The sequence below is a fragment of the Pseudarthrobacter cremeus genome (assembly GCF_051857465.1).
Classification (GTDB): Bacteria; Actinomycetota; Actinomycetes; order Actinomycetales; family Micrococcaceae; genus Arthrobacter.
Genome location: NZ_JBPZHC010000008.1, coordinates 1 through 55343 on the forward strand (window position 1 = coordinate 1; position 55343 = coordinate 55343).

Below are 55343 nucleotides of genomic sequence, written 5' to 3' on the forward strand. Positions count from 1 at the left end.
GAGCAAACGAACGCCCCGCGGTGAGCGGCCCCGGGGTGCTGCAGGCCAGCACTACAAGGATGCTCCGAAGATCTCAGAACGTCCCGCCGAGGCCGCTGACCGGGCCGTGCCAGGGCATTGGGAATCTCAATGTTTCTGTCAAGCCGCCTGAGCGGTGATGCGTGGCGTTGGTTCCTGGTAGATGGTGTGGTCACGGAGCATCGCCCAGAGGACGTTGATGCGACGTCTGGCGAGGGCGATGAGGGCCTGTTTATGCGACTTTCCTTCTCCGCGCTTCCGGTCGTAATAGGTTCTTGAGGCCGCGCTGTTCTTCAGGCTGGAGAGGGCGGCGAGGTAACAGGTTCGCAGGAGCCTGCGGTTGAAGCGACGTGGTCGGTGCAGGTTCCCGCTGATTCGTCCGGAATCGCGCGGGACGGGAGCCAGGCCCGCGACGCTGGCGAGCCGGTCGACTGAGTCGAACGCGTCCAGGTTGCCGCCGATGTTCGCGAGGAAAGTAGCTGCGAGTACGGGCCGAAGCCCGGCATGGTGAGCAGAACATCGGCGCTGTCGTGCTGCCCGAACAGGTCCGTGATCTAAGCATCGATGCCGGCGATCTCCGCATCGAGAGTGCTGATTTGCCCGGCCAGCCGGACGACCAGGGCAGAGCCTGTGGTCTGAGTTGGCAGAACGGTGTGCTGGGAGTTTGCGGCTATCAGTGCCTTCTCTGCCATCTTGGCACTATTGCGGCAGCCGCGTTTCCTCAGCCAACCGGTGAGCCGGGCCAGTCCGATCCGCCGGATGCCCTCGGGGGTCTGGTAGCCGCCCACGAGGATCAGGGGCGCCTGTTTGGAGTAGTCGAACGCACGCTCGAGAGCCGGGAAATATTCCAGCAAGGTGGCGCGGAGCCTGTTGATCGCCCGGACACGGTCGCAGATCAGATCCGTACGGCGGGCGGTGAGGAGCCGCAGGTCAACACTGATCTGGTCCGCGCCGCGGACTGGTTGAAGGTCCGTGCGCATCCGTGCCTGGTCAGCGATGATCCGGGCATCTTTCGCGTCGGTCTTGCCATCTCCGCGGTAGGTCGCCGCAGCGTGATGCACGATCCGTCCGGGAATATAGAGCAGTTGCTGGGCGTGAGCGGCCAACAACTCTATCAACAGGGCCGCTCCGCCGGAATTCAGATCCGTGGCCCAGCAGACGTCGTCCCCGGCCGCGATCTCCGCGATCGTGGCTATAAGTTCGAGCAGTGCGTTTTCGTCGTTCTCGACCCGTTTCGAGAGCAGCACTGTCCCGGTCTGATCGATCACGACGCAATGATGTGCTCTTTTGCCTGAGTCGATTCCTACCCAGAATGCCGGCATGTTCAGTCCCCTTCGATCAGCTCCAATTTAGGTTGGCCCTGTCGATAACTACGCCGGCACGTCCTTACCCAACGATCAATGTCGTAATTCTCAATCAGCGGTCGAGTCATCGGCGGGCAGCGGGCGGCCATTCCCAGTGAGCCGTCCAAGCGGCAGGGCGACCTATGCCATACCCGCCACCCGAGGGTGATCGAAACACTACGACAGCTCCGAAATCACCCACAACAAAATCGTAAGGAGGGCGATCTCATCATCGGCAAGGACGGCCGCAGCGCCATAGGCACCCTGGTCGAACGCAGCACCCGCTACACGGTCCTGCTGCACCTGCCCGGGCGGCACACTGCCCAGGAAGTGGCCGATGCCATGATCACCCAGATGCGCCGGCTCCCGGATCAGCTGGTCAAGACCGTCACCTGGGACCGCGGCACCGAAATGGTGCAGTACCCCCGCATCCGGATGGCTCTGGACGCGGAGGTCTACTTCTGCGACCCGCACTCGCCCTGGCAGCGCGGAACCAACGAGAACACCAACCGGCTGCTGCGTCACTGGTTCGAAAAAGGCACGGACCTCTCAAGCTTCACCGCAGAGGACCTCGAAACCATCGCCAACAAACTCAACAACCGGCCACGCCCCACACTGAACCTCGAGACCCCCAAACAACGTATGCGCCAACTCATCGCCGCCGCAGCCTAGCCCCAAAGTTGCAACGACCCATTGACTTTGAGCGGGGTTATCGGGCCGGGAGTGACCCCGCGTTGCGTGCTGCCGGGTTTTTGCTAGAAGGCCGTATAGCCGCCGTCGATCGGAATGGTCGCGCCCGTGATGAACTTTGCCTTGTCGCTCGCAAGGAAGGTGATGAGATCGGCAACTTCCTGCGCCTCGCCAACGCGACCTGCCCGGGCGCAGAGTCGCATACTGCTCGAGCGTGGGCTCGTCGATGAGCGGGGTACGGATGACGCCCGGGGCCACCGCGTTCACACGGAATACTTGAAAAGTCAACCAACGTGGGCTGACTCACAGGCTCACCCAGGCTGTATCCCCGGCTCCTAAGCCGCATTTGATTCATAATGAGGCATGAGACTGAGCGGTATTCTCCCGGAGGATGCGCCCGACCCTCGTGTGGAGCTGGCTGAGCGCCTGAAACTCATGCCCGTCCCTGTCATGGGTCTCGTGTCCCAGCCTTCGCTGGAAGACACCGACAGCGTAGGCCTTACGTACAGTCAGGGGGCCCGCGGCTACAGCGAGATGACTGCCAGTGTCACGTACACATTGTGGCGCAACCCGCTTGACCGTTCCGACCCGATCAACCTCGCAGATCTCGACGAGCAGACACGGAGGTCGATCGAAACTGTCCCGCCTTGGCCGCGGCCCGCGTGGCTGGTCGAGTATGTGGAGCGGCTGCGATACCCGCAACTGATGGAGTCCGTGCGCACTACCTGGCACCGAGAGCGTTCCGAGCGTAGTTCTGTCCGGAACGTATTGCTGGAACACGTCAACCACATTCTCATGAACCAGTTTCGGCGGGAACTTGGACTGGGCAATCCGTGGGACCAGCCACCGTCCACTTCGACCGGCCTGATGACCAATGACCAAGCCACTGTCCTCGTAGATGGGCTGGAGGTGCCCGCTGTGGAGGTCGGCACAAGCCCATTCGTCTACGGCATCGGCGCAGGACTACCGGACGGCGGAACCGTTACCGCGGTCCTTCCACGCGCCGAACTCAGTTTCATCCAGATCCAGTTCATGACCCGGAGATAAGCACCAGGACGATCAGCTTTTCTTGAGTTCCTCGGCGAGCATCACGAGAATGCCGCTGGGGCCGCGGACGTAGGTCAGCTTGTAGACGTCCTGATAGGTCGCCACGCCCCGAAGCGGATGGCAGCCGTGCTTCGCGGCTGTCTCCAGGGCTTTGTCGATGTTGTCGACTGAGAACGCGACGCGGTGCATGCCAATCTCGTTGGGACGGGTTGGCTCCGACTCAATCGCTTCGGGGTGGATGTACTCGAAAAGCTCAAGGCGGCCGTGACCGTCCGGCGTTTGCAGCATCGCTATCTTGGCGTGGTTGCCGTCCAGGCCGACGGCGGTGTCGGTCCACTCGCCGCTGACCGTGTCACGGCCGACGACGGTGAGGCCGAGGTCGGTGAAGAAGGAGATCGTTGCTTCGAGGTCGCGAACGGCGATGCCGACGTTCTCAAATTTGATGGCCATGCGTTGCACGTTACCGAGCCAGGCCGCATAGCTCCAGTAGTTGCAGGTCCGGGCCCAAGCGCCCACTCGCGTGGATAATACTAGCCATGACCAGCAGGGAGATCGACAACACCTCACTTCCGGAAGCAATGACCGGCAGGGCGAGCCCCGCGAAGGCGGCGGTCGGTGACAAGCCGGTCTTCGCATACATCGCCAGCCTGCCGCAGCCGCAGCGCGGCATAGCCGAAGCGGTCGATGCACTGGCGGCGAAGACACTGCCGGACCTCCGGCGCTCCGTGAAATGGGGCATGGCGTACTACGGCGTCGGGGACGGGTGGTGCTTCAGCTGCGGCGGATTTGCCGGCCACGTCAAGCTCATGTTTGTGAACGGAGCGGCGCTGGAGCCCGTCCCGCCGGTGATACCGGTGGGAATGGGCAAGTCGACGCGGGGTGTGGAGCTGGAATCCCTTGACGACATCGATGAACTCCAGCTCGCAGCCTGGATGAAACAAGTCACCTCCGTGCCGGGAGTCGGCGGCAGGAAGCGGCCATGAACGAACCTGACTGGGTCCAGCACGCCATCTGGTGGCAGGTCTATCCTCTCGGCTTCGTCGGCGCGGAGAAAAGCGCGACGCCGGATCCCGCCGCTGAACACCGGTTAATGGACCTTGTCCCGTGGCTGGACTACGCCGTCGAACTCGGCGCGTCGGGGCTGGCGCTTGGCCCCATCTTCGCGTCAGAGACGCACGGGTATGACACCACCGATTACTTCCGGATCGATCCCCGGCTCGGATCCGAGGAAGACTTCGACACGCTGGTGGCCGAGGCACACGGCCGTGGTCTGCGCATACTGCTCGACGGTGTCTTCAACCACACCGGCCGCTCCTTTGCGCCGTTCCAGAACGTCCTGGCCCGTGGGCCGGCGGCGGACACGGCCTCCTGGTTCTCGCTGGAGTGGCCCGACGAGGCCGGTCCCGGCGCCCAACCCGAGTACCGCGACTTCGAGGGCCACCACCACCTCGTGGCCCTCAACCACGATGAGCCCGCCGTCGCCGATTTCGTCGTCGAGGTCATGGACCACTGGCTGCGCCGGGGTGCGGACGGCTGGCGACTCGACGCCGCCTATGCCGTGCCGGCGTCGTTCTGGGCTCGTGTCACCGGGCGCGTCCGGTCATCCCATCCGAACGCGTACTTCGTTGGCGAGTACATCCACGGCGACTACGCGGCCGAGGTCCGGTCCGGCGGACTCGATTCAGCCACGCAATACGAGCTCTGGAAGGCTGTCTGGAGTTCGCTCAACGACGAGAACTTCTTCGAACTCGCGGCCGCGTTCGAACGGCACAACGTGCTCCTGGGCTCATATGCGCCGCTCACCTTCATCGGCAACCACGACGTCACCCGGATCGCGAGCAAGCTCAACGACGCCGCACTGGTGCCGCACGCCGTCGTCGTCCTGATGACAGTCGGCGGAACGCCGTCCATTTATTACGGGGACGAGCAGGGCTACCGGGGCGTCAAGGAGGACCGGGCAGGCGGTGACGACGACGTCAGGCCGCTTTTCCCGTCCTCCCCCGGCCAGCTCTCAACGCTGGGAGGCCCCGTTTTCGCAGTGCACAAGGAACTCATTGGGCTGCGGCGCCGGAACCCCTGGCTGCACCGCGCCACCACAGGCATCGTCGAGCTCTCCAACGAGGTGCTTGCGTACCGCGTCGCGAACGACGCCGATTCACTCGTCGTTGCGTTGAATCTCTCGCACGAAGCGCGTCGGGTCAGCGCGGCGGGCGCCACCGCCGTCGTCGCCGGACACGCGACCGTCGATGTCGCCGCGAACGCCGCCGTGGTGCCGCCTCGAGAGTGGGCGGTCCTCCGCTGAGGCACCTGCGCTTCTCCCGTCGGTCTTGAGCCGCTGGGTTCGATCACCCTAAAGTGATTGCCTACGACGAGTGCTTCAGGAGATGACATGTCCTTAGTCCGCGTGCATAACTTCTCGGTCTCCCTTGACGGATTCGGAACCGGCGAGGGCCAGCAATTGGAGGCTCCGTTCGGTCATGCCGGCTCACGGCTCATGGAGTGGGCTTTTGAGACCCGGACCTTCCGCGCGATGGGCTTCCACGGGGAATCGGAGGGATCCTTCGGCGTCGACGAGTCATTCGCCAGCCAGTGGGGGCCCGGGATCGGCGTGGAGATCATGGGGCGCAACAAGTTCGGCCATCAACGCGGCCCGTGGGCGGACGAGGAATGGAAGGGATGGTGGGGCGATAACCCTGTCTTCCATACCCCGGTGGTTGTTCTGACACATCATCCCCGGCCGGTACTCGAGATGGAAGGCGGGACAACCTTCCATTTCGTTGACGCCGATCCTGTTACCGCGCTTGAGCAGGCCCGCGCCCTGGCCGGCGACCTCGATGTCCGGATCGGCGGCGGCGTCAGCACGATTCGACAGTTCCTTGAGGCCGACCTGATCGACCACATGCACGTTGTCCTCGTGCCAATCGTCCTGGGCCGGGGCGAGCGCCTTTGGGATGGACTCGAAGGACTCGAACAACGCTTTGAGATCGCGGCGACCCCTTCTCCGGCGGGAGTTGTGCATCTGGTCTTCACCCGTCGCACAGCGCGGTGAGGGCCCGACATGGAGTGCCGGATCAACGAAGTCCTGGTCCGCTTCGTCGAGCACGGCGAGGGTGTCCCGCTCGTTGCGTTGCATGGCGCCGGTGTTGATCATCGCGAGATCGAGGCAGCGGTCGAGGCCGTCTTCCCGGGCCCGCGATACCGGCGGATCTATCCGGATCTGCCGGGGATGGGCCACTCGACGGCCGGCGGCTTGACCTGCAACGACGATGTGGTGGCGCTGCTCGGCGATTTCATTGATCACTTGGACGCGGGACCGGTGATGTTGCTCGGGCACTCGTACGGCGCCTATCTGGCTCGTGGAGTGGCCGCACGGAGACCGGAAACCGTACTCGGTCTGGCGTTGTTGTGCCCCGTCGCCGAACGGGCGCGGAGCGTGCCTGACCACACCGTGGTCCGGCAGGAGGCCGACGCGTACGACGAACTCGACCCGGCGCTGCGGGCGGGGTTCGAGGACTACTTTGTGCCGGGTATGGCGCTTGTGGACGAGGCTGCGCTGGGGCTCATCTTCGCGGGGTGGACGGTCGACGTCGGTTCAGCCACCTTCGCGGTGCCGACCCTGGTCGTGGCGGGACGGCGCGATTCGGTTGCCGGGTATGCCGACGCGGCCGGCTTGCTCGAACACTACCCGCGCGCCACCCTTGCAGTCATCGAAGACGCCGGCCACGCGCTCATGCACGAGCGCCCCGAACTACTGGCCGCGTTGTTGGGCGACTGGCTCGATCGAGCTCGACCGGAGGGCTGATAGTCGGCTCATGTCCGGCATGGCGGTCCGCTAACTATCACAGGTGACACGCCGCTACCAGGCGGGGCGTGACATGCATAAGTCATGGAACTATGGGTCGTAAGACGCCATGGACGGGATCCGTCATTACCTATGGAGGGCCATGAGCGCGAACGTCATTCAAACTACCTTTGATGCCTTCATGGAGAGTGCGGGATTCTCGAAGAAAAGCGGATCCTGGTACCGCACCAGTCTTGACGTGATCACAGTGGTCCAACTGCAAAAGTCGCAGTATGGATTGCAGCACTACGTGAATATTGCGCTCTGGCTGCGCCCTCTCGGAGAAGCGACAGCGCCAAAGGAGCAGGTGTGTCATGTGCGGACGCGCCTCTCGAGGCTTATTGGAAATGAGGAAGCCCAACTCGAAGCGCTACTGGATCTCGACGTCCAGATGTCGGATGGCGAGCGGGCCGAGAAGCTCAGGTCTTTCCTCAATGTCCACATGCGGCCTGCGCTTGAGGCGGTTGCGAGTTTGGACAGTCTTCGCGACGGCGCAGGCCGGAAAGTGGTCGCAGCGTCGTTGGTTAGAGGCACAGCGCAAGGGCTACTGGCCGGGCCTTGGCGATGACCTGCTCGGGGTGTGTCGGCGTGCCCGGGGACCTTCGAATTTGGACGGGGGGCCAGCACTACCTGCGACCAGGACGACGTGGGAACGCCGCAAGACTGGACCGGCTACACAGTTCCCCTGTCAGCCTCTCGGTCCTGGTGAGACATACCCATGCCCCGGCTTGTCGCCAGTAGAGTCTGGATACCCAGCTATCCCTGTGCCTTCCAACTGATTCGTTGTTTGGCGCAGCGATCAGTGGTGTGGATTCACAACTACCTGAACATCGTCTTCATAGAGGACGTGCCCCGGGGTGAGCGAACGAACTTCTTCCCATTGCACTCCGTAGCGGTCCAGCAGATCCAGGTAGCCAGGAATTCTGGCCAGCAGGTGCACAGCGCTGGTCTTGAACCATGCTTGGGCGTACAGGTTTTGAGCCCGGTCGTAAACTGTGGGATCGATGAGGTTCGGGTCGGGATAAGCATCGTCGTACCAGGCGTTCGCGCTTTGCCACCACCGGTAGTCTTCATCGCTCAGCCTGCCGGCCCCCGCCAATCCATTGGCCAGGCCGAATATCCCGACGAATATCCCCCGCGTATTCAGCTGTGTTGCTTGATACCTGACAAATTCTGGTGCGGCATCCATGCAGTGAACCTTCATCAAAGGCGCAGCCGGCGGCGCTCATCCAAGCGGCGGCTCACTGCCCAGCACGCGGCCCATAGCACCACGACGAGCGTAAGCGTCTCCGTGCCGTTCGGCGCCACGCTGTATGAGGCCAGGATGTATGAAAGGACAAAAACCAGGATGCCGGAACCGACGAGGGCGGCGAGGACAGCTTTGGCGTTCATCTTGTTTCCTCTCGGATCACGCACGCATTTGCCCGAGCCTACCCCCAAGGTCAACGTCCACAGCTCACCCAGGCGCAAAGGGGTACGGTCGTTGGATGCGAGCGACGAAGCAGGCCGGGCGCCCTAAGCTTCGCCCGGCAGGATCCGTTCGGCCAACTCCAGGACGGCCTTCAGGGCCGGGCTGGTGTGGTCCCGGCGCCAGGCCATGCGCAGCTCCACCGGAAGGGTTTTGTCCAGGAGCCGCACAAACCGCACATGGGGATCGGTGACGGCCTCTGCCACGGAAGACAAGGTGAGCGTGCAGCCCACCTCAGCCGCCACCAGCGAGACAGCCGTCAACGAGTCCGGAACGATCTGGACGATGTCGAGCTCGAATCCGGCCGCGTGGGTCAGCCGGCGAAGCCTGTCGTTCAGCACTGCGCCGGCGTGCGGCGGCAGCGAGACGAACACGTCGCCTTTGAAGTCGGCCATGTGGGCCTCCCCCGCATCCGCCAGGTGGTGGCTTGCCGGTACGGCCACCACGAGGTCCTCCGCCGCCAGCAGCCGCGTTTCGATTCCGGCGGCAAGGTAGTCCCAGCGCCCCAGGGCAATATCAACGTCGCCGCTCAGGACGCGGTCCATGGCCGGCTGGGCAAAGTTCTGGCTGAAGAGTTCGATCTGGATTCCCGGATGGTCGCGGCGGACCTCCCGGGCGAGCCGGCCCACCAGGGCATGGGTTGAGGCGCCCGCGTAGGCCACCCTGACGCGTCCCACTTCCCCCTTATCCGCAGCGAGAACGGCGATGCTGGCCCGGCGCGTGGCGTCGATGATGTCGGTTGCCGGTCCGATGAACGCTTCACCGGCCCCGGTGAGCTTGACGCTGCGGGTGCTCCGGTCAAAAAGCCGGGTACCCAGTTCCCGTTCCAGCTGCTGGATGCTGCGGCTGACCGGCGGCTGCGCCATGTGCAGCTTTTCTGCGGCACGGCCGAAATGCAGCTCCTCTGCCACGGCCAGGAACGCTCGGATCTGTTGGATTTCCATTCTCGTAATTATGCACCTCACGCAACAAAAGGACCATCAATAAGTATTGGACGGATAGCAATGGCGTCCGTCATGGTGGATGGAGAGAAACTTAGCAAGGAGCCCAATGATGGACAGCCAACACTCGGCCGCTTCTGATACTTCGGCATTCGGCCGCAGTTCAGCCGGCCCCCTCAGCGGCATCGTGATCGCCGATTTCGGCCGGGTGCTTGCCGGCCCGTACTGCACCATGCTGTTGGCGGATCTCGGCGCGACGGTGATCAAGATCGAAAGCCCGTCCGGTGACGAGACCCGGGCGTGGCGCCCGCCCACCCGGGGCGATGACTCGACCTATTTCCTGTCGATCAACCGCAACAAGACCTCGATCAAGCTTGACCTCCGCGACCCGGATGACCGCCGGACCGCACAGCGCATCGCCGAACGGGCCGACGTCGTCGTCGAGAATTTCAAGCCCGGTGACCTGGTGCGTTACGGCCTGGACTACGACACCGTCTCGGCCACCAACAAGGATGTTGTCTACGCCTCCATCACCGGTTTCGGAACCACCGGCGGCGCCCAGCTTCCCGGCTACGATCTGCTGATCCAGGCGCTGTCCGGCCTGATGGACCTCACAGGAGCACCGGACACCGAACCCTTCCGTTCCGGCATTGCCGTGTTCGATGTCATCACCGGCCTTCACGCGTGCATCGGCATCCTCGCCGCATTGCGGCACCGGGACCGGATCGGCGAAGGCCAGCTGGTGGAGATGAACCTCATGTCCTCCGCGCTCTCCGGCATGGTGAACCAGACCGCGGCCGTAGTGCTGGGCGGGGTGGTCCCGAAGCGGCTGGGCAACGAGCACCCGAGCATCTACCCTTACGAGCCTTTCGACACCGGTGACGGCAAGCTGGTCATTGCGATCGGCAACGACTCCCAGTACCGCACCTTCTGCGCCGCGATCGGCCGGCCGGAGCTGGCCGTGGATCCGCGCTTCGAAAAGGCGCCGCTGCGCAGTGCCAACCGCACGGAACTGCGGCTCCTTCTCCTGGAATGCCTCGCCACCCGGACCGCGAAAGAGTGGTTCGACATCCTCACCGAAGCGAAACTTCCCTGCGCCCCGATCCAGGACCTCCGCGCCGGGATCGAATTTGCCGAGAAGATCGGCCTCGAGCCGGTCGTGACCGTCGGGCAGGGCGAGGATTCGCAGCCCGGCGTGCGCAACCCCATCCGGCTGTCCAAAACCCCGGTCAGCTACGACCTCACCCCACCGGACCTGGACAGCGGCGCCGAGCTGGTGCGCGCCTGGCTGGGTGCGGACGAACAGCTTCTGGCCGCCGCCATGGCCGCCACTTCCACACCTTCACACCGCGAGGAGCACTGATGACCACCGCAACGGACCTGTCCGTCAATTCCGACTTCTACGTTCTGGACGACTACCTCAACGACGAGGACCGGGCACTGATCGCCCGGGTCCGCTCCTTCGTTGAACAGGACGTCACCCCGATCATCAACGAATACTGGGAGAAAGCGGATTTCCCGTACCAGCTGGTGCCCAGGTTCGCCGAGCTGGGAATCATCGGCACAGCCATCAAAGGCTACGGCTGCCCGGGACTGACCCGGCTGCAGACCGGCCTCGTGGCCATGGAACTTTCCCGCGGCGACGGCAGCATCAACACCTTCAATGCCGTCCATTCCGGCCTGGCGATGGGCAGCATCAACCTGCTCGGCAGCGACCAGCAGAAGGAGCGCTGGCTGCCGGCGATGGCCCGGCTCGAAAAGCTGGGCGCCTTCGCGCTGACCGAACCGGAGCACGGCTCCGATTCCGTGGCGCTGGAGACCTCCGCGCGGCTCGACGGCGACCATTACGTCATCAACGGATCGAAACGCTGGATCGGGCTCGGCCATGTGGCGGACCTCGTCATCATCTGGGCGCGGGACACCGCTGACCAGAAGGTTAAGGCGTTCGTTCTGGAAAAGAACGACGACGGCACGTACCCCGCGGGCTACCACGCCGAAGCGATCACGGGAAAGATGGCAAAACGTGCCATCCAGCAGGCGCAGATCGAGATCGAGGGCCTGCGGATCCCGGCCGCGAACCTGCTGGCCAAGTCCAGGTCCTTCCGCGATGTCGGCGCAGTCCTTAACACCACCCGCAGCACCGTGGCGTGGGAATCGCTCGGCCACGCCACCGCAGCTTACGAGATGGCGGTCAAGTACGCCCGGGAACGCGTCCAGTTCGGTAAGCCGATTGCCAGCTACCAGTTGGTCCAGAACAAACTGGCCAACATGCTCGCGGACCTGACCGCCATGCAACTGATCTGCTTCCGCACCGCGGCGCTGCAGGACAAAGGCGAACTCAGCAACGAACAGGCGTCCCTGGCCAAGATGTTCACCGGGGACAAGGCCCGGACTCTGTGCCGGGATGCCCGCGACATGTTCGGCGGCAACGGAATACTGCTCGAAAACCACGTGGCCCGGCACATGACCGACATGGAAGTGGTCCACACCTACGAAGGCACCGATTCCATCCAGTCGCTGATCCTCGGACGTGAAATCACCGGTATCTCAGCCTTCGCCTGACCTGCCGGAGTTCTCAACCAGCCCGGCCACCCCATTGGGTGGCCGGGCATTTTGGTGTGCCCATCCACGGGGTGTATGAGCTGTTTCATATCGGAACAGTTGTGGCCTGGGTCACGCCCCTACTGTGGATGAAGGACCTCCGGGCACGAAGATCTTCTGCCTGGCCTATTCCCAACCATTCTGTTTCAAGGGAGAAACACATGACCAGAACACTGGCCCCGCGGCCGGCTATGACGCCAAAGCGCGCGGCGATAGCTGCACTCCTCGGCAGCGCCCTCGAGTACTACGATTTCTTCGTCTACGGCGCCGCTGCCGCCCTTGTCTTCAACGTCCTGTTCTTCCCGTCCGGTGATCCGACCGTCGCGCTGATCGCCTCGTTCGCCACCTTCGCCGTGGGATACGTGGCGCGGCCGGTCGGGGCTGTTGTGATGGGGCACTTCGGCGACCGGCTGGGGCGCAAGCGCGTCATGCTGGCCACCGTCATCCTGATGGGCGTTGCATCGTTCGCCATCGGATGCCTGCCCACCTTTGACCAGGTGGGCCTGCTCGCCCCCGCACTGCTGGTCATTCTGCGCGTCCTCCAGGGGTTCTCGGCCGGCGCCGAGTCGGCTGGCGCATCGACGCTGACGGTCGAGCACTCCCCCGTGGGGCGCCGCGGATTCTTCACCAGCTTCGTCATGGTCGGCTACGCCGTCGGCTGCTCGCTGGCGACCATCGTCTTCCTGCCGGTGGCACTGCTGCCCGCCGAAATGCTGTACAGCTGGGGCTGGCGGATCCCCTTCTGGCTGAGCGCCGTTGTCGTCGTCATTACCTACTACGTTCGCAGCCACCTGGACGAGACCCCGGTGTTCGCCGAGGCGAAAGAGGTAAGTGCAGTCCGCAAGCTGCCACTGGGCGATGTGTTCAAGTACCACTGGCGCGACGTGATCCGGGTGGCCGGGTCGTCCCTGCTCGCAGCGATGCAGACCCTCTTCGCCGTGTTCAGCCTGTCGTACGCAACAAAGGTCGGAGTGGACCGGAGCGTCATGCTGGCCATCATCTCCGGCGCCATCGCGTTGTCCATCATCACTATTCCCGCCGCCGGCTATCTCTCCGACGTCATTGGCCGGAAGAAGACCATGCTGATCTCAGCCGTGGGCTGCGCGCTCACGCTCTTCGGTTACCTCTGGGCAATCTCGACGGCGGACGTCCTGATGATTGCGGCCTTCGCCTTCGTCAACATGAGCCTGTTCTTCAGCTGCTACAACGGTGTGTGGACCTCGTTCTTTGCTGAGCAGTTTCCGGCGCCGGTCAGGTTCACCGGTATGGCTGTCAGCAACCAGCTGGGCAACCTCCTTGCCGGCTTCGCCCCGATGGTGGCAGCGATGCTCCTGGTTCCGGGACCCACCGGCTGGCTGCCGGTGGCGATCTTTGGTGCCGTCGCCGCAGGGGTAGCCGCGGTCGCCGTCATGGCAATGCCCGAGACCTCGAAGATCCCGACCGGACTGCTTGGAGGCCCCCGGGTTGCCGCCATGCAGGCAGAGATCGATGAAGAAAGGCTTGCTGCTGCCGCCGTGCACTAAGCACGTCCCAGTGGCGCCCGTCCGGAAGCTCATCACCGGGCGGGGACCTTCGGCACTGACGGCAACGACGGCGGGGGTTCATTCTTGTGGGCATGAAACCGATCACGGGTGAAATCCTCATCGACGCCCCGAACGAGACCGTGTTCGACTTCGTGGCCGATGAGTGCAATGAGCCCCTTTACAACCGGAACATGATCCGGGCCGACAAGCTCACGCCGGGGCCGATAGGGGTCGGGACACGATTCGCGGCTGTGATGGGAAAGCCAAGAGGCACCAGTGTGACCATCGAATGCACCGCGTTCAGCCGTCCGCGCACGTTGGGCTCACACAGCCGAACGAACGGGATGGACATCGAGGGCAACCTGACCTTCACCCCCGAGGCAGACCGGACAAAGCTGTCATGGGTCTGGAAACTGCATCCTCATGGCGCCCTTCGCCTCCTCGGCCCCGTCTTATGGGCAATGGGAAGCCGTCAGGAACGTGCCAACTGGACTGCGTTGAAGCAGTATCTGGAGACCGCCCGCAGCTGATCAGCTGTCCCTGCCCGGGCCCTCACCCCGTTTGGACCGTAAATGCCGGCAGCAGGGTGGCGACGAGGCGTTCGCCGAAACGCTTGTCCAGGGGGGCGCCGCTGAGGAAGAACCGGTAGTAGATGGGGCCGAGCAGAAGGTCGGTGACCATCTCAGGATCGAGTCCGGCTCTCAGTTCGCCCCGGGATACGCCACGGTCCACGAGGGCCTCCACGTCGGCAACCCGGTGGCTCACTACACGCTCCCGGTACACCCGGGCGAGTTCGGGATCCGCGGCGACCTCTGAAACAAGGCCTTTCATGATCCGTCCCATCACGGTGGAACTCATGAGCTGCACCGTCCGGTCCACCAGCCGCATCAGTTCGGCGCCCGTGTCATCAACGTACGGACGGGTGCTGACGTCGTCCACCATTTCCAGCAGCACCGCCAGGGCGAGATCCGTCTTGGACCGGTAGCGACGGTAGATCGTGGTCTTGGCTACCCCTGCCCTGGCAGCCACGCCCTCCACTGTCAGGCTGCCGAACCCGGCTTCCCCCAGCAGTTCCCGGGTGGCGTCCAGGATCGACTGTTCAGACCGGGCCCGCCGGCGCGCATGGCCTGCTTCCGGGGTTTGCCCCCTGATCGCGCCACCGGCCGTCCCGCCGTCGTCGTTCAACATTTCCATTCCGTACCGCCTTCCAACCCTCACAATTCACTGCTAATATTGTAACGCTACGTAGCGTTTCACAACAGCTGCGAAACGCTGTTCCCGACAACACCAAGAGGAAGTTTCAAATGACCACAGATCGCTACCAACGCGGCCTCGACCGCATGATGGAGCTCGTCTCGGACGAGCACTCCAACACCTTCGACCACGTCAAACTCGTGGAGTCCTACAAAGACCTGGATGCCGACCTGTCCGACTACATCGTGTCGTTCGCGTTCGGCGACATCTACTCCCGGACCAGCCTGACCCAGCAGGAGCAGACGCTCGTGACCATCTCCACGCTGGGCGCCCTGGGCACTGAGCCCCAGCTGAAGCTCCACATGAATGTCGGTTTCAACGTGGGCCTGACCAAGGAGAAGATAGTCGGTGCACTGATCCAGTGCATTCCCTACATCGGCTTTCCCCGTGTCCTCAACGCCCTGACCCTGCTCAAGGAGGTCATGGCGGAGCGCGGCCTCACCCCGGAATCCGAGGACTAAACTCACGTCCGGGAACTTTTAGTCGCCACGGCCGGCGGCGGGTGGGACCATACAGGCATGGCACCCATACAGCGCATCCGCCCCCAGGGGCTCGTTTCAAGCCCAGCCTTCAGCCACGTCGCCATCGTGCCGCCCGGTGCGACCACCATTTACGTCGGTGGCCAGAACGCGGTCGACGCCGACGGCGCACTCATCGGTGCGGGTGACGTCGCCGCACAGTCTGCCCGCGCGCTCGAGAACGCGAAGACGGCGCTCGCCGCAGCCGGCGCTGCCCTCACCGACGTCGTTCACTGGACTGTGCTCTTCGTCGACGGCGCTGACCTCGCAGCAGGCTACGGTGCGATCGCTCCGGTTCTCGCCTCTGAAGAACCTGCCTTGGTGACCGCCGCTTTTGTCACCGGGCTGGGCGTGCCCGGTGCACTCGTCGAGATCAGCGCTGTCGCCGCCGTCCTGCGATGAATCCGCCGTCCTGCGTTGAAACCCCGGCTTGACGCATTACGGGTCAGACGGACCGGCTGCCCGGCGGACCGGTGAGCACGGTGGGGATGTACTCAAGCAGCTGGAGCCGGCCGTCGAAGGTCCTGCTTTCCACCATTTCAAGCGAGACGTCCGGATAGCCATCGTAGATCCGCTCCCGCCCGGTACGGCCCGTGATCACCGGGAAGACCACCAGCCGGAACCTGTCCACAAGCCCGGCAGTCAGCAGCGACCGGCAGACACTGAGGCTGCCCAAGGTGCTCAGGGGGACGGTGCCTGTCCGCTTCAGTTCCCTTACGGCCTCAACCGCGTCCCCGTTCACCAGCTCCGAGTTGGGCCAAGTCAGGGGCGCCTGCAGCCTAGAGGAGAAGACGAGCTTCGGAACGGCGGCAAGTCCGGTCAGGCTGGCTCCCTCTTCATCCGAGAATTCCGAGCCCCCTGCCGCGGCTTCCTCTGACATGCCGGACATCAGCCGGTACGTGTTCGCCCCCAGGAGGAAGGTATAGCCCTTCTCCCCCTCCTGTTCGAGCCAGCCCAAATACTCCGGCCCTTCCAGACCCCACCACCCGGGCCACCCCTCGGCGGAGGCATACCCGTCCAGGGAGATGATCAGGTCGACCATCAGGGCCGCTGATGACGTTGCCGCAGTTTTCCCGTCCATGGCCTTCTCCTCCCTTCTGCCGGCTTCAGTCTCCGCAGGCACCCAGCGGTGCGGGCACGCCGTCGATGTCCGTGCCGGCAATGCTATGCCTCCGGCGATCAGGCCTTCAAGGTGCTGAGCGGATTAACGGAAATCAGTTTGGTTCCGGGCAATGAGTGCGTGACCGGCGTCGATGCCCAACGTTGCAGGGCGCTAAGGTGTGGTTATGGGGAACAGGACCGAGACCAGCACCACCGGGGTGGTCCTGGCGGCCGGCGCCGGAACGAGGCTGGGGATGGGCCCCAAAGCGCTCCTGCCGTACCGCGGCCGGCCGCTCGTGGAATCGGTTGCAGAGGCACTGCTCGACGGCGGCTGCCGCGACGTGGTGGTGGTGCTCGGCGCCGGAGCCCGGGACGTCGCTACTCTCGCCCGGCTGGACCGCTGCCGCACGGTGGTCAACGAGGACTGGCCATCCGGAATGGGCGGCTCGTTCCTGCTGGGCAACGCCACCGCTGACCCGAAAAACCATCTGCTGATTGCCCTCGTGGACCAGCCCGGCCTCACGCCGCGGATAGTGGGGCGCCTGCTGGCCGCCCACAGTCCGGGCCGGATCACTGCAGCCGCCTACAGCGGCCGTGACGCCGAAGGAACCGCGGACAGAACCGTCCGCCGCGGGCATCCGCTGCTGATCGACGGCGGACTCCGGGCCGCTGTTGCGGCCACCGTGACGGGCGACGCCGGTGCACGCGGCTTCCTGCGTTCGCACCCGGAACTGGTGGATGAGGTGGACTGCAGTGACGAGTCAACGGGCCAGGATATCGACACTCCGGAGCAGCTCCGCCTGCTGGGTTAGTCACTGCCCGTGCCGCTCAGGAGCAGTTCCTCGAGCCCCTGCTTGAAACCGGCCCGCCCGCCGTGGGCAGGATGCCTGACCTTCGGTACATCCAGCCCGCTTCGAGCCAGGCTTCGCTGCGCAACGTTGCCGACGGCCACGATGGTGTCAATGTGGAACAGCTCCGTCAGCTCCTGCCAGAACGGGGTTCCCAGGCCAGCTTCCAGAGCCGTCGGCGTGCGGTTGGAGCGGGGCCGACCCGGCACGTAGGTGTGCCACGGACAGGCGCTCCACAGCAACGGGAGGAACTGCAGCTCCGCCAGGACGTCCCACATCACGGTTGCCGTCGGCTCGGCCGCCACGTCCCCCGCTTCGGCCGGAAGCTCATAGCCTTTGCCAGGTCCGAACAGGCCGAGACTGTTGGCAGGCCCCGCGAACATGGTGCGGTTGGTGAAGGGAACCCCGGTGATTCGCATCCCCCTGAAACCCGGCGCCTCACCAAGGAGCAGCACTTTTGGCCGGCGGTCCAGCATCTCCCGCAGGTAGATCTCCAGATTCCGGCGGCGCACTCCATCTTCCGGGGTGGTGTGGTCGAAGAAGTTGGTCCGTCCCGGCGCTGAGGGCGCAGCCGCGAGCCGCTCCACGAAGGCGCTGACCAAGGATTCAGTCATTCGTCCCCCCGGTGGACTACGACAGGCCGCCTACCAGCGCGGGTGGATCGCCTCGCGGAAGTAATGGTCATAGATCCAGCGCACACCCTCGTCGAATTCCCCGTTGAGGGAAACATCAGCAGCAGCGGCATTTGCGGTGGCCTGCTCCACGTTGCGTGCCCCGGGAATCACGGTGGTGACGCCATCCTGCGCGGCAATCCAGGCGATGGCCGCCTGGGCCGTGCCAACACCTTCGGGTACCAGCTGCTCGAACTCGGCGACGGCCTTGAGTCCCAGCCCGTAATCCACCCCGGAGAAGGTCTCGCCGACGTCGAACGATCCGCCCGTGCGGTTGTAGTTGCGGTGGTCGTTGTCCGCGAAGGCTGTGTCCTTGGTGTATTTGCCGGAGAGCAGGCCCGAGGCGAGCGGGACCCGGGCGATGATGCCCACGCCGGCAGCTTTCGCCGCGGGAAGGACCTCGTCCAGCGGCTTGAGGCGGAAAGCGTTCAGGATGATCTGGACGGACGCGGTGCCGTCGTGCCGGATCGCCTCGAGGGCTTCGTCCGTACGTTCGACGCTGACGCCGTAGTTGCCGATGGCACCTTCGGAGACCAGGGTATCCAGGGCGTCGTAGACCTCGGCGTTGCTGTACACGGCGGTAGGCGGGCAGTGCAGCTGGACGACGTCCAGGCTGTCCGTGCCCAGGTTCTTCCGCGACCGGTCCACCCACTGGCGGAAATTGGCCAGGGTGTAGTTCTCAGGCACCTGGTCCATGCGGCGGCCCATCTTGGTGGCCACGGTGATGTCCAGTCCGGGGTTGTCCTTCAGGAACTTCCCGATGGCCTGCTCGCTCTTGCCGTCGCCGTAAACGTCAGCTGTGTCGAAGAACGTGACGCCGGCCTCCACCGAGGCGGCCAGGATGGCCTGCGCCTGCGACGGGTCCACGTTGCCCCAGTCAGCGCCGAGCTGCCAGGTGCCGAGCCCCACGATCGAGACGTTCCGGCCGGTCTTGCCCAATATGCGCTGTTCCATCCCACGACTATATGCAACGCGGGGTCACATCCGGCCCAATTCAGCCGCGTTTTTGGGCGTTAAATGACCCCGCGTTGCTCTGGGAGGTCAGGGGTGGCGGCATCTTTGAGGCCCAGGTAGATCCTGTCCCGCGCGATGGGCAGCGAGGCGAACCGCACTCCCGTGGCATTCCGGATCGCATTGGCCAGGGCAGGCGCCACCGGGTTGAACGGGCTTTCACTCATCGACTTCGCACCCAGCGGGCCCAGCTTGTCATTCGTGTCGGCAAAGTACACCTCGCTCCGCGGCACGTCGGCAAATGTGGGGATGTGATACTGGCGCAGAATGTCCGTGGTGACCCGGCCGGCGTCGTCCACCACCACCTCCTCGTACAGCGCGGCGCCCAGCGCCTGGGCGATCCCGCCCTCGATCTGGCCGCGGCACTGCCGGGGATTGACCACCACGCCGGCATCGGCGGCCTGCACGCTCTGCAGGATCCGCAGCTCCCCCGTCCCGCGGTTCACGGCGACGCGGAAGCCATGGACGTTGAACGCCACCGAGCGCGGCGTGCCGCCCCAGCGTCCCTCGGCGGAAAGTTCGACGCCGGCTTCCGCAGCGGCGTGCGCCAGTTCCGCGAGCGGCACGGGAGTTCCCTCGCACACCACCGTGTCGCCGTCGAGGATGCACCCGGAGGACTGGACCTGGCGGATCCCGGCGGCAAACGCGCGGATCCGGACGGCGAGATCCTCCGCGGCGGCCAGCGTGGCCTTGCCGGCGACGACGGTGCCGGCGGAGCCGAACGCTCCCGTGTCGTGCTCGATCAGGTCCGTGTCGGACTGCCGGATGGCAACCCGGGAGGCGTTGGTGGACAGCGCGGTGGCGGCCAGCTGGGCGTGCACGGTGGTGGTGCCGTTGCCGAACTCGGCGGTCCCGACGTCGGCCTGGTACGTTCCGTCCGGCAGGAGCCGGAGCTTCGAATGGGCAAAGTGCCCGCGCGGCGGCACGGTGTCGATCATGGACAGCGCGGCGCCTTCCCCGGTGACCCATTCCGCACCAAGCCGGTCCAGCCCTGCGGCGCGGTCCCGTTCCAGGCCACGGTCCAGGGCATCGCGGACCAGGTCCAGGCACTGGTCCAGGCCGTAGCTGCCGTAGTGGACATCCTCTGCAGGCTCGGGATGGGTGGACAGCATGTGATCGCCTTCGCGCACCATGTTCCGGCGGCGGAACTCCAACGGATCCATCCCGATGCCGATGGCGAGCTCATCCATGGCGGACTCGATGGCGAAGATCATCTGGCTCAGCCCGTAGCCACGGAAAGCGCCGGACGGAACGGTGTTCGTGTAGACCGCCTGAGCGTCCACTTTCTTGTTGTCGCATTTGTACACGGCCAGGGACTCGCCGCAGCCATGGAACATGACTCCCGGGGCGTGGTTCCCGTAGGCGCCGGTGTTGGTCAGGACATCCAGCTTCAGCGCGGTCAGCCGGCCGTTGGCATCGGCGCCGGCCTTGAGCCGGATGGTGAAAGGATGCCGGGTGGTGGTGGCGATGAACTGCTCCGTCCGGGTCAGTTCGAGCTGGACGGGCCGGCCCAGCTTCAAGGCCGCCAGCGCCACAATGTCCTCGGTCAGCACTTCCTGCTTGCCGCCGAATCCGCCGCCCACGCGCCCGGCCACTACGTGGACCCGTTCCTCGGGCAGCCCGAAGACCCGGCACAGGGTGCGGCGGACCAGGAAGGGGACCTGGCTGGAGGTGCGGATCTGAAGCCGGCCGTCGCTGTCCACGAAGGCGATGGCCGCATGGGTTTCCAGTGCCACGTGCTGGACGCGCTGCGTCTGATAGGTCCGTTCGTGGATGAAGCCGGCGGCGGCAAAGCCATCCTCCACATTGCCCAGTTCGGAGTGGAGTTCGGCCGCCACATTCTGCCCGGGCCGGGCGATCCGAGCCGTGGGGCCGTCCTTCTCCCCATGGACCAGCGGGGCGCCTGGGCGGATGGCGTCCTGCGGAGTGAACACAGCGTCGAGAAGTTCGTACTCGACGGCGAGCGCCCGGACCCCCGCTTCGGCGGCCTGCACCGACTCGGCCACGACGGCGGCCACCCGCTGCCCGACGAACCTCATCACATCATCAAGCACCCTGGTATCGTCCGGGTCGTCGGTAAAGAGCTCATGCTGGGCAGTGGAGAACAGCTGCGTTGGCGCGTCCCGGTGGGTAAAGACCGCCACCACACCGGGCACCTTCAGGGCCGCCTCGGAGTGGATGCTGAGGATGCGGGCGTGGGCGTGCGGCGAGCGCAGGAGCTTCAGGTGCAGCAGCCCCTGCAGCTGATCCGCGGGAACATCCAGGGTGTAACGGGCGGCGCCGGTGACCACGGCCCGGCTGGCGGGAGCCGGGACATCGTCACCCATCCCGCCCGGCCTGGGCTCCGGCTGTCCCTGCCCCGCGATCCCCGAGCCCTGACCTCCCGGGTCCGGGTGGCCGGCCTGCCCGCAGATGGCATCCGCGATGGCCCCGTAGCCGGTGCAGCGGCAGAGGTTGCCCTTGAGGTTGCGCGGCAGGTCCTCCTTTTGTTCATCCGTGAACGTGGCCGCCGTCATCACCATTCCGGCGGTGCAGAAGCCGCACTGGAACCCCTGACGCTCCAGGAACTGCTGCTGGACAGGATGCAGCTCCCCGCCGGCGGCGCCGGCTGTTCCGACCAGTCCCTCAATGGTGGTCACCGCATGGCCCTCGGCCCGAACGGCCGGGTAGATGCAGCTGTGGACCGGGGTGCCGTCCACGTGCACGGTGCAGGCACCGCAGTCGCCCCCGTCGCAGCCCTTCTTGACGCCCAGGCTCCCCTGCTCCCGGAGGAACGTGCGCAGGCACTGCCCGGGGCGCGGCGCGGTTTCCGCCGGGATGCCGTTGATCTCGATAGCCATCCTCAGACCCCTTCCTGCAGCGGTCTGCGAGGTACGCGCGGCGGCCAGAAGTCGCCGGACACCTGCATGTCCGGGGTTCGTTCGGGTGCAGCGAGTTCGGCGCGGATCTCCTCCGCGAGTCGGTACGTCATGTCCTTGCGCCAGGCAGGAAGCCCGTGGACGTCGTCGTGGTACAGCTCGTCGGGGACCGCGCTGTCCAGCGCCGCGGCGAGCTCGGCGGACAGCGGCAGGTGCCCGAAGCGCAGCTGCACGGGCCGTTTGGTGGCGGCGGTGACGGTCAGCACCAGGGACGTCCCGGCGTCGAGCCTTCCAATCAGCAGCACGCCGGAGCGTCCCAGATTGCTCAGCGACAGGCGGCGGAACGCCACCCGGGAGGAAAGGGCCGACGCCGGCAGGTGGACACTGCGCAGCAGCTCCCCGGGAGCGAGGCAGTTTGTTCCGTCCCCCGTGACGAACCCGGCCACGGGGATGGTGCGGCTGGTGCCGCCGGGACCCAGGATGGTGGCCACGCCGTCGAGAGCGGCACAAAGGGAAGTCATGGGTCCTGCGGGCAGTGCGCTGCAGATGTTCCCGCCCACGGTGGACATGTTCCAGACCTTGAACGATGCCACGAAGGAGTCGCAGCACGGCCGGAAGAGGTCCAGGGCGGGCCAGCCCCGCTGTGCCACCTCCGGTGAGTCCGGCAGGGCATACAGCTCCGCGACGGTGCAGGTGGCGGCCACCTCAATACCGTCCCCGGCGACGGTGACGGGTGTCCAGCCTGCCGGGCCAAGGTCCAGGAGGCGCTTGAAGGGTTCGGGACCGAAGGCGTAGCTGCCGTAGGAGAACAGGACGGTGCCGCCGGCCAGCCAGGCGTCGCCGTCGCGCCAGTCGGCCGGATCCGCGGTTTGGACCACCGCCTCGATGCTGTTCATGTCCATGCGATCTCCTCCTGGCTGACGACGGCAGGGCGTGCGCCGGCTGGCCCGGCTGCATCTGTCTCAGCCGCCCGGCGCGCGGCGGGCTGGTGGATCGGACCGGACGTGTCCCGCAGCGGCGTGCACGTCTGCCTGCGGCTGCGGGATGCGATGAGCTCTGCGGTGACCGAGACGGCCACCTCGGCCGGGGTGACGGCGCCGAGGTCCAGCCCGATCGGCGAGTGCAGCTGCGCGATCCGCTCCGGCGGCACCCCCGCGGTGAGGAGGTCCTCCACCCGTTGGAGGTGGCTGCGGCGTGATCCCATGGCACCGACGTAGGCAAGATCGAGGGCCAGGGCGGTTTCCAGCAGCGGGATGTCGAACTTGGGATCGTGGCTCAGGACGCAGGCCACGGCGCGCCGGTCGAGCCGGCCCGCTGCGGCTTCCGCTCCGAGGTACCGGTGCGGCCAGGCCGTGACCACCTCGTCCGCGCCGGCGAACCGGGCCTGGGCGGTAAAGGCTGGCCGGGCATCCACGAGGGTCACGTGGTAGCCCAGCAGTTTGCCGGCGGGAATGAGGGCTGCGCCGAAGTCATTGGCGCCGAACACCAACATGCGGGGCGGGGTGAGGCGGCACTCGACCAGGAGCGTGATGGGCTCCCCTGTCACTGCCACCGCCGCAGGCCCGGGGCCGGTGCCGGGGCCGGGGCCGGCGGGGCAGGTTCCATCTGTTCCTACGTGCAGCAGTCCGGTCCTGCCGCCGCGGAGAAAGGATTCCAGCAGGGCCGCTCCGGAGTGGTCCGCGCGGCCGGTGTCCAGGTCAGGCCCCCCTGCCGCGCCCAGCAGGGCGGCGGCCACCGGCGACCCGTCCAGGGTGAAGGTGTCAGGGTCCAGGATCACGACGGCGCCGCCGCCGGTGTCCAGCCGGCGTACGAGTGCCACCGGGTCACCTCCCCGGATGGAGGCGAGCTGCTCCAGTGCCTGCCGCAGTTGGCGGCCGCGGCCCCCGCCCGTGGGCTCGATGTGGATCTCCAGCTCACCGCCGCAGGTGAGGCCGGCGGCGAAGGCGTCGGCGGCACTGTAGCCGAATGTCCCGTGGCGGGTGCCGCCGTCGTCCATTGCCTCCAGCGCGAGTGCCACCACGGCGCCTTCCACACAGCCACCGGAAAGGCTGCCCAGGACATCCCCTGACGCGGCGACCAGCATCGATGTCCCCACAGGCAGCGGCACCGAGCCTCTCGCGGCAACAATCGTGGCCACTGCGTACGGCTGGCCGGACACAGCTGGCGGCCAGGAACTGAGCGAAGGTATCAGGTCCAGCATGGCGGCGCTCCTTCTTCCCCAACTGCATTTTCCGTCGACTGCGGTGGTTCCCATATTGTCGTCCCCCCGAAGGCGATCAGGGCAACGCCGGCTTCCTAGTAGTCGATCCTGGATGCAAGGGTGTTCCAGGTGGTGAACGGCTCGAGCGGTGCCGGAGCCTGCGGATCGTTCAGCTCAAGCTTGGCCACCGTCAACAGTGCGTCCCTATCCCGGTTCTCGAAGTATTCGTAGAAGACGGCGTCATCGAACCCGACGGACGCGGCATCGTGCCGGTCCGCGGCGAAGACGACCCGCCCGATGCGGGCCCAGAGTGCAGAGGCCAGGCACATGGGACACGGTTCACAGCTGGTGTAAAGGACCGACCCGGTGAGATCGTGGGTCCCCAGTGCGGCGCAGGCGGTACGGATGGCGGTGACCTCGGCGTGGGCGGTGGGATCGTGGTCTGCGGTGACGCGGTTGACGCCGTCGAACGTCCGGCCGTCAGCGGTCACGATCATGGCTCCAAAGGGCCCGCCGCTGTTGCGCACGTTGGCTGTTGCCAGCTGGATGGACCGGGCCAGATACTGTTCGGCGGTGACGGTGGTACTCATGGTGGCTCCCTATGCGAGGAAGCCTGTATCCCGTTGCGCCAGTAGGACCAGATGCGACGGTTACCAGGCTTCAGCGTCTGCTGCGAGGTGATGTTGCGCCTGGTAGATAGCTGCCCGGAGTCCGGGTGCCCGCCTTTGGCAATTCTGAGATTAGCACCGGGATGTGGGCTCCGCCACGACGCCGCACCCACGCGTGGTCAGCCGTGTGTCATCCCGGGGCTCCGCATTACGCTATAGGCGGTCATTCCGGGTGGAGAGCGCTTAGCTCCTGAGGAGTCCGGTGCCGCGCAGCCAGGATTCGACGTCGGCCCCGGAGTTCCGGACTTCCTCACCCTGTGCTGTGCGGGCCGACGTCAGGCAACGGTGCAACCATGGCCGGGCGCGCGTCGGCCCTTTGCTCGCGGACGTTGCGCGCAACTGTCTTCTCGTAGTCCTCCGGGTAGGGGTCAGCCGCCTCGATCCGGTGGACGTCGCACGTGATGAGTGCGCTGATCATGCCGGCCAGGACCTCGGTGTTCCCGATCTCCAGGTTGGTCCGGCCCCCGTAGTAGTAGTTCTCCCCGGCCCGGGAGAAGCAGGCCAGCAGGATCCGCCCGTTGTGCCTCTGGTCAGGGGTGTTTTTTGTCATCCGGGAGACTTTCCGGTCAGTGGCGGAGGGATCAGCTGATCCTGCGCCCGCCGAGCCAGCTCACCATGGCCGGGTCCCGGTGATCGAAGAACAGGCTCCCGCCGGTGTCCAGGGTGGCGATCCTGCTCATGTTCTCCTCGGTGAGGGCGAAGTCGAAAACATCGAGGTTCTCTGCCATCCGTTCGGGCCGGACGGATTTGGGGATCACGACGACGCCGCGCTGGATGAGCCAGCGGAGAACCACCTGCGCCACGGATTTGCCGTGTTCCCCGGCGATGGTGCTGAGTACGGGGTTGGTGAAGACGTCATTCTTTCCTTCGGCGAACGGCCCCCAGGATTCGATCTGGACACCCCGTTCGACCATGAGCGCCTGGTCGGCGGCGCGTTGGTGGAAGGGGTGGGATTCGATCTGGTTGACGGCCGGGACTGTCCCGTTGTGGTCGATGAGGTCCACGAGCCGGTCCGGGTGGAAGTTGGATACACCGATGGCGCGGGCCCGGCCTTCCCTGTTGAGGTCCTGCATGGCCCGCCACTCGCCGTAGTAGTCACCGAGGGGCTGGTGGATCAGGTACAGGTCCACGTAGTCCAGCCCAAGCCGGTGGAGCGAGTTCTCGAATGCACGCTTCGTATCCTCTTCGACGCTGCCGGTGGGGGCATGCTGGATCCAGAGTTTGGTGGTGATGAAGAGTTCATCGCGGGCGATTCCGCTGGCTTTGACCGCAGCGCCTACGGCGGCTTCGTTGCCGTAGGACGCCGCGGTGTCCAGGTGGCGGTAGCCGGCGGCGACGGCCGCTTCGACGGCGGCCTGGGTTTCCTCCTCCGGGATCTGGAAGACGCCGAAGCCAAGGATCGGCATTTCCACGCCGTTGTTGAGGATCACGCTGTTCATGGGGTTCCTTTTTCATGGGGGGTACTTATTCAAGACAAACAGTCCGTTGCCTCGTATGGGAGTCACTGCCATGAGGTGTACTGGCAGTTCCTGTCAAGGCGGCCCGGCACGTCGTAGCGTTAGGGCTATGGACAACAGCAAAGACGTCCGCGAGTTCCTGATGAGCCGGCGGTCGCGCATCACCCCGGCGCAGGCGGGGTTGCCCGCCTACGGAGGAACCAGAAGGGTGGCCGGACTCAAACGCGAGGAAGTCGCCATGCTGGCAGGTGTGAGCACCGAATACTACGCACGCCTGGAACGGGGCAACCTGCGGGGAGTTTCCGACTCCGTCCTCGACTCCCTCGCCAGTACCCTCCAGCTGGACGAAGCCGAGCGCGCCCACCTCCTGGACCTTGCCCGGTCCGCAGCCCCGAGTACCGCGGCAGGGACCCGCCAGAAACGGCAAGGAGTGAGCCCCAGTGTCGAACGGATCCTGACCGGAATGACCGGCATCCCCGCGTATGTGCGGAACTCCCGGATGGACATCCTGGCTGCCAATCCCCTGTGCTTCGCCCTTTACACCGGAATCCTTGGCCCCGGGACCCTGCCGCTGAACCTCGCACGGTTCATGTTCCTGGACACGCGCGCACGTGACTTCTTTGTGGAGTGGGAGACCCTCGCTGACGACCTGACCGCGGCGCTGCGGGTGGAAGTGGGCAGGCATCCGCATGACCGGGCCCTCAACGCACTCATCGGTGACCTCGCCACCGGAAGCGATGAATTCCCGGTCCGCTGGGCCAGGCACAATGTCCGGTTCCACCGCAGCGCCCGCAAGACGCTTCGTTGTCCCCTGATCGGCGAAATCGAACTGACAGGGGACGCTCTCGAGCTTCCCGGCCAGGACCTGACCCTGATCGCCTACACGGCTGAACCAGGCAGCCACGCCCAGGAACAACTGGACTTCCTGACGAGCTGGAGCATCAGCCAGGCGGGACCCCAACGGGCAGCCGCCGTCGACCCAGTCCCCAACAGGGACCAGCCCAGCTGACCCGAACCGGCCCAATCCGTCTGACAAGCATCCAACAAATCCCCATACCCGGCCACACGGGCCGGGCTCTGGTTCAGGCATCCGATCGTTGCTAGCGTGACGGCATGAACCCGTCGAAGACTCCGGCCGAGACCCTCAGCATTGACGGAAAGGAGGTCCGCATCTCGAGTCCGGACAAGATGGTGTTCCCCAAGCCCGGGGTGACGAAGCTTGACCTGGTGCACTACTACCTCGCCGTCGCCGATGGTGCGCTGCGCGGCGCCGGTGGCCGGCCCATGGTGCTCAAGCGTTTCCCCAAAGGCATCGACGCCGAGCCGTTCTTCCAGAAGCGGGTGCCCGAAAACCACCCCGACTTCATCGACACCACCACGCTGCACTACGCGTCCGGCACCTCAGCCGAAGAGGCAGTCATCCGGGATGCAGCGGGGTTGGCGTGGGTGGTGAACCTCGGCTGCCTGGACCTCAACCCGCATCCTGTCCGTGCCGAGGATCTGGAGCACCCCGACGAGCTCCGGGTGGACCTCGATCCGATGCCGGGGGTGGACTGGTCCCAGATAGTGGACGTTGCCTACGTGGCACAGGAGGTGCTCGACGACGTCGGGCTGGTGGGGTGGCCCAAGACCAGTGGCTCGCGCGGCCTCCACATCCTGGTGCGCATCGCGCCGCAGTGGTCCTACCGTGACGTGCGGCTCGCCGCGGAGACGCTCGCCCGTGAGGTTGAGAACCGGGCGCCCGGCCTTGCCACCGCGCGGTGGTGGAAGGAGGAGCGCGGCGAGAGCGTGTTTGTGGATTTCAACCAGAACGCCAAGGACCGCACCGTTGCCTCGGCGTATTCGGTCCGGCCGCTTCCCGACGCCCGCGTCTCGACGCCGCTGACCTGGGAGGAAGTGCGCTCCGCCCGGCCGGAACAGTTCACGGTCCTTACCGTGCCCGGGCGGTTCGCGGAAATCGGCGATCCCCACGAAGGGATCGACGACGCCGTCGGCTCACTGGACGGGCTCCTGGCCCTGGCAGCCGAGCTCGGTCCCGCCGAGAAACCGCCACGCAGCGGTGACGGTTCCGGCCGCCGGCAGTCAGTGATGCCGCTGATCGAGGTGGCCCGGACAAAGACCAAGCCGGAGGCGCTCGCGGCGCTCGAGGAGTGGAAATCCGGCCATCCGGACGTTGTCCCTGCCCTCCACCCGGCCGATGTGATGGTGGACGGAATGCGCGGATCGAGCTCGCTCTGGTACCGGGTGCGGGTGAACCTGCAGCACGTTCCCGAGGCGGAACGTCCCCCGCAGGAGGATCTCATTGCCGAATACGATCCGTGGGCGGGCAAGGAGTGGCCTGGACGTCCTGTGTCCTGACACCGGAAACGCACTGGTAACGCGCGCTTAATGTCAGTGCTGGAACGTATGCTCCACCTACCGGAAGTTGGGAAACAGACCATGAGCAGCAAGATCATCCTCGGCGAGAACCAGTACGGCAAGGCCGAGGTCCGGGTTGTGAAGATCACCCGGGACACCGAACGCCACGAGATCGAGGACCTGAACGTCACCTCGCAGCTGCGGGGCGATTTCGCGGCAGCCCACCTTGCGGGAGACAACGCCCACGTGGTGGCCACGGACACGCAGAAAAACACCATCTACGCCTTCGCACGCGAGGGCATCGGCTCCCCCGAAGCCTTCCTCCTGCGCCTGGGCGAGCACTTCACGTCCGGTTTCGCCTGGGTCACCGGCGGCCGCTGGGAAGCCGAGTCCTACAGCTGGGACCGGATCCAGGCGCACGGCAGCGGACACGATCATTCCTTTGTCCGCAACGGCCAGGAAGTCCGGACCGCCGTCCTTGTCCGCGACGGCGACGCCAGCCACCTGATCTCCGGGCTGAAGGACCTGACGGTATTGAAGACCACCGAGTCCGGCTTCGTGGGCTACGTCCGGGACAAATACACCACCCTCCCGGAAACCACCGACCGCATCCTCGCCACCGATGTTTCCGCCCGGTGGCGCTACCGGACCGGGACCGACTTCAGCACGCTGGACTTCAACAAGACCTACGACGACGTCAAGGCCCTCCTGCTCGAAGGCTTCACGGAAAAGTACTCCCACGCCCTGCAGCAGACTCTGTTCGAGATGGGCACCAAAGTCCTGGAAGCGCAGAGCGGGATCGAGGAGATCAGGTTCTCCATGCCCAACAAACACCACTTCCTGGTGGACCTCGCGCCGTTTGGCCTCGACAACCCCAACGAGGTCTTCTTCGCGGCAGACCGCCCCTACGGGCTGATCGAGGCCACCGTCCAGCGCGACGACGCCACCCCGGCGCCCGCCGCGTGGTCGGGGATCGCCGGCTTCTGCTGAGTTAGATTAGGCCCAGCGTCTTCGCAGCCAACGAAAGGACCAGCAATGGCCATCACTGTCACAGACCCCCGGCCGATCGACCGCGCGGAGGAGATCCTCACCCCGGAGGCGCTGGCGTTCATCGAAGAGCTCCACACCCGCTTCGCCGGCACCCGCAACGAACTCCTCGCCGCGCGCGCCGTCAAGCGCCAGCGGGTCGCGGAAACCGGCAAACTGGACTTCCTGCCGGAAACCCAGGACGTGCGCGACGGCGACTGGAAGGTTGCGGAGGCCCCTGCGGCGCTGCGGGACCGCCGGGTCGAAATGACCGGCCCCGCCTCCCCGGCGAAGATGGCCATCAACGCCCTGAACTCCGGAGCCAAAATCTGGCTTGCCGACCTTGAGGACGCCTCCACACCCACGTGGGGCAACGTCATCGACTCCATCCTGAACCTCCGCGACGCCGCCAACGGCACCCTGAGCCACACCTCGGCCGAGGGCAAGGAGTACACCCTCCGTACCGACGCGCCGCTGGCCGTGGTGGTGGCCCGCCCGCGCGGGTGGCACTTCCCGGAGAAGCACGTGATGATCGACGGCGAACGTGCCGTGGGTGCGCTGGTGGACTTCGGCCTGCACTTCTTCCATGTGGCCAAACGGCTCATCCTCAACGGCCAGGGCCCGTACTACTACCTGCCCAAGATGGAAAGCCACCTCGAGGCCCGGCTCTGGAACGAGGTCTTCGTCTTCGCCCAGGACCATCTCGGCATCCCGCAGGGCACCATCCGCGCCACTGTGCTGATCGAGACCATCCCCGCCGCGTTCGAAATGGACGAGATCCTCTACGAACTCCGGGACCACGCCTCCGGCCTGAACGCCGGCCGCTGGGACTACCTGTTCAGCATAATCAAGTACTTCCGCGACGCCGGCGAACAGTTTGTCCTCCCCGACCGCGCCTCGGTGGTGATGACCGCCCCGTTTATGCGCGCCTACACCGAACTGCTGGTCAAAACCTGCCACCGCCGGGGCGCGTTCGCGATGGGCGGCATGGCAGCGGTGATCCCCAACCGCAAACAGCCCGAAGTCACGGAGGCAGCCTTCGCCAAGGTCCGCGCGGACAAAACCCGGGAAGCCAACGACGGCTTCGACGGCTCCTGGGTCGCCCACCCGGACCTCGTGCCCACCTGCCAGGAAGTCTTCGACGCCGTCCTCGGCGACCCGAAAAAGGGCGGCCGTCCCAACCAGCTGGACAAGCAGCGCCCTGAAGTCTCCGTCACCGCGGACCAGCTGCTGGACATCGCCTCCGCCGGCGGACAGGTCACCGAGGCCGGGCTCCGCCTGAACCTCTACGTCGCCGTCGCGTACACCGCCGTCTGGCTCTCCGGCAACGGCGCGGTGGCCATCCACAACCTCATGGAGGACGCCGCCACCGCAGAGATCTCCCGTTCCCAGGTCTGGCAGCAGATCCGCAACAAATCCGTCCTGGCCGACACCGGACACCCCGTCACCCGCGAACTGGTCGAGGAGATCCTGGCGGAGGAAACCGAACGGCTGCGCAGCGAGGTCGGCGAGGAGGCATTCATGGGCTACTACGAACCGGCCAGCCACCTCATCAAGGGGATCTGCCTGTCCGAGGACTACACCGACTTCCTGACCACCCCAGCCTACGAACTGCTGGACTGAGGAATGGCCGCCTCCCCCACGCCTTCCCTCACCGCGTCGGACACCGCGCACATCGACGCCCAGCTGGCGGCAACGGACCGGCTGCTGGACCGGAACTACCCTGGCGATGACGGCTCACGCCAGCCCGTCCACACCGTCTACGTCCCGGCCGACCGGTTCACGCCGTCGCTCGCCTCCGGCTGGGGTTCCCAGGCGCTGGCGGCCGCGGAGGCCCACGGCGGGCTGGAACGGCTGGGCATCCTGCTGGGCCAGGACGCCGGGCTCGCCGGAGAGGTGGCGGCGCGGGTGCAGGCGAAACTGGAGACGGAACCGATCGAAGACCTCCGTCTCGATTTCGAGGACGGGTACGGGGACAGGGGCGACGACGCCGAGGACGCCGCCGCTGTCGGTGCGGCAGCCGCCGTGGCCGCCGCCGTCGCTGCAGGCTCCGCTCCCCCGTTCATCGGGATCCGGTTCAAATGCTTCGAGGCCGCCACCCGGGCCCGCGGCCTGCGCACGCTGGACCTTTTCATCTCCGGACTGGCGTCCGCCGGCGAACTGCCCGCGGGACTGATCTTGACCCTGCCCAAGGTCACCACCGTGGCGCAGGTCCAGGCCATGGAATACGCCGTGTCCCGTCTGGAGGAAGTCCACGGACTGCCGGCCGGGCGGCTGCGGTTCGAGGTCCAGGTGGAAACACCGCAGCTGATCCTCGGCCCCGACGGGACCTCCCCCGTGGCGCAGCTGCCCCATGCGGTCCCCGGCCGGATCAGCGGCCTGCATTACGGGACCTATGACTACTCGGCGTCCCTGCAGATCTCCGCGGAGTACCAGTCCATGGAGCACCCCGTGGCCGATTTCGCCAAGGAAGTCATGCAGCTCGCTGTGGCCGGAACGGGCATCCGGCTTTCGGACGGCTCCACCAACATCATCCCCGTGGGCGAAAACGTGGCGAGCGCCTGGCAACTGCATGGCCGGCTGGTCCGGCGGTCACTTGAGCGCGGCTATTACCAGGGCTGGGACCTGCACCCGGCCCAGCTGCCCAGCCGGTTCGCCGCCACCTACGCCTTCTACCGCCAGGGGCTTCCCGCCGCCGCCGCGCGGTTGCACAACTATGCAGGACGGACCGACGGCGGCGTCATGGACGAGCCAGCCACCGCCCGTGCGCTGGCGGCCTTCGTCCTCCGCGGCGTCCAGTGCGGCGCCGTCGGCGCCGAAGAAGTCCAGGCGCTGGCCGGCGTCGGGATCCCGCAGCTGACCGGCCTGGCGCACCCCCGGCTCGCCCGTTCCCCGGAGCCCTCACACCATGACACCGCCCAAGGAGCACATCCATGAGCACGTATTTTTCCCCCGAAGGCGGCCTGCCGCCCCAGACCCAGCTCCTGACCGACCGCGCCGTGGTCAAGGAGGCCTACACTGTAATCCCCAAGGGTGTGCTCCGGGACATCGTCACCTCCAACCTGCCGGGGTGGGAGAAGACCCGGTCCTGGATCATCGCCCGGCCCATCGCCGGCTTCGCCACCACCTTCAGCCAGCTCATCGTGGAAGTAGCCCCGGGCGGCGGAAGCCAGAAGCCCGAGGCCGAGGCCGGCGTCGAAGGCGTCATCTTCCTGACCAAGGGCGAACTGGCCCTGACGCTCGACGGCGAAATCCACCGGCTCGAGGCCGGCGGCTACGCCTACCTCGCCGCGGGCGCTGACTGGAAAGTCCGGAACGCTGCCCCCGCGGACGGCGAAGCAGCCTCCTTCCAGTGGATCCGCAAGGCCTACGAACCGCTGGAAGGCTTCACCGCGAAGTCATTCGTGACCCGGGACCAGGACGTGGAACCGCGTCCCATGCCCGGCACCAACGGCGCCTGGGCCACCACCCGGTTCGTGGACCCGGACGACCTCGCCCACGACATGCACGTCAACATCGTCACGTTCCAGCCCGGCGGCACCATCCCGTTCGCCGAAACCCACGTGATGGAACACGGCCTGTTCGTCCTCGAAGGCAAAGCCGTCTACCGCCTCAACGATGACTGGGTGGAAGTGGAGGCCGGCGACTTCATGTGGCTCCGCGCGTTCTGCCCGCAGGCCTGCTACGCCGGCGGCCCCGGCCCGTTCCGGTACCTCCTGTACAAGGACGTCAACCGCCAGATCCGCCTCACGCAGCAGCTCTGAATGCCTGCAGAAACGTACGATCTGGTCATCCGGGGCCGGCGGATCCTCACCGGTTCCGGCATCTCGCCCCGTGAAGTGGGGGTGCGCGGCGGGAGAATCGCTGCGATCGAACCCCTCGGCGCGGGCCTGGCCGGGACGGAGACCCTTGAACTCTCCGGCGACGAGATCCTGATCCCGGGCCTGGTTGACACCCACGTCCATGTCAATGAGCCGGGCCGCACCGAGTGGGAAGGGTTCGCCTCCGCCACCCGGGCAGCTGCCGCCGGCGGCGTGACCACCATCATCGACATGCCGCTGAATTCCATCCCACCCACCACCACCGTGGATGGCCTCAAGCTCAAGCGCGGGGTGGCCGGGGACCAGGTGTTTGTGGACGTCGGCTTCTGGGGCGGCGCCGTCCCGGGCAATACGAAGGACCTGCGCCCACTGCACGAGGCAGGCGTGTTCGGCTTCAAATGCTTCCTGCTGCATTCAGGCGTGGACGAGTTTCCGGACCTGGGCGCGGAGGAACTGGAAGAGGACATGGCCGAACTCAGGTCCTTCGACTCCCTGATGCTGGTCCACGCGGAGGATCCGCACGAGATAGAGAGCGCGCCCCACCCCGGCGGCAGCCACTACGCTACGTTCCTGGCGTCCCGTCCCCGTGGTGCCGAGAACACGGCCATCGCCGAGGTCATCGAACGGGCCCGGCGGACCGGTGCGCGGGCGCACATCGTGCACCTATCGTCGGCGGACGCGCTGCCCATGATTGCGGCGGCAAAGCGCGACGGCGTGAAGCTCACCGTGGAGACGTGCCCGCACTACCTGACCCTGACGGCCGAGGAAATCCCGGACGGCGCCACAGCTTTCAAATGCTGCCCGCCCATCCGCGAAGCCGCCAACCGCGAACTGCTCTGGCAGGGCCTGCTGGACGGCACCATCGACTGCATCGTCTCGGACCACTCTCCCAGCACGCTGGATCTCAAAGACCTGAAAAACGGTGACTTCGCCCTGGCCTGGGGCGGTGTGTCGTCACTGCAGCTGGGCCTGTCCCTGATCTGGACCGAGGCCCGGAACCGTGGCATTCCGCTGGAACAGGTGGCCGCCTGGATGGCGGAAAAGCCCGCAGCCCTCGCTCGCGTGTCCAACAAGGGCCGGCTCGCCCCCGGTTTCGACGCGGACTTCGCCGTTTTCGCCCCGGACGGGACGTTCGTGGTGGACGTGGCCAAGCTCCAGCACAAGAACCCCATCACCCCGTACAACGGCAAGACCCTCACCGGCGTGGTCCGGCGCACCTACCTTCGCGGGAGCCTGGTGGACGGCCGGACCCCCACCGGGAAACTGCTCCGCCGAAATGTGAAACTGGCTGCCTTCAACGCAGCATCCGCCGCGCAGGCCGGGGCCATCCTGCGCCCGTGCGTCGATGTCCGGCGCTGGGTGGAAGAGATCGCAGGAGCCCGCCCGTTCGCCTCCGAGCAGCACCTGCTGGACTTCGCCCGGCACGCAGCGGACCCCTTCACCCCGGAGGAGGTTGAGGCCGCTTTGGCCCATCACCCGCGCATCGGGGAGAGCCCGACGGCGCGCACCGCCGAGGCAGCCATGTCGCGTTCCGAGCAGGCAGGGCTGGGCCCGGCGGACGCAACCCTGGCAGCGGCCCTGGCTGACGGGAACCGCGCTTATGAGGACAAGTTCGGCCGGGTGTTCCTGATCCGCGCCGCGGGGCGCACTGGCGAAGAAATCCTCACCGTCCTCCGGGAAAGGCTGGCGCATACCCCGGAGCAGGAAGAGCCCATCATCGCAGCGCAGCTAAGGGACATCGCACTGCTGCGCCTTCAAGGAGCCATCAGCCCATGAGTACCTCACAAGTCACCACACACATCTTGGACACCGGATCAGGGCGCCCCGCCGCGGGCGTCGCCGTCGGACTCTACCGGCGCGACGGCGGGACCTGGACGTCCGTGGGCAACGGCACCACAGACCCCGACGGGCGGGCGAAAGACCTCGGCCCCGGGCAGCTGGAGCCGGGGACCTACCGCCTCAACTTCGGCACCGGGGCTTACTACGAGCGCCTCGGAACACCCACGTTCTTCCCCGAAGTGGACCTCGTCTTCTCTGTGACGGGTGCCGAGCACTACCACGTGCCGCTGCTGCTCAGCCCGTTCGCCTACTCAACCTACCGGGGCAGCTGACCCGGTACCTCGGCCGTGTGGCCCGGCGGTCACTCCGGCCGGCCCACTACCACCTGGGCGGGGCTGTGGGTGATGTAGCCGTTGAGCCAGGAAAAGAGTGCGCGGACCTTCTGCTGGAATCCGGACAGCAGGGCGAGGTGCACCAGCAGCCAGGCCACGAACGCCAGCGGCCCTTGCAGCTGGACGCGCTTGCGACCGATCTCGGCGACCGCAGCGCCCCGGCCGATCATCCCCATGTAGCCCTTGTCCAAGTACTTGAATGGCTTGCGCTCACCGCCGGTAAGGTCGGCATAAATGTTCTTCGCCGCCCACTTCCCGGCCTGTTGGGCTACGGAGCCTAGCTGAGGCAGTTTTGCGCCTGTCGAATCGGTGATGTTGGCTGCGTCGCCGAGGACGTACACACCATCGAATTCCGGCGCGGTCAGGTCCGGGTGCACATCGATCCGCCCGCCCTTGCCCTGCGGGATGCCGGAGTCCGTGATGATTTTGCCGGCCTTCAGGCCGCCCGCCCACACCACCACCCGGCCGGGAATGAACGCCCCGTCGGCGAGCGTCACGCCGTCCGGCCGGACCTCCGTGACGCCCACCCCCAGATGCAGGTCGACGCCGATTTTCTCGAGGCGCTGCCTGGTGTATTCCTGCGACTTGGCCGAAAACGCATTCAGTACCGTCGGGATCATGTCCACCAGGTGCACATGGCACCGGGCCGCGAGCTCTGGCGAGAAGTACTTGGAGACCACGTACTTGACGTTCTCCATCATGGCCCCGGCGGTCTCCACGCCGGTGGGGCCGCCGCCGATGACCACCACGTCCACGGAGCCCCCGGCCTCCCGGTCGGCCTGATCGAGAAGATGGGTCAGCCTGGTACCGAGCCGGGTGGCGTCGAGGACCGAGTACAACGGGAAGGCAAGCTCTTCCGCGCCCGGGGTGTTGAAGAAGTTGGGCACGGCGCCGGCCGCGATGACGAGGACCTGGGCCTGGAATGTATCGCCCTCCACGGTGGTGACTGCGCGCTTGGCAGCATCCACCGTCGCGACTTCCGCGGTGAGCACCCTGACCGATCTGAGGCGGCGGAACACCGAACGGATGGGCCGGGCAATGGCCGAGACACCGATCTGCGACGTCGCCACCTGGTAGAGGAGGGGCTGGAACTGGTGATAGTTGTTGGCGTCGATGAGCAACACCCTGACGCCCTTGCGGCCAAGCTTCCTGGCAGCGCTCAGGCCGGCAAACCCGGCCCCGACCACGATGACCTGATACGTCTGCTCCATCCGAGCAACCTACTCCACCTGACGTCGAAGCAACAGGTGCCAGACCAGCCTTGTGATTCCCCTGATGTTGGGCTTACCGTCTGTCTTGTGAATGAGCCGCACTCACTGGCGGTTGTGGTTGCCCACCCCGATGACGATGCGTACGGGTGCGCGGGCTCGATTGCCCTGCACGAGAACGACCCCGGGTTCAGGTTCTGCCTGGTGCTTGCAACCGACGGCGGCGCCGGACAGATCAGTAAGGGTGTCCCGACGACGCCTGCAGAGTTGGGTGCCTGGCGGCGCCGGGAGAGCGCCAACGCGTGGCAGGCCCACGGCAGAATCCCCGACCGGCACGAATGGCTGGACTACGCCGACGGGAGGGTGCCGGAAGTCGACTTTGAGGAACTGGTGGGCAGGATCCTGGAGATCCTGCTCGAGGAACGGCCGCAGGTGGTGGCCACCTTCGGGCCTGACGGAGTCACCGGGCACCGGGACCATATCGCGGTGGGCAGGGCAACGGACGAAGCCTTCGCCCGGGCGAGGGAAACGCCGGGCCCGGGCCTGCGGCGGTTGGTGCACGGTGCCATGCGCGCCTCGACCTTTGACCGCTGGAACATCAGCCGGCAACGCCTGGGATTGACGCCCTGGGACCCAACCCGCGAATACCACCTGCGTCCGGTTCCCGATGAGCGGATCGACATCGAAGTGGACACGAGCGCGGTGGCGTCCCGGATCGTCGCCGGCCTGCTGGAGCATAAGTCCCAGCGGGATGTCCTGATCGATCCGGGCGTGGATGAGCGCCGTTGGGCCAGGATCGTGTCCCGGGAATCGTCAGTCATGGCGTGGCCGGGCCGGCCTGCCGGAAGTGCCTTGCTGACCGATCTCTTCGAAGGTCTTTGACCGCCGGCACACCGCCCGCGGAGTCCAGGTGACCTTCGGATCCTGCCCTGGTGGCCGACAATGTTGTTCAATGTCGCCACCACACCCACACGGACTGTTGAGCCGGGCAGCAGCCACCGAAGAGAAGAGAGCCCGTTGTCCGGAAACCGGCTCGGGCAGGCCCGCAGCAGCGCACCCTGCATGCCTCACCCCTATGTGGCCGCTCCCCGTCACTTCCCGGTTGAACCACCGAAAGTAGGAGCAACTGACGGCTTCTGACCCGGAGAACCCGACGTCGTCGACGGTGTGGGCGTTGGCGTCCCGGTGGTTGCCGTTCCCGACGGCGACGGTGAGGTTGTGGAGCTAGGAGACGGCGTGGGGGAAACGGTTTTGCTCGTCGGCGGCGCGTGCGAACCTTCAGCTGCCCCCAGTGGGACTGAAATGCTTTCGGTTGCGGCATTCTCCCCGTTCTGTTTGGAAACAGCTACATTCAGGGTTGCCTCCCTTGTGTTCCCTGTCCCCCATTCGCCCCGAAGGATGCAGGACCGTCCGGGTTTCAGAATCACGTTGGCACAGTTATTAAGAATTATTCTAAACGCGGTATTGTTGAGCCCAGCGTCCGGCACTCTTATATCTGCGTCAGTGTTGTTGACAATTTCAAATGATTCAATCGTGCCGGAATCCGCCACGTCACGACCATTTCCGTACTCGACAACCCAATTGGTCTCGCCGACCTTCACCCGGTTTTCGACTGCCACCGGCTCAGAACCATTTTCCTTGGACGGTGTAGTGCAACCAGCTAAAATGATGGCGCCCATAACGCAAGACAGCCACCTGTACATTGCTTCCTGCTTCATTCCCTATCCTCCGCCCGGATTGAACTCGACCCGGTATTCCGGACTCTCCTCCAGGACAATGGCGACGCCCGAACTGCGCGACCAGTTTGCGGGAAGCAGGAAGTACTTGTCGGCACTCAGCGTGACAAATTTGAGCCCGGTGTACCTGAAACGGTATTTGGAATCGGGAGACGAAATCCTCTCCTCCTTCACGGGGCTGCCCATGGCCAGGGATTGGACACTGTAGACCGTCACCGAGGGGCGCTTATCCAGATCCCGTGCGTATTCCCTCGATCTGCCAGTGCCCAGGGCTCCGGCATATGACGAGCACGCCCAAAACAAGGCCACAACCACAAGGAGGACCACGGACACGTACCCGAGCTTTTCCCACAAAGGCACGTGCAGGAGGCTTCGATCAGTCAATGCCGTTCGCCGAAGTACCCAAAAAGCATAGGCACCCAGGGCGATTCCGCCGCCCAGCGCCGTGGGCTCAAAGAGGAACGGGGTCGCGACGGGAAGTTCCTTGAACATCGTCCAAACCCCAAGTGACGTGACGAGAATTCCCACCAAGAGCACTAACCAGGCGCCGATTTGGATATAGCGCAAGCCAATGGACCGTCGGATAATACTTAGCGTTAGAGCATGAATTCCGAGGCAAGCAACGCTGACAAGAAGAATTGATATTGCTGGAACGATCAACGCATCCGCGCTTCGCAGGAGATAATCCACCGTCGAGTATTCCAGGACACTTTGATCAATGCCGAAGTATGCGGTACGGGTAGCGGTCATAGTCCAGCCGAACCAGAATGACAGCGCGGTGGCAACTGTTGTCAGAGGCGCAATAATGGCAAACCACTGTATAACCGAGTGGCTAAGATCCGCACCTTTTGTTGTTGCCGGGTTCTTTCGCGACGAACCGGGCCGCTCGGACGCAGTTGCGCGGAACCGCTGTGGTCTTTGAAGACCCGCCGGGATTCTGCCGCCCGAATTCACAGGTCCCGTCCTTGCCCGTTCCCATTCCCCCTGTGACTTACAAAATCAGGGTGCGGGGGGAAACCGTGATGCGGATCCCTGCGTTGAGTCCAAGCAGGCCTTTGGAGATCTCCGGGACGTCGATGCGTCCTCGCCAGTGTTGGGGTGCGCTGTCCGTGTCCTTCAGCTGATCATTGGGGTCCGGATTCCAGTCCCGGAGCGCGGTTGGAATGGTGCTGTTCCACGCCGCCCAGGCTTTAGGCAGCGGGCTTTCTGCGGAAGGGGGTTCGATGTCAACGAGCAGGGTGTCCTGCCAGTCCTCGGTCTGTTCCATATGGTCGTCGAAGAAGAAATGTCCTTCCTTTTCGGTGATGGACATCAGCCGGAGTTTGAGCGCATGGCGCAGCCGCGGCACTTCCTTGCCTTCGACGCGCGGTCGGGGTGCTTTCGACGAAAGAAAAGTTGTCAGCAGCGGTACGGGCGAGTCGATCGGGTCACCTTCTTTCCAGTGCTCTATCTGGACGGGACAGAAGTGCGCCGCGCTTTGTTCATGGACCAGTACTGGAAGGCCCCGTATGGCAAGCCCGACGTCGAGCTGGAACTCGACTTCCGGCGGCGCGGCCTTGCCGACGGTAAAGCCCACGAGCTCCACCTCGATCTTAAGATCCCCGAAGAGGAAGCGCTGAAGGTTCTGGTAACCCTCTTCGGAGTTGACGATTCCGTAGCGTCCGCTGTGGCTGCGGTGCACCACTGCCAGCGGTGCGCCGCGGACAGCGGCATTGTCAATCTGGACGAGGCCGTCACTGCGGGCACCCACCGCTTTGGAAGACAAGCCGAAAGCCACGTCATAGTCCTCCGGGTTCGACCCGACCAGGCAGAACAGTTCATCCACCGGAAACCCGTCGTCGGGAATTTCAGTCGGATTGAAGTCGCTCCTCGTTCGCCTCTGCCTGATGGCTGCCGGTGTGAGGTAGTCGTACATCCGGTCGGGGCCGAAAATGTCCGCCCCGTGAACTCCGGTGGCATCCCGGATGCGCTCCAGCAGCCCGAAACCTATCGCGAAGCGGATTCCTCCGTGCGGCGTGGCGTAGGTGAAGACTCTGGCCACATACCGGTGCCCCGCAGCAGGGTCGACCGTCCCGCCTTCACCGGCGAGAGCCTCCGGGATGACACGCTGGAGGAGCGAGCGGCAGATCAGCCCTCCCATGGAGTGCGCGACAAGGAAGACTTTCGGGGCACCGGTTTTTTCCAGGACAAGCTTGATGAGGTTGAAGAGATCCTGGGCCGCTTCCTCGAAGGAGAAGCTCTCAGGCTCATCAGAAAACGTGGCGGCCGATTGATCGTAAAAACGATGTATCCACACGGACGCGGGATTCACGGTTCCGGCGTCCGCGCTGTTCAGGAAAGCCCATTGATCCCCGTGGACCGGCACCTCATATTTGTGGTCAGTAACCAGCCGGAGCATGGGCGATTCAAACTGGTGGAATTTCGCCCTTCCGTTGCTGTCTGCACGGACGTGAACCGATCCCTGGCTAAAACCATAAAAGGGATCATCCACGGCACTGTTAATTGCAGAGCCATTGCCCGCGAAGCCGCGCACATAAATCAAAGGCAGCCTGCCATCATCACCCGCGTAGCCCATCTCGTGTTCCTTTTCCCGAAAACAGGTGCACCTTTCAGGAGGCGACAAGGTGCCTGGTGGTTATAAGCAGAATCCACCACGAGGCGTTACTGCAGCGTTACCGGGGCCATGGACACGTGTCCTGCCCGAATCTTTTGCCAATATTTCGCAAAGGGTGTGCCAACCCCTGATGGTTCTGCAGCAGGATCAGAGCAGCCAGCAAGGCGCAGGACGGGAGTGGGTGACCGCGAGATGAATCAGGAACGCGGGGCAGCGCCGCCCGATGACCACGAGGACGATCCTGCCCTCGGAACGTTGCTTATCCGCACATGGTACGAGCCCGGTCATCCTCAGAGGTTGCGGGCGAGAATAACCTACGGACAGACTCCCGGCATTGCCCTACGAACTGTGGCTACCACTGACCCCGATGAGATTCTACGAGTGGTGCAGGAGTGGCTGGCCGCGCAGCCAGGAATCGCCGGCCGGATCTAGTTGTTCCTTCCTTGAACCGGGATGAAGGTCAAGGGCATCGGCGACGAGCCCGTTGATGGCCGCTGAAGGCAGAAGGCCCATGTCCTGCCTCAGTTTGTCCCGGTACCGTTCGTAGGATCTCAGTGCTGCCGCAGGCCTGCCTTGCTGTATTTCCGATGCAATCAGGAGCAGGACGGCGTTCTCATAGAGGGGTTCCAGTTCCAGTGCTGCCTCCGCGGCGGCTCCTGCCCCGTCAGAATCACCCCGGGCCAGCGACTGCCTGGCCAATGAGGTGAAGGCCCGGAGCCGATCCTGCCGCAGCCTGCTCTGTTCAAAAATCACCCAGTCCTCGTACCAGCCGGGAAGCACCTCAGCGTCACGCAACTCGTTCAGCATTGAGGCGGCGTCCGTGTCGAACCGGGCCCGGCCCAAGGCCAGAATCCTTGCCCGGACCCTGTGGAGGTCCACTTCAACCCGCTCGTTTAGGGAGAGCATCGCGCCCGCATTGACGATCAGGCCAGGCACCTGGCGTGAGACCAGGTGAACGCTTACGCGAAGGCTCTCCAAGGCCCGGGCATCAGGATACTCGGGCCACAGCAGACCGACGAGGAAGCTCCGGGGGCTTGGACCTCGGATGGCCAGCGCCGCGATGAGACGTTGCTGGCGGGTGGCAACACGCAGGACCGTTGAGTCTCGGCAAAGCCGCCAAGGCCCAAGCAATTCCAATTTCAATTCTCCATAGCCTTCGTTGCCCATAGGAATCTGATTTCGGTTCGGTCTGAAATAGTTGAGCAGATAGCAATGAGGATCCTCAAAACGATGGATGATGTCAATAAGCCCCGCCCCCTCCTTTGTGTGCCGATAGTGCGCTATCCGAAAAACAGATTCACATGAAACTTCAATTGCCCGTGGAAACCCTCGAATTCTGGGCGCAGTGAGTGATTCATGAGCGCTAACATTGCGGAAGCGTCGAACCCCTGGAGTCGCGCTCTGGGCAGGCCGGCAAGCGCCGGCCAGCCGCCGTCGTGCACTATTGGACAACGTGCACGAGATAATCCCCCTGCCTGCCGACAGTGCCGTTCAGGGATTAATCCTTCTAAAGGCAATTTTTGGCGCGCTCAGCAAGTCCAGGCGATTCGCGCGCGCCCTGATCGATTGCCGTGCCTTTGCGTAGGATGACCGGACGCGCTGAAGCGTCCGGAGTGGCCTGCCCGTCATTCCGGTGGCCGTCCATGGGGTACACAATCCGGCTACTCCTGCCCAGAACGTCAGCACGGAGCAGATGTCGAAAAGTAGCGGCACGGCTCTATTCTCCAATCCGACAGCGGAGGAAGCTTTCCTCAAATACTGCCGTTCGGATGCGGCCGGACCAGCTCGTTTTCAGGCTCAAATTAGCAACGTCCAGCCCCGTTCCCACCTCACTATTCAGTGTTACTATGTAGTGGTAGTCAGCAACACTAAGTAGTTGGAGGGCGGGATCCGTGGGCAAGCAGATGACCGAGATGCTCAAGGGCACGCTGGAAGGCATCGTCCTCGCTATCCTGGCCGTGCAGCCGGCATACGGCTATGAGATCACGGCGCGGCTGCGCGAGCAGGGCTTCTCCGACATCGTCGAGGGCACCGTCTACGCACTGCTGGTCAGGATTGAACAGCGCGGGCTCGTGGACGTGGAAAAAGTCCCGTCCGAGAAGGGGCCGCCACGCAAGGTGTATTCCCTCAACGCACTGGGCGGCGACTACCTCAAAGAATTCTGGAGGTCCTGGAGCTTCCTCGAAAACCGGATCGAGCGGCTCCGCCACAACATTGAACGCCCGCAGGGCGAAGGAGAATAATCATGGCCGCAAATTGGATAGAGCGGATCACTGGCTCATTCGAGGACAAAAAACGCTGGCGCCGGTACAAGGCCCGCAAAGAGCAGTTTCCGCCGAGCTACCGGACCGCCATCGACGGACTCGAACGCTACTTCATGTATGCGGGGTCGATCGTCAAAGGCGACGTCCTGATGCAGATGCTCGAGGACCTCGCCGACCTGATAGAACGTGCCGCCGTAGACGGCACCCCGATCCGCGACATCGTCGGGGAAGACCCGGTGGAGTTCGCGGACACCTTTATCCGGAACTATTCGGACGGCCAGTGGATCAACAAGGAGCGCAAGCGCCTCACCGACACCATTAATCAGGCCGCCGACGACGATGCCTGAACGTATCAAGAAAGGAGAATGAGCAATGACCGCTGACCAGGCCCTGGAACCTGCGATCCGGGTCCATGGCATTGAGAAGTCGTTCAAGGACCTGCACGTGCTGCGGGGCGTCAACTTCGAGGTCAGGGCAGGGAGCATCTTCGCACTGCTCGGCTCGAACGGCGCCGGGAAGACCACGCTGGTGCGGATCCTGTCCACACTGCTGAAGGCCGACGCCGGCACCGCCACAGTGGGCGGGTTCGACGTCGGGGCGCAGCCTGGTGACGTGCGCGAGTCGATCAGCCTGACGGGCCAGTTCGCCGCCGTCGACGAGGTGCTCACCGGGCGGGAGAACCTCGTGCTGGTCGCAAAGTTGCGTCACCTGAAGAACGCGGGCGCTATCGCCGACGACCTGCTCGCCCGCTTCACGCTCACCGAAGCGGGGAACCGCAAGGCGTCGACCTACTCCGGCGGCATGCGGCGCCGGCTCGACATCGCGATGAGCCTGATAGGGAATCCGCCGATCATCTTCCTTGACGAACCGACGACCGGGCTCGACCCCCAGGCGAGGCTCGAAGTGTGGCAGACCGTCAGGCAGCTTGCCGGCCAGGGCACGACGGTGCTGCTCACCACGCAGCAGCTCGAGGAGGCCGAACAGCTCGCAGACCGCATCGCGATCCTGCACAACGGCACGATTATCCAGGACGGGACGCTTGCCGAGCTCAAGCAGCTCCTCCCGCCCGCGGAAGTGGAATATGTCGAGAAGCAGCCCTCCCTCGAGGATGTCTTCCTCGCCCTCGTCAATGACGGCCGCACCCAGGGTACGGTCCCGGCACGAAAGGAACCACGATGACCACCCACGTCCTCGGTGACACCGGTGTCCTGACCGCCCGCTCGCTGCGCCACATCCTCCGCAGCCCGGACACGATCATGACCACCGCGGTCACCCCGATCGCCATGATGCTGCTGTTCGTCTACGTGTTCGGCGGCGCAATCACCACCGGATCCGACGAGTCGTACGTGAATTACCTGCTCCCCGGCATCCTGCTCATCACCATCGCCTCCGGCGTCGCCTACACCGCGTACCGGCTGTTCCTGGACATGCAGGGCGGCATCTTCGAACGCTTCCAGTCCATGCCCATCGCCAGGTCCAGCGTGCTCTGGGCGCACGTGCTCACCTCGCTCGCTGCCAACCTGGTCTCGGTGGCGATCGTCATCGGCGTTGCGCTGATCATGGGCTTCCGCACCGGAGCATCGATTGCCGCCTGGCTCGCCGTCGCCGGGATCCTGGTCCTGTTCACCCTGTCACTGACCTGGATCGCCGTCATTGCCGGGCTGTCCGCCAAGACAGTCGACGGCGCCAGCGCATTCAGCTACCCGCTGATCTTCCTGCCGTTCATCAGCTCGGCGTTCGTGCCCACCGCCACGATGCCCGGTCCGGTGGCATGGTTCGCGGAGAACCAGCCTGTGACCTCCATCGTGAACACCATCCGGGCCCTGCTCGCCCAGGAACCCGGCGGCAGTGACATCTGGATCGCCCTCGCCTGGCTCGCTGGCCTCCTCGTGGTGGCCTATGCGTTTGCCATCGCCACATACCGCCGAAAGGTCAGCTGAGAAAGGGAGGTGGCCATTTCTGCCTTCCAGACTCCGTGGGGTGCGCCACAGCTTTCCTGGTCGTCAATTTCACCGGAGCCTTCGTCAAGCTGAGCAACGGCCCGGTTCCCCCAGCACGTTGCGGGTGTCACCAGAGTGGGCTCACCCGTCGGTCAAGCCTGCAGTGCACCACCCGGGGCAGTAACGGCGCCGTAACGCACCCCTGATCGACTGGTACCTGTGTTCCCCCGCGTGCGGAAGGACGGTGCTATGGGACAGCCGTGGAGTTCCCTCCGGGTAGCAGGGTTGGCACTGGATGTCCCGGAGCAGCTTGCACCCACTCCTGAACGCGCCATCGAGGGCGAAGCTACTGTGCTGGAGGGCGCCGGCATACGCCTGACCGTGGATGCAAGCCCCTTCGCCGACCCCCTTACCCGCTACACGGACAAACCCGGCTACGAGCATTGGCAGGAAGCGGTAGGCAGCGACACGGCGGACTTCGTCTCGTTCGAAGAGGAGGGCATCCGCACGGTCGCCGCCAATTTCCCCGGCCGCGCCACCGCCGTCGTCCATCTATCCGGCGACGCCCAAAGGGGCACTGCCCTGCAGATCCTGCGAAGCATCCGAACAGATCAAGGAGAGTCCAATGACTGAAGAGCAGTACCGCGTGGCCCCGTACCTGGCCGCCGTCGAAAACACCGCCCCAGGCGAACGGAATCCGGGCTTCAGCAAGGTGCAAAGCTACCTCGAGCGATTTGGCTATCTGGAGGAAACAACCCCCAGGGAACTGGGCGTCCTGGACGATCCCACCGAGGGAGCCCTCAAAAATTTCCAGGAGTTCTTCCATCTGCCCGTGACCGGCGTCTTCGACGACACCACCCGCGAGGCAATGATGCGGCCACGCTGCGGGCTTCCGGACATGCGGGCCGGGGAAATCGCCTTTGCGACACAGTGCGCGTGGGCGGACCGGACACTGACCTATGCCTTCGACACCGGAACCGACGACGTCGCGGGCACCGCGGAGTTCGACGCCATCAGGCGTGCCATCCAGAGCTGGCAAACCCTGGGCGGACTGACCTTCACCGAGGTGGCCATCGGCTCCAGCCCGGACATCCGCATCGGCTGGCGGCCGGCAGCGGACCCGGACCACTCGATGGTTGGCGGGATCCTGGCCCACGCCGATTTCCCCCCAGGGTGCAGTGTCATCACCAACACCCTGCCCAAGCCGGTCCATTTTGACGACAGCGAACATGTCTGGAGCGTGGGGGCCGCCGCAAGCGCCTTCGACATCGAGACGGTGGCCCTCCACGAACTCGGCCATATCGTGGGGCTGGCGCACTCCAGCGTGGCCAACTCTGTCATGGCACCCACCGTGGCGTCCAACTTCACCAAGCGCGTACTCACCCAGGACGACATCGACGGGTTTCGGGCGCTGTACCCGGCCGCCCCGCAGGCATGGTCCGGGTGGAACTCCCTGGGCGGCGTCATCACCTCGGATATTGCTGTCGGTAACAACAAGGACGGCCGCCTGGAGGCATTTGCCCGGGGAACCGACGGCGCCGTATGGCACCGATGGCAGACGGCACCCAACGGCAACTGGGCCGGTTGGAACTCCCAGGGCGGGGTCATCACCACTGAGATCGCAGTGGCCAACAACCAGGACGGGCGCCTGGAAATATTTGCCAGGGGCACTGACAACGCCCTGTGGCACAAGTGGCAAATTGCACCGAACGGCACCTGGTCCGGCTGGAACTCCATGGGCGGGGTCATCACCGGACCGCCGGCTGCCGGGCGCAATGCCGATGGGCGTCTGGAGGTCTTCGCACGGGGGACCGACGGCGCCGTGTGGCACAGGTGGCAGACCGCGCCCAACGGCAACTGGGCCGGTTGGAACTCCCAGGGGGGCGTGATCACCTCGGAGATTGCGGTGGGCAAGAACAAGGACGGCCGGCTGGAGGTTTTCGCCCGGGGTACGGATAACGCACTGTGGCACAAGTGGCAAACGGCGCCCAACGGCAACTGGTCCGGCTGGCAGTCCCTGGGCGGCATCCTCACATCCAATATCACCGTTGGCAGCAACGCCGACGGCCGGCTTGAGGCCTTCGTCCGCGGTACGGACAACGCCCTGTGGCACATGTGGCAAACGGCGCCCAACGGCAACTGGTCCGGCTGGCAGTCCCTGGGCGGCATCCTCACATCCAACATCGCCCTGGGCAGGAATGCGAGCGGCCGGCTTGAGGCCTTCGTCCGGGGTACCGACAACGCCCTGTGGCACATGTGGCAGACAGCACCCAACAGCGGATGGTCCGGCTGGCACTCACTGGGCGGCATCCTCACCTCCAACATCACGGTGGGCAACAACGCCGATGGCCGCCTGGAGGTCTTTGTCCGGGGCACGGACAACGCCCTGTGGCACATGTGGCAGAACATGCCGTTCCTGACGGAAGAGTCCACCGCGGCGTCCGGTGCTGCGGCCATGGGCGGGGAGGCTGACGTATCTTCCGACGGCGGCGCCCGCGAAACGGTCAAGATGCCTGCTGGCGCCATGGGCGGGAGCGTGACCGAAAACGGCCAACAACGGCCCGCTGCGCCGGCCATGCCCGTTGGCGCAATGGACGGCTCCACGAAGGCCGAAGAAGACGCTTCCGGGAAGATGCCTGCAAGGGGAATGAACGCAACAGTCTGACCGGACACCTATCGGCCATCAGGACGGCGGCAACAGAAGTTGCCGCCGTCCTGATGAGTTGTCCCAGCTCGACCGGTAACGCTTAAGTAACGCTGCCTCCTGTAGACCTAGCACCATGTCGATGCGTCCGTCGGCAGAATTTTGATGCCTGCCATACCTGCAATCCACGCGCCAAAGGCGCCATCACGGCCGTGTCAAGGCCAAAGGAGCCCCAGATGTCCGAACAGATCAACCAGAAGATCGTGATTTTACGCGCCCCTGCCCTGCGTGCCACGCGCGACCCCTTCGAGGGGCCGGGTGCCCCGGGACTCGAATCAGCCGTTCAGGGCGTCGTGGAACGTGCTGTGGGGATGACAGTGGAAAGCAATGACAACCCCTCACGGTCAACGATCAACGCACTGAGGAACGATCCCACGGTCCTCGGCTTCGCACCCGCGATGCCAATGAAACTCATCGAACCACTCGAAGCAGACGCGGCAACGACCGCTGCTGTGACATGGGGCGTCAAGGCCGTGGGTGCAGACACCTCACCCTTCACGGGTGCCGGGGTGACCGTCTCGGTCCTGGACACCGGTATCGACGTCGACCATCCCGCCTTCGCCGGCGTCGACCTTATCACGAAGGATTTCACGGGCGCCGGCAGCGCCGAGGACGACAACGGCCACGGCACGCACTGCGCGGGCACGATCTTCGGCCGCGATCTGGGCGGCCAGCGGATCGGCGTCGCCCGCGGCGTCCAGAAAGCACTGATCGGCAAGGTCCTCGGCGGCCCGAACGGCGGCAGCAGCGACATTCTCGCCTCGGCAATGCTGTGGGCGGCCGACAACGGCGCCAACGTCATCTCCATGTCGCTGGGCATGGACTTCCCAGGCTGGGTCGACGAGTTGGTCAAGGTAAACGGTCTGTCGATTCCCGCAGCAACATCGATAGCACTCGAAGGCTACCGCGCCAACGTCCGGCTTTTCGAGCAGCTGGCCAACCTTCTCAACGCCCGCGCCTCAGTCGCCCAGACCACAATCGTCGTAGCAGCCGCCGGCAACGAAAGCCAACGCACCGGCAATCCCGCTTACGAGATCAACGTCGCCCCGCCCGCCGCGGCGTTCGGGATCACGTCCGTGGCGGCCTTGGCCGACGGCGCCGGCGGACTCACCGTGGCACCGTTTTCCAACACGATGGCAACCGTGGCCGGTCCCGGCGTCGGGGTTTTCAGCGCCTGGCTCAACGGCGGCACCAATACCATCAGCGGAACCAGCATGGCGACCCCGCACGTCGCCGGCGTGACAGCGCTCTGGGCCGAACGGCTTCTTGCGCAGGGACCACTGAGTCCGGTACTCCTCCAGTCCAAGCTAATCGGTTCGGGAACGTTCAGGCCCCTCAAGTCCGGAACGGATCCCTTGGACGTGGGAGCAGGTTTGGTCCAGGCACCCACGACAAACAACTGAGGCTCTAACCGACGATTGATCAGAAGGTGGCGCCGGGCGGTGCGTGGGCGGCTTAAGGCGGACGTTCGAGGAGCAGGTAAATGGAGATACCGGAAGATGTCATCACCGCAACCCAGGCGCGGTTCCAGGAGCGGCGCGGTCCGCGGGCGGACACGGAAGAAAAGATCGCCGAGGCACAAACCCCGCAAGGAAGTATCCTCAACGTTGATGAGCCGGAACGGGTGGCGCTGCGATCCCGTCGGGTCCTGCGTCAGCCCGTAGTCATGGACGCACTCAGGGCAACCGCCGACACCGCCCCGGCAGCAGAGGCCCGCATGCAGGATGTTGTGCTTGAGCGGATCATCGGCGGAAATAACCTGCTCGGCATCGCGTTCCTGGAACTGGGTTCGGCTGTCTCACGCAGCGTGGGCCGGATCATCATCCGCGACCGCTTCCAGATCCGCGGCTTCGGCACCGGATTCATGATCTCGCCGCGCTTGGCCCTGACGAACAACCATGTGCTGCCCGACGCTCCGTCTGCCCGTTTCTCGCGGCTTGAATTCAACTTCCAGAACGGGCTCAGTGGACTCCCGCTGACTACATCGCAGTTCGACCTCGAACCGGATACCTTCTTCCGGACCGATGCCGACCTTGATGTCACCGTCGTCGCGGTCGCTGCGCAGTCACGTCCAGACGGAACCACAGCTTCTGTGCCGCTGGCCGGCTTCGGATTCAACCGCACAACCAAGGACCAGGGCAAGATCCTGCTGGGCGAGTCCATCAACATCATCCAGCACCCGGAAGGGCACGAGAAGCAGCTCGCGCTCCAGCAGAACGAACTCATCGACCGCTTCGACCAGTTCCTGCACTACCACACCGACACGTCACCGGGCTCCTCTGGTTCACCGCTCTACAACAACCAATGGGAAATCCTCGGCCTTCACCACTCGGGTGTGCCCGACCGCAACGAGTCAGGAGACATCCTGACCGTCGACGGCACGGTGTGGGACAAGACCCAGGATGAACTCAAGATCAAGTGGATAGCCAACGAAGGCATCCGCATCAGCAGCATCCTGACCTGGCTTGGCAAAGCTGCAGACGGCCTCACCGCCCCAGAACGGGCTCTGCTCGAGGAGGCCCTGAACCCACCTTCCCTTCCGGCCGGGCCTGCACACCCGGCCGAGGAACAGCAGCAGGCCCTGCTTGCGTCACAACCACTACCGGAACTTCCTGCGGCCCACGCGGATGGAGCCGTTTCATTCACCATTCCCCTGCAAATCACCCTCCGCTTCGGTGAGGTACAGCATGACATGGGCTAACCACCCCGCACGGACAAGCCTGGCCACACCCCATTCCGTCGCACTCCCCCAAGGATCCCAGGACTGAACCCGCCGTGGACGACCAACAACCGAGCGGAGTCACATCAAGCCCCAGTCACCCCGGGGAAGTTTCTTTTCGGGGAGCGGCGATGTTCGGGGAAGCGCGACGACGTCCCGGCGTCCGGGCGACGCTCGTCGTCGTGGCCGTGACGATGCTGGCCCTCGCATGGCCCCTCGGGGCACCCCTCTACGCGGAGGTGTATCCCGGGCCGGATGCCGGCACCGTCAACGAGGCAATCACCAACGCCGGACTCGATGCCAGGTTCGATTCCGAGCCCATCACACAATTTGAGACCGCAACCTTCAGGGCGACCGTCATCTACGGAACTTCCTCACCCAACCTGCCGACAGTAAAGGTCGCGTGGAGCAACGAGGCCCAGCTCGCGGCCGAGACCAAGGACACGTTCAACATCGAGCCGACGTCCGCGTCCCGCCAGTTCCTCGACGACGGCACCCGCCGTCCTGGCGGCGGGTACGAGCTCACCTGGACCTGGAATGTGACGCCCATTGTCGCCGGAAAGCAGACGCTCATACTGAGAATCCTCCCCATTGTTGTCGTAGAAGGCCAAGTGGTTCCCGGCCTCATCGATGTCAACAAGCCGATCGCCGTGACTGTCGACGTCCACCCTGGCCAGCGCGACTTCGACGAAGCGGTCAAGGCCGCTGCCGAAATGAAAGTCCAAGTCCCCGACGAGATGATCGTTGGTGAGAAGTACGACGTCAGCGCATCCATGTCCTTGGCGCCTAATCATTCCGGCACTTTGAGCGTCGACATCGATTTGGACAAGGGCGAGGGCTCCTCTGCGGTGACGATCGTCGAGGCAACGACAGCCCCGGCGGCCGCGCGGACAGCCCTGCCTACGTCGGGAGACGAAAGCATCGTCCGACGGTGGACTGTGGTCTCCGATGAGCCGGGGCAGATTGCCCTCGTCTTCACGGCCACCGTTACAGGCCATGCTGCGGCACAGGATCTGGCAGGAAAAGTCCCGAAAACAGCATCGGCACGAGCGACCCCTCGAGCCCCGTCCCCCGGGGAAATCCTCCAGCAGGCTGTCCAGTACGTCGCACCGATAGTGGGCCTCGCGGGCGCCGTCCTCGCACTGTTGATGGCATGGAAGAAGTGGAAGAGCGGGAAAGCCGACCCGGAAGACCAGCAGGCTGCCGGGAGTTCGGTCGACGAAGCACCATGACGGCCTATCTGCTTCTGGCTGCGCTCACTTGGGCTGTTGCCTCCAGGGGTGGCACCGGCCTGCGGGACCTGCTCGTTGTGGTCGGGCTGCTGGTCGCCGCCATGATCGCGGGCCGGGCATGGCCTCGACGGGGCGCTGCCTTATGGGTGGCATTTGCGGCACTGATGTGCTGGCTTTTGACCATCGGCCTGACCCTTACGGGTTTTACGCTTGAGACCGTTCGAATGCCGCTACTCGTCCTGATTGCCGCCCTCACATGCCTCGTGGTGGGCCAGATGAGCGTCCTGACCCGGGACATGTTGGCGATCGGCCTGATCCTCGTGGGATGCCTCCAGTCGATGATCGCCCTCGTGGAGCTGACGGCGGCTGCCTCGACCGAGCTGCCGGCCTCAGCTCGCGCCGCCGCACTGCTCGGCTCCCCCAACGGGCTCGGCATACTGCTCGTCGGAACCTCCGTTCTCACCGCCCGCGAGGTCGGTCTCCGCGGCGGGCGGTTGCCCGTGGCGGCCCTGCTGCTACAGGGCTCCGCGCTCCTGGCAACCGGAAGTCGCACATCGTTAGTGATAGCGTCAGTTCTTCTCATCGGATACGTCGCGACGCACTCGGGCTGGAAACGAGGCCTGCTCGCCATCGCAGGCTTCGGCGCCGCCGTGACGGTCGTGATCTGGCGGACCGCCTCAGAGCAGCAACAGGAGCGGCCTCACCTCTGGCAGGAATCCCTGCGGCGCATCGCCGACCGGCCGCTGCTGGGCGAGGGACCGGCGCCAGCGGCCTTCACGCCTGCCTTCCCCGGCGCGCGGATCACTACACATGCCCACAACGAGTTGCTGCAGTGGGGCGTCGAGTACGGGCTATTTGGCCTCGGGCTCGCCCTGGTCGTGATGGTCCTTGCACTCCGAACAGTGCCCCGGCCGCTCGGCAGTGATCGTTGGCTCCAATTAGCTGCACTCGCCCTCCTGCTCTCGGGCCTCACAGACTTCACGCTTCGGATTACGGCGCTCACGTGGACAGCCTCAGCCCTGGCAGCCTTAGCCATGACAGAACCCAGGACGATCACGGACGAACTCCTGGCCAGGTCCGTTCGCGCCGGGTAGGCCGGACGGAAGGTGGCGACCATCGCCCCGGGCGCCGGCGGTAACGCGGCCGTAACGGCAGCCTCGGCATCCTTGACATGTTCGGCTGTCAAACCTGCAGAAGGAATTGGCCAGAGGCAACCACCACTGCCTGTTACTTCGTGCGTGGGATAACCGCGCCCGGTGCATCTTCCTGACCGCTCAAAGCCGGCATCAACCAGTCCCGCCGCGCCCCCACATCGATTGAAAGGCAAGCACGTGGAGGATCTCATGGGCCGTCTTAAGGCCGCAAACGCACAGATTGAACGCCAGGACAGCCCGCTTGGCGAGGAAATGCTCGAACGCCGCGAGGCCACGTCTGTGATTCCGGAATTGGCCGCCGCCCCCGGCCTCGAAGCAGCCCCTCCGGGTCCCGGGCCGATGATCACGGTCGGTGGACAAATGGTCGACCGATTCGAATTCGCGCAGGAGACCATTGTCTTGCGGACCGGGAGGCCGGTGCTGGCCGTCGTCGGTGATCAGGCGCAGCTCGTGTTCTCCGAACCGGAAAGCAAAGTCTGGGGGTCACGTCTCCAGGCAGCTTCAGCCCACGTGGTGAGCGCCGCACGGGCGGTCGGCCGCATCGAGGTCGAGGGACACGACCTGTCGTGGCTCGGCACCGGTTGGCTTGTCACGCCGGACGTCGTGGTCACGAACCGTCACGTTGCAGCCGAGTTCGGGCGCAACGATGGCATCTCATTCGTGTTCAAGCAGGGTATCGGCGGCAGCCCGATGAATGCCTCGATCGACTTCCTGGAAGAGATCGGAAGCACCAAGGACCGGACGTTCCGGCTGAACCGTATTCTGCACATCGAGGATTCAGACGGTCCTGACTTGGCGTTCCTTCGCGTCACCCCGACCGGGGAGCACCCCCTTGCAGCGCCTATCCGGCTTTCCACACATAACGAGGACGACGAATTGGTAGCGGTAATTGGCTACCCGGCCCGGGACAGCCGTATCCCGGACCAGCAGCTGATGGAAGAGATCTTCGGGAACGTCTACGACAAGAAGCGGCTCGCCCCCGGGCAACTGACCGGTTCGGATTCGACGTCGGTTCGCCATGATTGTTCGACCCTGGGTGGCAACTCCGGTTCGGTGGTGATGTCGCTCAAGACCGGCGAGGCTGTGGGTCTGCACTTCGCGGGGCGTTTCCTCAAAGGAAATTTTGCGGTACCGAGCACCATCGTGGCGGAGAGGCTGGAGAAAGTCATGAGCGCCAGAACCCGGCCAGGTCCTGTGCAGCCGACGGTTCCGGATCGCCCCGCACCGGCAAATCTCCAGGCCGCCGCGGCTCCCCGCACGGAGCTCGGATTCTCGTTCGTCGTTCCACTCCGGGTGACGGTGGAGGTCGGGAAACCATACCCGGACGGCGGCGACCAACACGATCGGCGAACGGATGCGCCGTCAACAAAGATCGATACAGACGGCGAAGTATTCACCGAGGCGGTTGCCGCCGACTACCGGGATCGTCTCGGATACGAGGAAGAATTTCTCGGCATTCACGTTCCGTTGCCGGCAGTAACGGGCGGGCGGGATGATGTCCTTACCTTCACCGTCGATGGAAACACCGAAGACGTGCTGCGGTACGAGCATTTCGCGGTCATGATGAGCAGGAGCCGCCGGATGTGCTTGTTCAGTGCGGTGAACATCGACGGGTTGCATTCCATATCAATGCCGCGCGCGGGCTGGCGCACAGATCCGCGGATTCCGCTTGGAGCGCAGATCCGCAACGAGTGCTACGGTGCTGAGCCAAAGTTCTCGCGGGGTCATATGACCCGGCGGGAAGACCCGGTCTGGGGTGCTCAGGATAGCGCGTCGAAGGCGAATGCGGACTCCATGCACGTCACCAACGCCGTTCCCCAGATGCAACCCTTCAACGGTGGAGTCTGGCTCGAGCTCGAGAATTACGCGCTCCAAAATGCACGCAAGGATGACATGCGGATCTCCGTCTTCACCGGTCCGTTCCTGACGGACGGGGACCCAACCCGGTTCGGTGTCCAGATCCCGACAGAGTTCTGGAAGGTCATCGCCTTCATCCACGACGAGACGGGGAAACTCTGTGCCACCGGCTACACGATGTCTCAGCAGGATTTCCTGCGTGAAGAGGAATTTGTTTTTGGCAAGCACAAAACTTCGCAGCGATCAATCGCCTCCATCGAACAACGCACGGGACTCTCGTTCGGGCCACTTGCCGCCCTTGACCCCATCGAGGACACTGAGGGCCTTGTTTCCGAACTGACAGATGTCCGGCAGATACGGTTCATCGGACGCTAACGGAAAACATGGCCAGGGAAACCGTCGATCAGCACTGCGCCTTGGCCGTCGCAGGATCCGCTGAGGCCCGGGCACCCGGCCAAGGCTTTTAGGCGAGGCTTCGCCT

54 protein-coding genes and 4 pseudogenes (1 of these 58 running past the window's edge) are annotated in these 55343 nt (G+C 64.9%); 36 read left to right on the top strand and 22 right to left on the bottom strand.

Features of this window, described 5'->3' with window-relative positions; genetic code table 11:
• Nucleotides 1–124: pseudogene (locus ACS5PJ_RS14940) on the top strand (IS30 family transposase); the annotation flags it as partial.
• A gap of 14 nt (nt 125–138) precedes the next feature.
• Here ACS5PJ_RS14940 and ACS5PJ_RS14945 read toward each other — a convergent pair.
• Nucleotides 139–1340 (bottom strand): annotated as a pseudogene (locus ACS5PJ_RS14945) (IS110 family RNA-guided transposase).
• 237 nt (nt 1341–1577) lie between these two features.
• Between ACS5PJ_RS14945 and ACS5PJ_RS14950 the strand changes: the two are divergent.
• Nucleotides 1578–2033, top strand: a pseudogene (locus ACS5PJ_RS14950) (IS30 family transposase); the annotation flags it as partial.
• 83 nt (nt 2034–2116) lie between these two features.
• On the opposite strand, the gene ACS5PJ_RS14955 reads toward ACS5PJ_RS14950, so the two are convergent.
• Nucleotides 2117–2254: an SDR family oxidoreductase gene (locus ACS5PJ_RS14955; RefSeq protein WP_439435656.1), complete on the bottom strand. Its 138-nt coding sequence runs from the start codon at nt 2252–2254 to the stop codon at nt 2117–2119.
• A gap of 160 nt (nt 2255–2414) precedes the next feature.
• Here ACS5PJ_RS14955 and ACS5PJ_RS14960 point away from each other — a divergent pair, with 160 nt between their 5' ends.
• The gene (locus ACS5PJ_RS14960) at nt 2415–3098 is read left to right on the top strand and encodes a hypothetical protein (RefSeq protein ID WP_439435657.1); all 684 of its coding nucleotides are present in this window, start codon (nt 2415–2417) and stop codon (nt 3096–3098) included.
• Nucleotides 3099–3110: 12 nt separating this feature from the next.
• On the opposite strand, the gene ACS5PJ_RS14965 is transcribed toward ACS5PJ_RS14960, so the two are convergent.
• Complete coding sequence (locus tag ACS5PJ_RS14965) at nt 3111–3548, bottom strand: VOC family protein (protein WP_439435658.1); 438 nt, start codon at nt 3546–3548, stop codon at nt 3111–3113.
• Between the two features lie 86 nt (nt 3549–3634).
• Here ACS5PJ_RS14965 and ACS5PJ_RS14970 point away from each other — a divergent pair, with 86 nt between their 5' ends.
• From ACS5PJ_RS14970 to ACS5PJ_RS14990, 5 genes are all read left to right on the top strand, one after another.
• Nucleotides 3635–4081, top strand: a complete 447-nt coding sequence (locus ACS5PJ_RS14970; RefSeq protein ID WP_439435659.1) for a DUF1801 domain-containing protein — start codon at nt 3635–3637, stop codon at nt 4079–4081.
• On the top strand, nt 4078–5400 hold the full coding sequence (locus ACS5PJ_RS14975; protein WP_439435660.1) for an alpha-amylase family protein: 1323 nt from the start codon (nt 4078–4080) through the stop codon (nt 5398–5400). The genes ACS5PJ_RS14970 and ACS5PJ_RS14975 overlap by 4 nt, the downstream gene beginning before the upstream one ends.
• Before the next feature lie 87 nt (nt 5401–5487).
• Nucleotides 5488–6147, top strand: coding sequence for a dihydrofolate reductase family protein (locus ACS5PJ_RS14980; protein ID WP_439435661.1), 660 nt, complete (start codon nt 5488–5490; stop codon nt 6145–6147).
• A gap of 9 nt (nt 6148–6156) precedes the next feature.
• Entirely contained in the window at nt 6157–6900 is a 744-nt protein-coding gene (locus tag ACS5PJ_RS14985; protein WP_439435662.1) for an alpha/beta fold hydrolase, read from the top strand.
• Nucleotides 6901–7042: 142 nt separating this feature from the next.
• Complete coding sequence (locus ACS5PJ_RS14990; protein WP_439435663.1) at nt 7043–7507, top strand: DUF4304 domain-containing protein; 465 nt, start codon at nt 7043–7045, stop codon at nt 7505–7507.
• 231 nt (nt 7508–7738) lie between these two features.
• Here the strand turns inward: ACS5PJ_RS14990 and ACS5PJ_RS14995 are convergent, their stop codons facing one another.
• The 3 genes from ACS5PJ_RS14995 to ACS5PJ_RS15005 all read right to left on the bottom strand — a co-directional run bounded on the left by ACS5PJ_RS14995 (nt 7739) and on the right by ACS5PJ_RS15005 (nt 9351).
• The gene (locus ACS5PJ_RS14995; RefSeq protein WP_439435664.1) at nt 7739–8128 is read right to left on the bottom strand and encodes a hypothetical protein; all 390 of its coding nucleotides are present in this window, start codon (nt 8126–8128) and stop codon (nt 7739–7741) included.
• 14 nt (nt 8129–8142) lie between these two features.
• Nucleotides 8143–8331, bottom strand: coding sequence for a hypothetical protein (locus ACS5PJ_RS15000; protein ID WP_439435665.1), 189 nt, complete (start codon nt 8329–8331; stop codon nt 8143–8145).
• Between the two features lie 123 nt (nt 8332–8454).
• Nucleotides 8455–9351: a LysR family transcriptional regulator gene (locus ACS5PJ_RS15005; RefSeq protein WP_439435666.1), complete on the bottom strand. Its 897-nt coding sequence runs from the start codon at nt 9349–9351 to the stop codon at nt 8455–8457.
• Between the two features lie 106 nt (nt 9352–9457).
• Here ACS5PJ_RS15005 and ACS5PJ_RS15010 point away from each other — a divergent pair, with 106 nt between their 5' ends.
• The 4 genes from ACS5PJ_RS15010 to ACS5PJ_RS15025 all read left to right on the top strand — a co-directional run bounded on the left by ACS5PJ_RS15010 (nt 9458) and on the right by ACS5PJ_RS15025 (nt 14002).
• Complete coding sequence (locus ACS5PJ_RS15010; RefSeq protein ID WP_439435667.1) at nt 9458–10711, top strand: CaiB/BaiF CoA transferase family protein; 1254 nt, start codon at nt 9458–9460, stop codon at nt 10709–10711.
• Nucleotides 10711–11910: an acyl-CoA dehydrogenase family protein gene (locus ACS5PJ_RS15015; RefSeq protein ID WP_439435668.1), complete on the top strand. Its 1200-nt coding sequence runs from the start codon at nt 10711–10713 to the stop codon at nt 11908–11910. Before ACS5PJ_RS15010 ends, ACS5PJ_RS15015 begins: the two co-directional genes overlap by 1 nt.
• A 200-nt stretch (nt 11911–12110) precedes the next feature.
• On the top strand, nt 12111–13472 hold the full coding sequence (locus tag ACS5PJ_RS15020; RefSeq protein WP_439435669.1) for an MFS transporter: 1362 nt from the start codon (nt 12111–12113) through the stop codon (nt 13470–13472).
• 92 nt (nt 13473–13564) lie between these two features.
• Nucleotides 13565–14002 carry an SRPBCC family protein gene (locus ACS5PJ_RS15025; RefSeq protein ID WP_439435670.1) on the top strand — a complete coding sequence of 146 codons (438 nt, stop codon included), beginning with the start codon at nt 13565–13567 and terminating at the stop codon, nt 14000–14002.
• 22 nt (nt 14003–14024) lie between these two features.
• On the opposite strand, the gene ACS5PJ_RS15030 is transcribed toward ACS5PJ_RS15025, so the two are convergent.
• A complete protein-coding gene (locus tag ACS5PJ_RS15030) occupies nt 14025–14666 on the bottom strand; it encodes a TetR/AcrR family transcriptional regulator (protein ID WP_439435671.1) in 642 nt (213 codons plus the stop codon).
• Nucleotides 14667–14776: 110 nt separating this feature from the next.
• Between ACS5PJ_RS15030 and ACS5PJ_RS15035 the strand changes: the two genes are divergently transcribed.
• Both ACS5PJ_RS15035 and ACS5PJ_RS15040 read left to right on the top strand, forming a co-directional pair.
• On the top strand, nt 14777–15187 hold the full coding sequence (locus ACS5PJ_RS15035; protein ID WP_439435672.1) for a carboxymuconolactone decarboxylase family protein: 411 nt from the start codon (nt 14777–14779) through the stop codon (nt 15185–15187).
• Between the two features lie 57 nt (nt 15188–15244).
• A complete protein-coding gene (locus ACS5PJ_RS15040) occupies nt 15245–15646 on the top strand; it encodes a RidA family protein (RefSeq protein WP_439435673.1) in 402 nt (133 codons plus the stop codon).
• Between the two features lie 43 nt (nt 15647–15689).
• Here the strand turns inward: ACS5PJ_RS15040 and ACS5PJ_RS15045 are convergent, their stop codons facing one another.
• Nucleotides 15690–16325 carry a dihydrofolate reductase family protein gene (locus tag ACS5PJ_RS15045; protein ID WP_439435674.1) on the bottom strand — a complete coding sequence of 212 codons (636 nt, stop codon included), beginning with the start codon at nt 16323–16325 and terminating at the stop codon, nt 15690–15692.
• A 205-nt stretch (nt 16326–16530) separates the two neighbouring features.
• On the opposite strand from ACS5PJ_RS15045, the gene nboR reads away from it, so the two are divergent.
• Nucleotides 16531–17157 carry a nicotine blue oxidoreductase gene (gene nboR, locus ACS5PJ_RS15050; RefSeq protein ID WP_439435675.1) on the top strand — a complete coding sequence of 209 codons (627 nt, stop codon included), beginning with the start codon at nt 16531–16533 and terminating at the stop codon, nt 17155–17157.
• Here the strand turns inward: nboR and ACS5PJ_RS15055 are convergent.
• The 8 genes from ACS5PJ_RS15055 to ACS5PJ_RS15090 form a co-directional block, all read right to left on the bottom strand.
• The gene (locus tag ACS5PJ_RS15055; protein WP_439435676.1) at nt 17154–17807 is read right to left on the bottom strand and encodes a uracil-DNA glycosylase; all 654 of its coding nucleotides are present in this window, start codon (nt 17805–17807) and stop codon (nt 17154–17156) included. The genes nboR and ACS5PJ_RS15055 overlap by 4 nt on opposite strands.
• 30 nt (nt 17808–17837) lie before the next feature.
• The gene (locus ACS5PJ_RS15060) at nt 17838–18818 is read right to left on the bottom strand and encodes an aldo/keto reductase (RefSeq protein ID WP_439435677.1); all 981 of its coding nucleotides are present in this window, start codon (nt 18816–18818) and stop codon (nt 17838–17840) included.
• Between the two features lie 59 nt (nt 18819–18877).
• Nucleotides 18878–21715 carry a molybdopterin-dependent oxidoreductase gene (locus ACS5PJ_RS15065; RefSeq protein ID WP_439435678.1) on the bottom strand — a complete coding sequence of 946 codons (2838 nt, stop codon included), beginning with the start codon at nt 21713–21715 and terminating at the stop codon, nt 18878–18880.
• Between the two features lie 2 nt (nt 21716–21717).
• Nucleotides 21718–22635, bottom strand: a complete 918-nt coding sequence (locus ACS5PJ_RS15070; RefSeq protein ID WP_439435679.1) for an FAD binding domain-containing protein — start codon at nt 22633–22635, stop codon at nt 21718–21720.
• Nucleotides 22626–23933, bottom strand: coding sequence for an XdhC family protein (locus tag ACS5PJ_RS15075; protein WP_439435680.1), 1308 nt, complete (start codon nt 23931–23933; stop codon nt 22626–22628). Before ACS5PJ_RS15075 ends, ACS5PJ_RS15070 begins: the two co-directional genes overlap by 10 nt.
• A gap of 95 nt (nt 23934–24028) precedes the next feature.
• Nucleotides 24029–24523: a nucleoside deaminase gene (locus ACS5PJ_RS15080; RefSeq protein WP_439435681.1), complete on the bottom strand. Its 495-nt coding sequence runs from the start codon at nt 24521–24523 to the stop codon at nt 24029–24031.
• Nucleotides 24524–24851: 328 nt separating this feature from the next.
• Nucleotides 24852–25151 carry an NADPH-dependent FMN reductase family protein gene (locus tag ACS5PJ_RS15085; protein WP_439435682.1) on the bottom strand — a complete coding sequence of 100 codons (300 nt, stop codon included), beginning with the start codon at nt 25149–25151 and terminating at the stop codon, nt 24852–24854.
• A gap of 31 nt (nt 25152–25182) precedes the next feature.
• Nucleotides 25183–26040, bottom strand: a complete 858-nt coding sequence (locus ACS5PJ_RS15090; protein ID WP_439435683.1) for an aldo/keto reductase — start codon at nt 26038–26040, stop codon at nt 25183–25185.
• Between the two features lie 127 nt (nt 26041–26167).
• Here ACS5PJ_RS15090 and ACS5PJ_RS15095 point away from each other — a divergent pair, with 127 nt between their 5' ends.
• The 9 genes and pseudogenes from ACS5PJ_RS15095 to uraH all read left to right on the top strand — a co-directional run bounded on the left by ACS5PJ_RS15095 (nt 26168) and on the right by uraH (nt 35374).
• Nucleotides 26168–27067, top strand: a complete 900-nt coding sequence (locus tag ACS5PJ_RS15095; protein WP_439435684.1) for a helix-turn-helix transcriptional regulator — start codon at nt 26168–26170, stop codon at nt 27065–27067.
• Nucleotides 27068–27171: 104 nt separating this feature from the next.
• Nucleotides 27172–28416: a non-homologous end-joining DNA ligase gene (ligD, locus tag ACS5PJ_RS15100; protein WP_439435685.1), complete on the top strand. Its 1245-nt coding sequence runs from the start codon at nt 27172–27174 to the stop codon at nt 28414–28416.
• A gap of 81 nt (nt 28417–28497) precedes the next feature.
• Entirely contained in the window at nt 28498–29406 is a 909-nt protein-coding gene (gene pucL / locus ACS5PJ_RS15105; RefSeq protein ID WP_439435686.1) for a factor-independent urate hydroxylase, read from the top strand.
• Nucleotides 29407–29451: 45 nt separating this feature from the next.
• Complete coding sequence (gene aceB / locus ACS5PJ_RS15110; RefSeq protein ID WP_439435687.1) at nt 29452–31065, top strand: malate synthase A; 1614 nt, start codon at nt 29452–29454, stop codon at nt 31063–31065.
• 3 nt (nt 31066–31068) lie between these two features.
• Nucleotides 31069–32379, top strand: a complete 1311-nt coding sequence (locus tag ACS5PJ_RS15115; RefSeq protein ID WP_439435688.1) for a DUF6986 family protein — start codon at nt 31069–31071, stop codon at nt 32377–32379.
• Nucleotides 32376–33206: a bifunctional allantoicase/(S)-ureidoglycine aminohydrolase gene (locus ACS5PJ_RS15120; RefSeq protein WP_439435689.1), complete on the top strand. Its 831-nt coding sequence runs from the start codon at nt 32376–32378 to the stop codon at nt 33204–33206. The genes ACS5PJ_RS15115 and ACS5PJ_RS15120 overlap by 4 nt, the downstream gene beginning before the upstream one ends.
• Nucleotides 33207–34538, top strand: a pseudogene (gene allB, locus ACS5PJ_RS15125) (allantoinase AllB); the annotation flags it as partial. It lies immediately after the preceding gene.
• Between the two features lie 3 nt (nt 34539–34541).
• Nucleotides 34542–35039, top strand: coding sequence for a 2-oxo-4-hydroxy-4-carboxy-5-ureidoimidazoline decarboxylase (uraD, locus tag ACS5PJ_RS15130; protein ID WP_439435879.1), 498 nt, complete (start codon nt 34542–34544; stop codon nt 35037–35039).
• A complete protein-coding gene (gene uraH, locus ACS5PJ_RS15135) occupies nt 35036–35374 on the top strand; it encodes a hydroxyisourate hydrolase (RefSeq protein WP_439435690.1) in 339 nt (112 codons plus the stop codon). Before uraD ends, uraH begins: the two co-directional genes overlap by 4 nt.
• 29 nt (nt 35375–35403) lie before the next feature.
• Here the strand turns inward: uraH and ACS5PJ_RS15140 are convergent, their stop codons facing one another.
• A complete protein-coding gene (locus ACS5PJ_RS15140) occupies nt 35404–36645 on the bottom strand; it encodes an NAD(P)/FAD-dependent oxidoreductase (RefSeq protein WP_439435691.1) in 1242 nt (413 codons plus the stop codon).
• Nucleotides 36646–36732: 87 nt separating this feature from the next.
• On the opposite strand from ACS5PJ_RS15140, the gene ACS5PJ_RS15145 reads away from it, so the two are divergent.
• Nucleotides 36733–37524 carry a PIG-L deacetylase family protein gene (locus tag ACS5PJ_RS15145; RefSeq protein WP_439435692.1) on the top strand — a complete coding sequence of 264 codons (792 nt, stop codon included), beginning with the start codon at nt 36733–36735 and terminating at the stop codon, nt 37522–37524.
• A 209-nt stretch (nt 37525–37733) separates the two neighbouring features.
• Here ACS5PJ_RS15145 and ACS5PJ_RS15150 read toward each other — a convergent pair whose 3' ends face one another.
• The 4 genes from ACS5PJ_RS15150 to ACS5PJ_RS15165 form a co-directional block, all read right to left on the bottom strand.
• Entirely contained in the window at nt 37734–38360 is a 627-nt protein-coding gene (locus ACS5PJ_RS15150) for a hypothetical protein (RefSeq protein ID WP_439435693.1), read from the bottom strand.
• A gap of 3 nt (nt 38361–38363) precedes the next feature.
• A complete protein-coding gene (locus tag ACS5PJ_RS15155; protein ID WP_439435694.1) occupies nt 38364–39332 on the bottom strand; it encodes a hypothetical protein in 969 nt (322 codons plus the stop codon).
• Nucleotides 39333–39369: 37 nt separating this feature from the next.
• On the bottom strand, nt 39370–40776 hold the full coding sequence (locus ACS5PJ_RS15160; RefSeq protein WP_439435695.1) for an esterase/lipase family protein: 1407 nt from the start codon (nt 40774–40776) through the stop codon (nt 39370–39372).
• Nucleotides 40777–41367: 591 nt separating this feature from the next.
• Nucleotides 41368–42129: an AfsR/SARP family transcriptional regulator gene (locus ACS5PJ_RS15165; protein WP_439435696.1), complete on the bottom strand. Its 762-nt coding sequence runs from the start codon at nt 42127–42129 to the stop codon at nt 41368–41370.
• Nucleotides 42130–42884: 755 nt separating this feature from the next.
• On the opposite strand from ACS5PJ_RS15165, the gene ACS5PJ_RS15170 reads away from it, so the two are divergent.
• The 11 genes from ACS5PJ_RS15170 (at nt 42885) to ACS5PJ_RS15220 (ending at nt 55237) form a co-directional block, all read left to right on the top strand.
• Nucleotides 42885–43235: a PadR family transcriptional regulator gene (locus ACS5PJ_RS15170; protein WP_439435697.1), complete on the top strand. Its 351-nt coding sequence runs from the start codon at nt 42885–42887 to the stop codon at nt 43233–43235.
• A 2-nt stretch (nt 43236–43237) separates the two neighbouring features.
• Nucleotides 43238–43603: a DUF1048 domain-containing protein gene (locus ACS5PJ_RS15175; RefSeq protein ID WP_439435698.1), complete on the top strand. Its 366-nt coding sequence runs from the start codon at nt 43238–43240 to the stop codon at nt 43601–43603.
• A 25-nt stretch (nt 43604–43628) separates the two neighbouring features.
• Nucleotides 43629–44435 (top strand): ABC transporter ATP-binding protein, encoded by an 807-nt coding sequence (locus ACS5PJ_RS15180; RefSeq protein WP_439435699.1) that lies wholly within the window; start codon nt 43629–43631, stop codon nt 44433–44435.
• Entirely contained in the window at nt 44432–45196 is a 765-nt protein-coding gene (locus ACS5PJ_RS15185) for an ABC transporter permease (RefSeq protein WP_439435700.1), read from the top strand. Before ACS5PJ_RS15180 ends, ACS5PJ_RS15185 begins: the two co-directional genes overlap by 4 nt.
• Nucleotides 45197–45445: 249 nt before the next feature.
• A complete protein-coding gene (locus ACS5PJ_RS15190) occupies nt 45446–45829 on the top strand; it encodes a cupin domain-containing protein (RefSeq protein ID WP_439435701.1) in 384 nt (127 codons plus the stop codon).
• The gene (locus tag ACS5PJ_RS15195; RefSeq protein ID WP_439435702.1) at nt 45822–47861 is read left to right on the top strand and encodes a DUF8189 domain-containing protein; all 2040 of its coding nucleotides are present in this window, start codon (nt 45822–45824) and stop codon (nt 47859–47861) included. Before ACS5PJ_RS15190 ends, ACS5PJ_RS15195 begins: the two co-directional genes overlap by 8 nt.
• Before the next feature lie 215 nt (nt 47862–48076).
• Nucleotides 48077–49303, top strand: a complete 1227-nt coding sequence (locus ACS5PJ_RS15200) for a S8 family peptidase (protein WP_439435703.1) — start codon at nt 48077–48079, stop codon at nt 49301–49303.
• An 80-nt stretch (nt 49304–49383) separates the two neighbouring features.
• Nucleotides 49384–50601 carry a trypsin-like serine peptidase gene (locus ACS5PJ_RS15205; RefSeq protein WP_439435704.1) on the top strand — a complete coding sequence of 406 codons (1218 nt, stop codon included), beginning with the start codon at nt 49384–49386 and terminating at the stop codon, nt 50599–50601.
• Between the two features lie 149 nt (nt 50602–50750).
• Complete coding sequence (locus ACS5PJ_RS15210; RefSeq protein ID WP_439435705.1) at nt 50751–51851, top strand: hypothetical protein; 1101 nt, start codon at nt 50751–50753, stop codon at nt 51849–51851.
• Nucleotides 51848–52945, top strand: coding sequence for an O-antigen ligase family protein (locus ACS5PJ_RS15215; RefSeq protein WP_439435706.1), 1098 nt, complete (start codon nt 51848–51850; stop codon nt 52943–52945). The genes ACS5PJ_RS15210 and ACS5PJ_RS15215 overlap by 4 nt, the downstream gene beginning before the upstream one ends.
• Nucleotides 52946–53194: 249 nt before the next feature.
• A complete protein-coding gene (locus ACS5PJ_RS15220) occupies nt 53195–55237 on the top strand; it encodes a DNA/RNA non-specific endonuclease (protein WP_439435707.1) in 2043 nt (680 codons plus the stop codon).
• 88 nt (nt 55238–55325) lie between these two features.
• Here ACS5PJ_RS15220 and ACS5PJ_RS15225 read toward each other — a convergent pair whose 3' ends face one another.
• A protein-coding gene (locus tag ACS5PJ_RS15225; protein ID WP_439435880.1) for a protein kinase domain-containing protein crosses the window boundary here: on the bottom strand, nt 55326–55343 show its 3' end. It continues 1341 nt past the right edge of the window; the window shows 18 of its 1359 coding nt (coding positions 1342–1359); its start codon lies beyond the right edge, outside the window; it ends in the stop codon at nt 55326–55328.

Excerpts from the sequence above, each read along its gene's own strand:
- ligD (WP_439435685.1), top strand. The coding sequence starts at position 27,172 with ATGAACCCGTCGAAGACTCCGGCCGAGACCCTCAGCATTGACGGAAAG.
- ACS5PJ_RS15020 (WP_439435669.1), top strand. The coding sequence starts at position 12,111 with ATGACCAGAACACTGGCCCCGCGGCCGGCTATGACGCCAAAGCGCGCG.
- ACS5PJ_RS15055 (WP_439435676.1), bottom strand. The coding sequence starts at position 17,807 with ATGACTGAATCCTTGGTCAGCGCCTTCGTGGAGCGGCTCGCGGCTGCG.
- ACS5PJ_RS15190 (WP_439435701.1), top strand. The coding sequence starts at position 45,446 with ATGGGACAGCCGTGGAGTTCCCTCCGGGTAGCAGGGTTGGCACTGGAT.
- ACS5PJ_RS15045 (WP_439435674.1), bottom strand. The coding sequence starts at position 16,325 with ATGGACGGGAAAACTGCGGCAACGTCATCAGCGGCCCTGATGGTCGAC.
- ACS5PJ_RS15030 (WP_439435671.1), bottom strand. The coding sequence starts at position 14,666 with ATGGAAATGTTGAACGACGACGGCGGGACGGCCGGTGGCGCGATCAGG.
- ACS5PJ_RS14960 (WP_439435657.1), top strand. The coding sequence starts at position 2,415 with ATGAGACTGAGCGGTATTCTCCCGGAGGATGCGCCCGACCCTCGTGTG.
- ACS5PJ_RS15005 (WP_439435666.1), bottom strand. The coding sequence starts at position 9,351 with ATGGAAATCCAACAGATCCGAGCGTTCCTGGCCGTGGCAGAGGAGCTG.
- ACS5PJ_RS15220 (WP_439435707.1), top strand. The coding sequence starts at position 53,195 with ATGGGCCGTCTTAAGGCCGCAAACGCACAGATTGAACGCCAGGACAGC.
- ACS5PJ_RS15200 (WP_439435703.1), top strand. The coding sequence starts at position 48,077 with ATGTCCGAACAGATCAACCAGAAGATCGTGATTTTACGCGCCCCTGCC.
- ACS5PJ_RS15000 (WP_439435665.1), bottom strand. The coding sequence starts at position 8,331 with ATGAACGCCAAAGCTGTCCTCGCCGCCCTCGTCGGTTCCGGCATCCTG.
- ACS5PJ_RS14995 (WP_439435664.1), bottom strand. The coding sequence starts at position 8,128 with ATGGATGCCGCACCAGAATTTGTCAGGTATCAAGCAACACAGCTGAAT.
- ACS5PJ_RS15160 (WP_439435695.1), bottom strand. The coding sequence starts at position 40,776 with ATGCTCCGGCTGGTTACTGACCACAAATATGAGGTGCCGGTCCACGGG.
- pucL (WP_439435686.1), top strand. The coding sequence starts at position 28,498 with ATGAGCAGCAAGATCATCCTCGGCGAGAACCAGTACGGCAAGGCCGAG.
- ACS5PJ_RS15180 (WP_439435699.1), top strand. The coding sequence starts at position 43,629 with ATGACCGCTGACCAGGCCCTGGAACCTGCGATCCGGGTCCATGGCATT.
- ACS5PJ_RS15035 (WP_439435672.1), top strand. The coding sequence starts at position 14,777 with ATGACCACAGATCGCTACCAACGCGGCCTCGACCGCATGATGGAGCTC.
- ACS5PJ_RS15175 (WP_439435698.1), top strand. The coding sequence starts at position 43,238 with ATGGCCGCAAATTGGATAGAGCGGATCACTGGCTCATTCGAGGACAAA.
- ACS5PJ_RS15040 (WP_439435673.1), top strand. The coding sequence starts at position 15,245 with ATGGCACCCATACAGCGCATCCGCCCCCAGGGGCTCGTTTCAAGCCCA.
- ACS5PJ_RS14970 (WP_439435659.1), top strand. The coding sequence starts at position 3,635 with ATGACCAGCAGGGAGATCGACAACACCTCACTTCCGGAAGCAATGACC.
- ACS5PJ_RS15185 (WP_439435700.1), top strand. The coding sequence starts at position 44,432 with ATGACCACCCACGTCCTCGGTGACACCGGTGTCCTGACCGCCCGCTCG.
- ACS5PJ_RS15120 (WP_439435689.1), top strand. The coding sequence starts at position 32,376 with ATGAGCACGTATTTTTCCCCCGAAGGCGGCCTGCCGCCCCAGACCCAG.
- ACS5PJ_RS14965 (WP_439435658.1), bottom strand. The coding sequence starts at position 3,548 with ATGGCCATCAAATTTGAGAACGTCGGCATCGCCGTTCGCGACCTCGAA.
- ACS5PJ_RS15090 (WP_439435683.1), bottom strand. The coding sequence starts at position 26,040 with ATGAACAGCGTGATCCTCAACAACGGCGTGGAAATGCCGATCCTTGGC.
- nboR (WP_439435675.1), top strand. The coding sequence starts at position 16,531 with ATGGGGAACAGGACCGAGACCAGCACCACCGGGGTGGTCCTGGCGGCC.
- ACS5PJ_RS15080 (WP_439435681.1), bottom strand. The coding sequence starts at position 24,523 with ATGAGTACCACCGTCACCGCCGAACAGTATCTGGCCCGGTCCATCCAG.
- aceB (WP_439435687.1), top strand. The coding sequence starts at position 29,452 with ATGGCCATCACTGTCACAGACCCCCGGCCGATCGACCGCGCGGAGGAG.
- ACS5PJ_RS14975 (WP_439435660.1), top strand. The coding sequence starts at position 4,078 with ATGAACGAACCTGACTGGGTCCAGCACGCCATCTGGTGGCAGGTCTAT.
- ACS5PJ_RS15075 (WP_439435680.1), bottom strand. The coding sequence starts at position 23,933 with ATGCTGGACCTGATACCTTCGCTCAGTTCCTGGCCGCCAGCTGTGTCC.
- ACS5PJ_RS15215 (WP_439435706.1), top strand. The coding sequence starts at position 51,848 with ATGACGGCCTATCTGCTTCTGGCTGCGCTCACTTGGGCTGTTGCCTCC.
- ACS5PJ_RS15010 (WP_439435667.1), top strand. The coding sequence starts at position 9,458 with ATGATGGACAGCCAACACTCGGCCGCTTCTGATACTTCGGCATTCGGC.
- ACS5PJ_RS14955 (WP_439435656.1), bottom strand. The coding sequence starts at position 2,254 with ATGCGACTCTGCGCCCGGGCAGGTCGCGTTGGCGAGGCGCAGGAAGTT.
- ACS5PJ_RS15095 (WP_439435684.1), top strand. The coding sequence starts at position 26,168 with ATGGACAACAGCAAAGACGTCCGCGAGTTCCTGATGAGCCGGCGGTCG.
- uraH (WP_439435690.1), top strand. The coding sequence starts at position 35,036 with ATGAGTACCTCACAAGTCACCACACACATCTTGGACACCGGATCAGGG.
- ACS5PJ_RS15210 (WP_439435705.1), top strand. The coding sequence starts at position 50,751 with ATGTTCGGGGAAGCGCGACGACGTCCCGGCGTCCGGGCGACGCTCGTC.
- ACS5PJ_RS15150 (WP_439435693.1), bottom strand. The coding sequence starts at position 38,360 with ATGAAGCAGGAAGCAATGTACAGGTGGCTGTCTTGCGTTATGGGCGCC.
- ACS5PJ_RS15065 (WP_439435678.1), bottom strand. The coding sequence starts at position 21,715 with ATGGCTATCGAGATCAACGGCATCCCGGCGGAAACCGCGCCGCGCCCC.
- ACS5PJ_RS14990 (WP_439435663.1), top strand. The coding sequence starts at position 7,043 with ATGAGCGCGAACGTCATTCAAACTACCTTTGATGCCTTCATGGAGAGT.
- ACS5PJ_RS14980 (WP_439435661.1), top strand. The coding sequence starts at position 5,488 with ATGTCCTTAGTCCGCGTGCATAACTTCTCGGTCTCCCTTGACGGATTC.
- ACS5PJ_RS15070 (WP_439435679.1), bottom strand. The coding sequence starts at position 22,635 with ATGGACATGAACAGCATCGAGGCGGTGGTCCAAACCGCGGATCCGGCC.
- ACS5PJ_RS15195 (WP_439435702.1), top strand. The coding sequence starts at position 45,822 with ATGACTGAAGAGCAGTACCGCGTGGCCCCGTACCTGGCCGCCGTCGAA.
- ACS5PJ_RS14985 (WP_439435662.1), top strand. The coding sequence starts at position 6,157 with ATGGAGTGCCGGATCAACGAAGTCCTGGTCCGCTTCGTCGAGCACGGC.
- ACS5PJ_RS15060 (WP_439435677.1), bottom strand. The coding sequence starts at position 18,818 with ATGGAACAGCGCATATTGGGCAAGACCGGCCGGAACGTCTCGATCGTG.
- ACS5PJ_RS15015 (WP_439435668.1), top strand. The coding sequence starts at position 10,711 with ATGACCACCGCAACGGACCTGTCCGTCAATTCCGACTTCTACGTTCTG.
- ACS5PJ_RS15205 (WP_439435704.1), top strand. The coding sequence starts at position 49,384 with ATGGAGATACCGGAAGATGTCATCACCGCAACCCAGGCGCGGTTCCAG.
- ACS5PJ_RS15140 (WP_439435691.1), bottom strand. The coding sequence starts at position 36,645 with ATGGAGCAGACGTATCAGGTCATCGTGGTCGGGGCCGGGTTTGCCGGC.
- ACS5PJ_RS15085 (WP_439435682.1), bottom strand. The coding sequence starts at position 25,151 with ATGACAAAAAACACCCCTGACCAGAGGCACAACGGGCGGATCCTGCTG.
- ACS5PJ_RS15025 (WP_439435670.1), top strand. The coding sequence starts at position 13,565 with ATGAAACCGATCACGGGTGAAATCCTCATCGACGCCCCGAACGAGACC.
- ACS5PJ_RS15115 (WP_439435688.1), top strand. The coding sequence starts at position 31,069 with ATGGCCGCCTCCCCCACGCCTTCCCTCACCGCGTCGGACACCGCGCAC.